This window comes from Pseudomonas sp. N-137, assembly GCF_034555295.1.
In the GTDB taxonomy this organism is placed as follows: domain Bacteria; phylum Pseudomonadota; class Gammaproteobacteria; order Pseudomonadales; family Pseudomonadaceae; genus Aquipseudomonas; species Aquipseudomonas rhizophila.
This window is the reverse complement of the sequence record NZ_JAXUDQ010000004.1, coordinates 369,528-427,198: the sequence shown is the minus strand read 5'-3', so window position 1 is coordinate 427,198 and position 57,671 is coordinate 369,528. Positions and strand designations below refer to the sequence as shown.

The 57,671-nt window shown below is 60.5% G+C and carries 41 protein-coding genes and 1 pseudogene (1 of these 42 only partly in view); 22 read left to right on the top strand and 20 right to left on the bottom strand.

The window, feature by feature from the left end; all coding sequences use genetic code 11:
* Nucleotides 1-2,416 carry the 3' portion of a hypothetical protein gene (locus T3A99_RS02360; RefSeq protein ID WP_322833893.1) on the top strand. The gene continues 767 nt to the left of window position 1, outside the view, so 2,416 of the gene's 3,183 nt are visible here — the last part of the coding sequence; the start codon falls outside the window, past its left edge; its stop codon occupies nt 2,414-2,416.
* Between the two features lie 52 nt (nt 2,417-2,468).
* Here T3A99_RS02360 and T3A99_RS02355 read toward each other — a convergent pair whose 3' ends face one another.
* Together T3A99_RS02355 and T3A99_RS02350 are read right to left on the bottom strand one after the other, a co-directional pair.
* On the bottom strand, nt 2,469-3,836 hold the full coding sequence (locus tag T3A99_RS02355; protein WP_231990620.1) for a Fic family protein: 1,368 nt from the start codon (nt 3,834-3,836) through the stop codon (nt 2,469-2,471).
* A 125-nt stretch (nt 3,837-3,961) separates the two neighbouring features.
* The gene (locus tag T3A99_RS02350; RefSeq protein WP_076383671.1) at nt 3,962-4,327 is read right to left on the bottom strand and encodes a DUF6124 family protein; all 366 of its coding nucleotides are present in this window, start codon (nt 4,325-4,327) and stop codon (nt 3,962-3,964) included.
* 981 nt (nt 4,328-5,308) lie between these two features.
* Between T3A99_RS02350 and T3A99_RS02345 the strand changes: the two genes are divergently transcribed.
* The 4 genes from T3A99_RS02345 (at nt 5,309) to T3A99_RS02330 (ending at nt 20,143) form a co-directional block, all read left to right on the top strand.
* Entirely contained in the window at nt 5,309-7,591 is a 2,283-nt protein-coding gene (locus tag T3A99_RS02345) for a hypothetical protein (RefSeq protein ID WP_322833892.1), read from the top strand.
* A gap of 132 nt (nt 7,592-7,723) precedes the next feature.
* A complete protein-coding gene (locus tag T3A99_RS02340; protein WP_322833891.1) occupies nt 7,724-11,362 on the top strand; it encodes a Tc toxin subunit A in 3,639 nt (1,212 codons plus the stop codon).
* A complete protein-coding gene (locus T3A99_RS02335) occupies nt 11,359-15,444 on the top strand; it encodes a neuraminidase-like domain-containing protein (RefSeq protein ID WP_322833890.1) in 4,086 nt (1,361 codons plus the stop codon). The genes T3A99_RS02340 and T3A99_RS02335 overlap by 4 nt, the downstream gene beginning before the upstream one ends.
* Entirely contained in the window at nt 15,437-20,143 is a 4,707-nt protein-coding gene (locus T3A99_RS02330) for a hypothetical protein (RefSeq protein ID WP_322833889.1), read from the top strand. Before T3A99_RS02335 ends, T3A99_RS02330 begins: the two co-directional genes overlap by 8 nt.
* A 16-nt stretch (nt 20,144-20,159) precedes the next feature.
* On the opposite strand, the gene T3A99_RS02325 is transcribed toward T3A99_RS02330, so the two are convergent.
* From T3A99_RS02325 to T3A99_RS02300, 6 genes are all read right to left on the bottom strand, one after another.
* Nucleotides 20,160-21,491 (bottom strand): DUF58 domain-containing protein, encoded by a 1,332-nt coding sequence (locus T3A99_RS02325; protein WP_139049269.1) that lies wholly within the window; start codon nt 21,489-21,491, stop codon nt 20,160-20,162.
* A gap of 217 nt (nt 21,492-21,708) precedes the next feature.
* Nucleotides 21,709-22,713, bottom strand: coding sequence for an AAA family ATPase (locus tag T3A99_RS02320; RefSeq protein WP_047227100.1), 1,005 nt, complete (start codon nt 22,711-22,713; stop codon nt 21,709-21,711).
* Nucleotides 22,710-23,873: a DUF4350 domain-containing protein gene (locus T3A99_RS02315; RefSeq protein WP_322833888.1), complete on the bottom strand. Its 1,164-nt coding sequence runs from the start codon at nt 23,871-23,873 to the stop codon at nt 22,710-22,712. Before T3A99_RS02315 ends, T3A99_RS02320 begins: the two co-directional genes overlap by 4 nt.
* Nucleotides 23,870-25,408 (bottom strand): DUF4129 domain-containing protein, encoded by a 1,539-nt coding sequence (locus tag T3A99_RS02310; protein WP_322833887.1) that lies wholly within the window; start codon nt 25,406-25,408, stop codon nt 23,870-23,872. The genes T3A99_RS02315 and T3A99_RS02310 overlap by 4 nt, the downstream gene beginning before the upstream one ends.
* Entirely contained in the window at nt 25,395-26,369 is a 975-nt protein-coding gene (locus T3A99_RS02305) for a stage II sporulation protein M (protein ID WP_076383679.1), read from the bottom strand. Before T3A99_RS02305 ends, T3A99_RS02310 begins: the two co-directional genes overlap by 14 nt.
* Nucleotides 26,366-27,091 carry an RDD family protein gene (locus T3A99_RS02300; RefSeq protein ID WP_322833886.1) on the bottom strand — a complete coding sequence of 242 codons (726 nt, stop codon included), beginning with the start codon at nt 27,089-27,091 and terminating at the stop codon, nt 26,366-26,368. Before T3A99_RS02300 ends, T3A99_RS02305 begins: the two co-directional genes overlap by 4 nt.
* A 363-nt stretch (nt 27,092-27,454) precedes the next feature.
* Here T3A99_RS02300 and sbcB point away from each other — a divergent pair, with 363 nt between their 5' ends.
* Nucleotides 27,455-28,882: an exodeoxyribonuclease I gene (gene sbcB / locus T3A99_RS02295; protein ID WP_322833885.1), complete on the top strand. Its 1,428-nt coding sequence runs from the start codon at nt 27,455-27,457 to the stop codon at nt 28,880-28,882.
* A 93-nt stretch (nt 28,883-28,975) separates the two neighbouring features.
* Here the strand turns inward: sbcB and mvaT are convergent, their stop codons facing one another.
* A complete protein-coding gene (gene mvaT, locus T3A99_RS02290; protein ID WP_047227094.1) occupies nt 28,976-29,353 on the bottom strand; it encodes a histone-like nucleoid-structuring protein MvaT in 378 nt (125 codons plus the stop codon).
* Between the two features lie 303 nt (nt 29,354-29,656).
* Here mvaT and purU point away from each other — a divergent pair, with 303 nt between their 5' ends.
* Entirely contained in the window at nt 29,657-30,505 is an 849-nt protein-coding gene (purU, locus tag T3A99_RS02285) for a formyltetrahydrofolate deformylase (RefSeq protein WP_047227093.1), read from the top strand.
* 58 nt (nt 30,506-30,563) lie between these two features.
* On the top strand, nt 30,564-30,755 hold the full coding sequence (locus T3A99_RS02280) for a hypothetical protein (RefSeq protein WP_047227092.1): 192 nt from the start codon (nt 30,564-30,566) through the stop codon (nt 30,753-30,755).
* A 7-nt stretch (nt 30,756-30,762) separates the two neighbouring features.
* On the opposite strand, the gene T3A99_RS02275 is transcribed toward T3A99_RS02280, so the two are convergent.
* The 5 genes and pseudogenes from T3A99_RS02275 to T3A99_RS27795 all read right to left on the bottom strand — a co-directional run.
* Entirely contained in the window at nt 30,763-31,758 is a 996-nt protein-coding gene (locus tag T3A99_RS02275; RefSeq protein ID WP_139049273.1) for a lysylphosphatidylglycerol synthase transmembrane domain-containing protein, read from the bottom strand.
* On the bottom strand, nt 31,755-32,522 hold the full coding sequence (locus T3A99_RS02270; protein ID WP_274090091.1) for a polysaccharide deacetylase family protein: 768 nt from the start codon (nt 32,520-32,522) through the stop codon (nt 31,755-31,757). Before T3A99_RS02270 ends, T3A99_RS02275 begins: the two co-directional genes overlap by 4 nt.
* A gap of 16 nt (nt 32,523-32,538) precedes the next feature.
* A complete protein-coding gene (locus T3A99_RS02265; RefSeq protein WP_047227089.1) occupies nt 32,539-33,660 on the bottom strand; it encodes a glycosyltransferase family 4 protein in 1,122 nt (373 codons plus the stop codon).
* Nucleotides 33,661-33,845: 185 nt separating this feature from the next.
* Nucleotides 33,846-34,610, bottom strand: coding sequence for a methyl-accepting chemotaxis protein (locus tag T3A99_RS27800; RefSeq protein ID WP_416221543.1), 765 nt, complete (start codon nt 34,608-34,610; stop codon nt 33,846-33,848).
* Nucleotides 34,611-34,703: 93 nt separating this feature from the next.
* Nucleotides 34,704-35,735, bottom strand: a pseudogene (locus tag T3A99_RS27795) (cache and HAMP domain-containing protein); the annotation flags it as partial.
* Nucleotides 35,736-35,923: 188 nt separating this feature from the next.
* Between T3A99_RS27795 and T3A99_RS02255 the strand changes: the two are divergent.
* Nucleotides 35,924-37,411: a helicase HerA-like domain-containing protein gene (locus T3A99_RS02255; RefSeq protein ID WP_274089942.1), complete on the top strand. Its 1,488-nt coding sequence runs from the start codon at nt 35,924-35,926 to the stop codon at nt 37,409-37,411.
* A 206-nt stretch (nt 37,412-37,617) separates the two neighbouring features.
* Here the strand turns inward: T3A99_RS02255 and T3A99_RS02250 are convergent, their stop codons facing one another.
* Nucleotides 37,618-38,073 (bottom strand): DUF721 domain-containing protein, encoded by a 456-nt coding sequence (locus T3A99_RS02250; RefSeq protein ID WP_047227086.1) that lies wholly within the window; start codon nt 38,071-38,073, stop codon nt 37,618-37,620.
* Nucleotides 38,074-38,380: 307 nt separating this feature from the next.
* Here T3A99_RS02250 and secA point away from each other — a divergent pair, with 307 nt between their 5' ends.
* From secA to T3A99_RS02230, 4 genes are all read left to right on the top strand, one after another.
* Nucleotides 38,381-41,116, top strand: a complete 2,736-nt coding sequence (secA, locus tag T3A99_RS02245) for a preprotein translocase subunit SecA (protein ID WP_047227085.1) — start codon at nt 38,381-38,383, stop codon at nt 41,114-41,116.
* Between the two features lie 122 nt (nt 41,117-41,238).
* Complete coding sequence (argJ, locus tag T3A99_RS02240; RefSeq protein WP_047227084.1) at nt 41,239-42,456, top strand: bifunctional glutamate N-acetyltransferase/amino-acid acetyltransferase ArgJ; 1,218 nt, start codon at nt 41,239-41,241, stop codon at nt 42,454-42,456.
* A gap of 160 nt (nt 42,457-42,616) precedes the next feature.
* Nucleotides 42,617-43,249 (top strand): glutathione S-transferase family protein, encoded by a 633-nt coding sequence (locus T3A99_RS02235; protein ID WP_322833883.1) that lies wholly within the window; start codon nt 42,617-42,619, stop codon nt 43,247-43,249.
* On the top strand, nt 43,246-44,190 hold the full coding sequence (locus T3A99_RS02230) for a Nudix family hydrolase (RefSeq protein ID WP_076383687.1): 945 nt from the start codon (nt 43,246-43,248) through the stop codon (nt 44,188-44,190). The genes T3A99_RS02235 and T3A99_RS02230 overlap by 4 nt, the downstream gene beginning before the upstream one ends.
* A 136-nt stretch (nt 44,191-44,326) precedes the next feature.
* Here T3A99_RS02230 and T3A99_RS02225 read toward each other — a convergent pair whose 3' ends face one another.
* Genes T3A99_RS02225 through T3A99_RS02215 form a run of 3 tightly spaced genes read right to left on the bottom strand, consistent with a single transcriptional unit; the run spans nt 44,327 to nt 47,911 of the window.
* A complete protein-coding gene (locus T3A99_RS02225; protein WP_047227081.1) occupies nt 44,327-44,908 on the bottom strand; it encodes a cob(I)yrinic acid a,c-diamide adenosyltransferase in 582 nt (193 codons plus the stop codon).
* A gap of 2 nt (nt 44,909-44,910) precedes the next feature.
* Entirely contained in the window at nt 44,911-46,947 is a 2,037-nt protein-coding gene (locus T3A99_RS02220) for an ATP-binding protein (protein WP_322833882.1), read from the bottom strand.
* Between the two features lie 46 nt (nt 46,948-46,993).
* The gene (locus tag T3A99_RS02215; RefSeq protein WP_188252015.1) at nt 46,994-47,911 is read right to left on the bottom strand and encodes a putative 2-dehydropantoate 2-reductase; all 918 of its coding nucleotides are present in this window, start codon (nt 47,909-47,911) and stop codon (nt 46,994-46,996) included.
* Between the two features lie 142 nt (nt 47,912-48,053).
* Between T3A99_RS02215 and T3A99_RS02210 the strand changes: the two genes are divergently transcribed.
* Both T3A99_RS02210 and T3A99_RS02205 read left to right on the top strand, forming a co-directional pair.
* Nucleotides 48,054-48,539 (top strand): YajQ family cyclic di-GMP-binding protein, encoded by a 486-nt coding sequence (locus tag T3A99_RS02210; RefSeq protein ID WP_003205057.1) that lies wholly within the window; start codon nt 48,054-48,056, stop codon nt 48,537-48,539.
* A gap of 97 nt (nt 48,540-48,636) precedes the next feature.
* The gene (locus T3A99_RS02205; protein WP_322833881.1) at nt 48,637-49,476 is read left to right on the top strand and encodes a mechanosensitive ion channel family protein; all 840 of its coding nucleotides are present in this window, start codon (nt 48,637-48,639) and stop codon (nt 49,474-49,476) included.
* A gap of 154 nt (nt 49,477-49,630) precedes the next feature.
* On the opposite strand, the gene T3A99_RS02200 is transcribed toward T3A99_RS02205, so the two are convergent.
* Entirely contained in the window at nt 49,631-50,899 is a 1,269-nt protein-coding gene (locus T3A99_RS02200) for an OprD family porin (RefSeq protein WP_322833880.1), read from the bottom strand.
* 855 nt (nt 50,900-51,754) lie between these two features.
* Between T3A99_RS02200 and T3A99_RS02195 the strand changes: the two genes are divergently transcribed.
* Nucleotides 51,755-52,180, top strand: coding sequence for an HIT family protein (locus T3A99_RS02195; RefSeq protein WP_076383691.1), 426 nt, complete (start codon nt 51,755-51,757; stop codon nt 52,178-52,180).
* 4 nt (nt 52,181-52,184) lie between these two features.
* The gene (locus T3A99_RS02190; protein ID WP_047227075.1) at nt 52,185-52,391 is read left to right on the top strand and encodes a SlyX family protein; all 207 of its coding nucleotides are present in this window, start codon (nt 52,185-52,187) and stop codon (nt 52,389-52,391) included.
* 70 nt (nt 52,392-52,461) lie between these two features.
* Here the strand turns inward: T3A99_RS02190 and T3A99_RS02185 are convergent, their stop codons facing one another.
* Nucleotides 52,462-53,067: a cold-shock protein gene (locus T3A99_RS02185; RefSeq protein ID WP_047227074.1), complete on the bottom strand. Its 606-nt coding sequence runs from the start codon at nt 53,065-53,067 to the stop codon at nt 52,462-52,464.
* A gap of 374 nt (nt 53,068-53,441) precedes the next feature.
* Between T3A99_RS02185 and T3A99_RS02180 the strand changes: the two genes are divergently transcribed.
* The 5 genes from T3A99_RS02180 to T3A99_RS02160 all read left to right on the top strand — a co-directional run bounded on the left by T3A99_RS02180 (nt 53,442) and on the right by T3A99_RS02160 (nt 57,556).
* On the top strand, nt 53,442-53,915 hold the full coding sequence (locus T3A99_RS02180; RefSeq protein ID WP_047227073.1) for a Dps family protein: 474 nt from the start codon (nt 53,442-53,444) through the stop codon (nt 53,913-53,915).
* A gap of 201 nt (nt 53,916-54,116) precedes the next feature.
* On the top strand, nt 54,117-54,494 hold the full coding sequence (locus tag T3A99_RS02175; protein ID WP_076383692.1) for a ribbon-helix-helix domain-containing protein: 378 nt from the start codon (nt 54,117-54,119) through the stop codon (nt 54,492-54,494).
* A 123-nt stretch (nt 54,495-54,617) separates the two neighbouring features.
* The gene (locus tag T3A99_RS02170) at nt 54,618-54,839 is read left to right on the top strand and encodes an FmdB family zinc ribbon protein (protein ID WP_003178589.1); all 222 of its coding nucleotides are present in this window, start codon (nt 54,618-54,620) and stop codon (nt 54,837-54,839) included.
* 75 nt (nt 54,840-54,914) lie between these two features.
* A complete protein-coding gene (gene aspS / locus T3A99_RS02165; protein WP_047227071.1) occupies nt 54,915-56,690 on the top strand; it encodes an aspartate--tRNA ligase in 1,776 nt (591 codons plus the stop codon).
* A 119-nt stretch (nt 56,691-56,809) separates the two neighbouring features.
* Nucleotides 56,810-57,556, top strand: coding sequence for a YebC/PmpR family DNA-binding transcriptional regulator (locus T3A99_RS02160; RefSeq protein WP_018614256.1), 747 nt, complete (start codon nt 56,810-56,812; stop codon nt 57,554-57,556).
* The last annotated feature ends 115 nt before the right edge of the window (nt 57,557-57,671 follow it).

Genomic DNA, 57,671 nt, shown 5'->3' with positions numbered 1-57,671 from the left:
GACAGAGCCCGCAGCGAACGCCATCGTGCGCGCCGACGAGCTTGTCTTCAAGGGGCGAGGAGCTCCAGGCAATCAAATTTGGGCGGTTTTCCCTAACGCCGGCACTGAGCTGTCTGAAAGAGTCTCCGTCAACACCGAGAAAACGTGGGAGGCCCGGGGCAAGCTCCTGGCCAATGGACCCTGGTTAGCACAGGCTGCCTATCAGTCGGGGAGCGGACCCATTAGATATACCGAGGAACACCGTTCCTTCACTGTTTTGGGTAAACCGAGCATCACCCGGTCCACAGCCAATAAGGAGATGAGTTTCACGGTATATGGAAGAGATGGAATAGAGGGCGCCAGCGTCGAAGTGAGGCTCGATGTTATCGGTAGACCGGTCGGCCAAGGCACAGTAGCGTCGAATGGCTCCTGGAATGCCAGGGTTGAAGTACCGCCAGGGACGATTTCGTTGGTGGCGGAGCAAACCTATCAAACCGTCCCGTCGGGACTGAGTACTGCCCAGGCGTTTAAAGTGCGCCCCCCCAAGTTGACCGACGTCACCGTCACCACGCCGACGGACACCTCGGTGAAGTTCGAAGGCAGCGGCTACACCGGTTCAACCGTCCAGATCACGGTCGTCAGCGGGCCCGATGCCCCTGCGCCAGGCCCTGTGCCGGTGAACGGAGGCAGCTGGAACACAACCGCAACAAATTGGCCATTTGGTTCTTACAGCGTGAAGGCTGTCCAGCGGTTTCCCGACGGTGACAATGGCTGGATTGACTCGCAGCCGTACACGTTCCCGGTCAACCTGAGACTTCCAGACCCGACCGATATCACCTACACACCGGTCTACCGGCCCGTGTTCTCGGGTAAAGGTTTCAACGGTGCGACGGTGAAGATTCTGAATCCCGACGACTCCCCAGCGGCCCCCGAAAGAACGGTGTCCGGCGGTGTGTGGTCGAGCCCCGCCTCAGCGGAGTGGGGGCCGACGTTCGAGCGCCAGGTTAAAATCAGACAATTCAAGGATGGTCAGGAATCGCCAACCTGGCAGGAAATCGAGGTCACCATCCCACCGCTGGCACCGGTCATGAACGTGCCGGTGGAAAATGGTCTCTCGCCCAACCTCAGTGGCACTTGCTGGCCGGAGGCGGTGCTGACACTCACATTCAGTGACAGCGCCACCGAACACCCCATCGAGAACAACAACGGCACCTGGAGTTTCCGGCGCACCGAGCCGTTTGCCCCCGAGGTCACCCACACCGCGACCCTGATCCAGACCGCCGCCCAGCAACCCTCACCGCCAGCGCAAAGGACCTTCTCGGTTGCCACACCCATGCGCAAACCGGTGATCACGTATCCCGCTCCCAGTGCCGAGGTCGGTCGCGTGCTGACCGTCCGTGGGCGTGATGGTATGGCCGAGGCGTCGATGCAAGTGCGTGACGCGCAATTTCAAACGGAGCTGGGCGATCCCAAAGTGCTGACCGCCGACGGCGAATGGTCCGTCGAGTTGCCCGTGCTGGAGTTTCGTCCCTACACCATCGACGCGCAACAGACCCTGCGTGGGGAGCCGTCCGAGCGCAGTGAAACCCTGAGGTTCGAGGTGGTGGTGTTGCCACCGGAGTTTGACGTGCCGCAGCCGGGCGGCAACCTGCCGCGCAGCATGACGTTGTCTGGCACAGGCATGCAGGGCGGGTGGGTTGATATCTGGCTCCAGGGTGCAAGCGAGCCGTTGATCGAAGATGTTTTTGTGGGCGCCGATGGCTGGAGTGCTGACGTGACCCTACCGGTAGGCGAAACCACGATTGTGGCCCGGCAACGCTTCGAAGGTCGGCCCTCCAAGGACACTGCGCCGCTGACCTTCAACGTCGTGCCTGCTGCCCCGTTCATTGAAACCCCGGCCACCGACGAGCCCATCGGCCGGCGTGTGGTGGTGTCGGGTTTCGGTGTGCCGGGCGATACCGTGACGGTAAAACTGGGAGATGCCACGCATGCGGTGCTGGGCAGTAGCCCGGTGCTGGAGGATCGCACCTGGTCGGTGACGGTGGAGTTCGATCAACCCGGCGGCCTCTACGGCCTGATGGCCGTGGCGTCGAGCGAGGGTTTTGATTCCGCCGATTCGCCGGCGCGGTCGGTGGTGCTGGGCACCTATCAACCTTCCATCGACGTGCCCGTGGCCGGAGGTTGGGTCGATAACCCGGTTCGCTTCGAAGGCGAGGGAAGACCGGGTGTTGGGCAAGTGGTGAGCTGGTTCAATCCGGATCAAGTCTGGGCTTCGGATCTCAACGTCGAAGCGGGTGGTTGGCAGGGCGGGGCGTCGCAATCGCTGTCCGCTGGCGGCAACTGGTGCCGGTTCAGGCAGACCATCACCGACACGGCGGACGGCGCGACGGCCTCCGATTGGGTTGAGAGCGGGCGCTTTGAGGTTCGGCCTCATTAGTTGCCAGGCGGTCTCGTTATCCAGCAGCAACACATTGAGTCACCGCCACAACTCAACCCATTTGGAAATGCAGGTTCGCAAAGATCAATCCGGCGAAGCGTGCAGGCAGACCCACTTCTACCGTGCGGGATTTGGGGGTACTGCTGACCACTATCCCCGCTTCGATCAAGCGGCCCAGTTCTTCCGTTGCAAGCCGATCCTTCAAACCCGTGAACACCTTGAACTCTGCACGCGGCATCGCACCTTGGGTGAGAAGAGCCAACACCGCAGCTGCACTGGTGGGTCTGATACCGGCACGGCGAAGGTCGGGATCGGTTGAAAACACATGAACAACCTGCTCGCGCAGCCTGGCTGGGTTTAGCGACGTCGTCATGTATTCAATCTGGTCGTGGCAGACATCGAGCATGAACTCGATGAAGTTGAAGTAGTGACGCTGTGAGAGTTGTCCGCGCCCGTCATAGTCACCCTCGCGAGGGCGATCAGCCAAGGCCAGGAAGCGATAGTACTCATCTTGCCGGCGAGCCAGGCCACGAGACAGTGACCAGAGGAAAGGTTTTAGCCCAAGGTGAACAAGTTGCAGATGGGTGAGCATCCGAATCACTCGACCATTACCATCAAGGAAGGGGTGGACAAGCGCCACTCGGTGATGGGCTGCCAGGGCTGCGATCAATTGGCGCCGCGGATCCTTTATTCGTCCGTAATGCTGTTGCAGATGCTCAAGCATGGGCAATACAGCTGCGGCAGCTGGAGCGACATGTGCGCCAACCTGGACTTGCTCATTCTCTTCTGCCCGCAATCTGCCTGCTTCCATCATACGACCATCGCCTAAGGTCAGTTCCTCGATTGAAGCGTCCTTGAACAGCCGACGATGGATGGTCGCGATCAACTTGGGATCGAACATAGCGCAGAAGCTATCTGTTGGGCGCATTCGAAGCACCCGCTCCATCACCTCCTGCTGCGTCATGTGTTGCACGGCAAGCTCTTTGAGCTCCTTTCTTTCTCGTTTCGGTATTGTGCGCGCAGCCTGCAGGTCAGCGATCTCAGTTCGATGCCCTTCGATCAGATTCGAGTAGTAGGTATTGGTGATGCGCAACAGGCCCGCCAATTGCTTCGATGTCTCATCGGCGAGCCGTCCGGCAAGAAATTCTGCCTTACGCGGCAACTGATCGGCGGCCTGAATGATCGAGTCGGGCAGGTTTTCTGGCAGTACTGGGTCAAGGTACGTTTTCGAGATAATCATTTTTTTTGCTTCCAGAGAACACAAACGGCTATTTGTTTGGTGATTTCTGCGGAAATTTCTGCGGAAAATAAAACGGCTGATAGCGCCCGTATTTGCTTGGTTTAGTGATGTCGTACGATAGATGATTTCCGGTGCTTTTGCGGATTTTTGTGCGGAAACCCAAGATTGTTTAATCAGCACGTTCCCCAATTGGGACACTTGGAGCTGCCGAGTGCAACGAGGCTGCGATCTTTTTCCAGACGATTGAGTCCTGAACGAAAGATCGTCCGAACGCGGCCCGAGCCTTCGGCAGCTTCAGAGCTGCCTTAGCGCTGAACCTTCGTCTCGTTATCCAGCAACTTCTCCAGCAACAACACGCCCATCTCGCCCATCTGGTGAATCGCCAGGGCCAGGTTGCGTGGGGCGCCTTCCAGATCTTCCGATAAATCCAGAATCAGCGTGCTTACCGAGCAGAAGGTTTCGTAGGTGTGGGCGAGCATGCCTTCGGGGTCGGCGTCGGGGGCGACGATGAAGTAGTCGAGTTGTCGTTCGGGTTTGTCCGGTTTGTCCGCGTTGGGCTTGAGGTAGTGGTCCAGGGCTTTTTGCGCGGCTTTGTCGAGCTTTTTGGTGTCGAGGGTTTTGTGAGCGGGTTGTGAATCGGTTTTCGGGGGATTGGGTGTTGGCTTGATCATGATCGGTCTCCGTAGTGGGGCCGCCACCCGGCTCGCGACTAAACGAATGAAGGGAGGCGGCTGGACGCAGGTTAGTCGACCGGCGGAGACACGAAATCCGGCGCGCCCGAGGGCGCCCTGCGTACAGCCACCATCAAGTATGGGATAGGGAAAACCCCTCGAGATGACGCTTGTGCACATCGTGTCGAACCGCCGGGCGACTAAACCCGATCGCTGGTTGTCAGCGACACGAATCAAATTACGGGGCAAGGCCAAGGCGCACAAGCCGGCGGATTCTGGCGGATCTGTAGTCCGTTGCGCAAGGCGCTGTAGTCACCCGAATTTTCCTGCACCGGGGCCCCCGCCACTCGTCGGTACTGTCAGAACTAACAGGTGTTTAGATTCGCGAGATGGATATTCAATGAGCCCATGACCGAACTAGTCATATCGCCAGCCTGTTAACCAGAAACTACGGAGTGCGTCATGGACACTGACGACGATACTGAAAACGACGAGTCTGGCGAAAACACACAGGACATGGAGACTCATGATCCTGCGTTTCAAATCTTGTCTCCGTCGGGTTATATCCCAGAATCAACATTTCTTGTTTCAGGTGTCGGCGCCAGACCCGGCATTGGCGTAATGATTCTGGATGCCAGCACGGCCGAGAGCCTGGGCGCGGGTTACGATGTCAATAGTGACGGTAGCTGGACGGTGCACGCCGCCATGCGAAACGAGTCGGACTTAAGGTACGTCGCCGCCCAAACTGCACATGGAATAACGCGGCCAAAGACCGTTGTCAGGCGTCCAACCACCCTCACCAAGCCCCAATCGGCCGGTTTTTTGAATCCCGCTCAGGTTGTTTTCGGAGGGGTTTGCTTTCCGGGTGAAACTCCGATTGATCCCGGCATGGGCATCAGAGTACTCGACGGCACAACTGAATTGGCTTCGATGACTGCCGTAGGGCCAGAGACAACATGGGAAGTCAGGCCATCGGTGCCATTGTCCAGTAAAACTTATACTGTGCGGGCCGAATACAAAGTGCAGAGCAGCCCGGTTCTCAGTTACACCAATTACTTATCTTTCGAAGTGATGGGGCCACCGGTCATCACCGCGTCCACCGCCATTCAAGAGATGGGTTTCACTGTATACGGAACACACGGGAGGCCGGGCGCCAGCGTCGAAGTACGGCTCGATGTCATCGGTGATCCGGTCGGTCCTCCAGGCAGGGTAGAGGCGAACGGTTCCTGGAATGTCGACGTGCAAGTGCGGCCAGGGACGATTTCGTTGGTGGCGGAACAAACCTATCAAACCGTCCCGTCGGGACTGAGCACTGCCCAGGCGTTTAAAGTGCGCCCCCCCAAGTTGACCGACGTCACCGTCACCACGCCGACAGACACCTCGGTGAAGTTCGAAGGCAGCGGCTACACCGGTTCAACCGTCCAGATCACGGTCGTCAGTGGGCCTGATGCCCCAGCGCCGGGCCCTGTGCCGGTGAACGGAGGCAGCTGGAACACAACCGCAACAAATTGGCCATTTGGTTCTTACAGCGTGAAGGCTGTCCAGCGGTTTCCCGACGGTGACAATGGCTGGATTGACTCGCAGCCGTACACGTTCCCGGTCAACCTGAGACTTCCAGACCCGACCGATATCACCTACACACCGGTCTACCGGCCCGTGTTCTCGGGTAAAGGTTTCAACGGTGCGACGGTGAAGATTCTGAATCCCGACGACTCACCAGCGGCCCCCGAAAGAACGGTGTCCGGCGGTGTGTGGTCGAGCCCCGCCTCAGCGGAGTGGGGGCCGACGTTCGAGCGCCAGGTTAAAATCAGACAATTCAAGGATGGTCAGGAATCGCCAACCTGGCAGGAAATCGAGGTCACCATCCCACCGCTGGCACCGGTCATGAACGTGCCCGTGGAAAATGGTCTCTCGCCCAACCTCAGTGGCACTTGCTGGCCGGAGGCGGTGCTGACACTCACATTCAGTGACAGCGCCACCGAACACCCCGTCGAGAACAACAACGGCACTTGGAGTTTCCGGCGCACCGAGCCGTTTGCACCTGGGGTCACCCACACCGCGACCCTGATCCAGACCGCTGCCCAGCAAACCTCACCTGAAGCATCCAGAACTTTCACGGTCGCTTTGCCCGTGCGCAAGCCAGTGATCACGTACCCCACCCCCAGCGCCGAGGTCGGTCGCGTGCTGACCGTTCGTGGGCGTGATGGTATGGCCGAGGCGTCGATGCAAGTGCGTGACGCGCAATTTCAAACGGAGCTGGGCGAACCCAAAGTGCTGACCGCCGACGGCGAATGGTCCGTCGAGCTGCCCGTGCTGGAGTTTCGTCCCTACACCATCGACGCGCAACAGACCCTGCGTGGGGAGCCGTCCGAGCGCAGCGAAACCCTGAGGTTCGAGGTGGTGGTGTTACCACCGGAGTTTGACGTGCCGCAGCCGGGCGGCAACCTGCCGCGCAGCATGACGTTGTCTGGCACAGGCATGCAGGGCGGGCGGGTTGATATCTGGCTCCAGGGCGCAAGTGAGCCGTTGATCGAAGATGTTTTTGTGGGCGCCGATGGCTGGAGCGCTGACGTGACCCTGCCGGTAGGCGAAACCACGATTGTGGCCCGGCAACGCTTCGAAGGTCGGCCCTCCAGGGACACTGCGCCGCTGACCTTTAACGTCGTCCCTGCTGCCCCGTTCATTGAAACCCCGGCCACCGACGAGCCCATCGGCCGGCGCGTGGTGGTGTCGGGTTTCGGTGTGCCGGGCGATACCGTGACGGTAAAACTGGGAGACGCCACGCATGCGGTGCTGGGCAGTAGCCCGGTGCTGGAGGATCGCACCTGGTCGGTGACGGTGGAGCTCGATCAACCCGGCGGCCTCTACGGCCTGATGGCCGTGGCGTCGAGCGAGGGTTTTGATTCCGCCGATTCGCCGGCGCGGTCGGTGGTACTGGGCACCTATCAGCCTTCCATCGACGTGCCCGTGGCCGGAGGTTGGGTCGACAACCCGGTTCGCTTCGAAGGCGAGGGAAGACCGGGTGTTGGGCAAGTGGTGAGCTGGTTCAATCCGGATCAAGTCTGGGCTTCGGATCTCAACGTCGAAGCGGGTGGTTGGCAGGGCGGGGCGTCGCAATCGCTGGCCGCTGGCGGCAACTGGTGCCGGTTCAGGCAGACCATCACCGACACGGCAGACGGCGCGACGGCCTCCGATTGGGTCGAGAGCGGGCGCTTTGAGGTTCGGCCGCCCAGCAGCCCTAACCAGGCGCCCAACTCCCGATAGACGGTCATGAAACCTGTCGGTTCTGACAGTAGACGGCTTGGGCTCGCAAGCGCCAAATCACGTTAAGCAAACGCTCGGCCTGACGGCTTCGTCGGGCCGCTTCGGGCCGTTATCGAATTCGAGGACTCGTCCATGGCTGACTCCCGCCCCGCTTTACAGCTGCTGAATCAGGTGTTCAGTGACCAACAACTCACCCACTACGCAACGCTGCACACGTACCTCGAAGAGGGCGGTTCGATCTTTACGCTGGTGGAAAAGGGCGTGCAGGGATTGGTGAGGGACTTTGGCGTGAGCGCCGATGACGCTCGTCAGCTGTTACGGCGCCTCAACAGCATGGCCATTTACCTGCGGCGTCAGTTCATCGAGCACACCCTGTACGGTTCGGCAAAAGAGCAGCGGCGGGCAAGCAGTGGTTTACTGTCGATGGTTCAAGGCCCCAGTTTCGAGCTCTTGTTCAATCCTCAGTTCGACAGCTTGTGCCCACCCCAGGCCCTGGAGTCTTTCGCATCACCCGTGGCGTATTTGATTGAGTTGATGCGGTGGATCGAGCAACGCATCGAAGCGGTTTCGGTTTCAAGCGACGCAAGCAAGTTGCCCTTGCATGACCGGCGCAAAGACCTGAAGCCGCTGAGCATCGATTTCAACGCAGTGCATCAATCGGTGTCGTCGGTGGACATCATCGTCCCGGTGCTGGAAAAGTTTATCGGTCTGCTTCCGGAGGAACTGGAACAGGCCATGATCGAGGCGCGTTATCCCAACGGGCTGCCGTACTTCCAACATTGGGTCACGGTGGACACCGTTGCCCGCCACCATGGCCTGTCGGTGGGCAGTTTTGCCCAAAGCGTGAGCCCGTCCTTTCCGTATTTTTTCCAGACCCAGGCCTGGTACAGCGATGTGGGCCCGGCCCTGGCCCATGCGTCGCGGCTGGGGCCTTATCAGCGGCGGTTGCTGACGGAGCCGCCCGTAGAGTTTGAGGGAGAAGGGGAGGGAGGCGAATACGAACACATGATTTTTTATATGCAGAACTTCGGCGCCGACGCGCTGAATTGGCAGGACCTCAACGAGGTGCCGTTCTTCGGCGAACGGACCAAGCTCGACACCCAGGGGCTCGAGGCTTTGCTGTCGGTACGGGGCTTTGCGCCAGTGCGTTCGGCCAATGTGACGTACTCGTCGCAGGTGCCTGAAGAACCGGAAAGCGGGCGCTCCGGTTCGGTTTACCTCAACGCCAATGCCCACCCCGCTCTCCATATTACCGGTCGCGGAGAGGGCAATTTGTTTCTTCATAAACTCTCCGTGAGCCCAGGCAACGCGGCGGGACTTGCGCATTACGACCGAATGAATCGCAAGTTGCGCCTGGATCAATGGTTGGCACTGCCCAGCGAACAGGTGGATGCGCTGCTGGTGGCGGCCATCAAGGCTGAAGTGCGCGGTGGTGCGCCGGCAGATAACTGGTGGATCACCGAACAGGTCGTGCATGCCCTCGGGCTGTTTCAGTCGTTGCGCGAGCGCTGTGAATGCCCGGTGAACGACTTTGCCGTGTTTATCGACGAGTTGTCGATTTACGGTCGCGGTGAAGCACTGTCCCAATTCGATCAGCTCTTCAATGGCCAGGGCGATTACCGTGACCCCTTGAAGCTCGACGGCGGAACGTTTCCGATCGTGCCGGCACCTGAGGTGCCCGACCTGACCGTCAGCCAATTGTGCAGCGCGTTGGGCATCGACCTGCAGACCTACAACTACCTGGCCCTGGCGATTGCCAATGCCCATGGCATCGACGGCGACAGTCTGCCGCGTAACCTGGCGATCGTGTCCAGTTTCTACCGCATGGTGAAGCTGCCCCGGCTGTTGGGCATTACCCCGGTCGAAGGCGTGTTGTTGCTGACGGTGTTGGGTGGGGAGCTTTGGCTCAACGGTTTGGCGGGTGTGCCCCGGATCAACTCCACCACAAGCGATAGCCCGGATGTGCTGAACCTCATCCATGCCATGCAATTGTGTGTGGACTGGTGTGCCGATCACGACCTGCCGGTGCTTTGGATGGTGCAGCAGGTCTCGCCGCCTTCTGCGCTGGACGCTTCCCGGGACGCTGAGGGTCGGCTTTTTGAGCAGTTGCTCAATCTGTTGCCCGGCGCACTGCTCACCCACTCGGCGATCCTGATGGGCGGTGTGCCGGCGATGGCGGGCGCCAGTTGGCTGGAGCTGCTGGGGATGCAAACGACATTGGTCGAGTCCGATGGGCTGGTGATGTCGCGCACGGGAACCGAGGCTCAATACCTGGACTTTGCGCGAAGAGAGCTTGATTACGCCGTGACCATCGGCCTCGGTGAACAATATGAACTGGAGCGCCCCGCCATCGTCGAGAGGCTCCTCGCCGTGGTGTTGGAGGCCAGGGACGCCCAGGTCTCGGTGGTCAAGGAATGCCTGGCGGTTTACACGGGTATCGGTTCCGAGCAAGCGCTCGAGGTGCTGGCGTGGGCCAATTCAACGGTGAGCCGGTTGCTGCGTCTGGTGCTCGAACGTGACCTTTCGCATCTTGAAGGCTCGGTGAAGCGACGCAACGCCTTGGCTGACCCATTGCTTGCGCTGCTGGCCGATGTGCGCCGTCGCAGTGCGGTGGTGGCGAAACTTGAGCTGAGCGCAGAGGTGTTGCGCGACTATCTGGATTACGGCCATAAAGCCTGGCTGGACCAGGACGACAAGCACGCGTTCACGGTGCGCACGCTTTATTACCTGACCACCCTCAACCGTGCGTTCGAGCTGAGCGACCAGCCGGCGCAGACGCTGCTCGACTACCTGCGCGAGGTCAATGCGCTGCCTTCTCCGATAGGGGGGCATGCACTGCGTCTGGCCGAACAAGCGGCGTCCATCCGGCTGGCCGGGTTTTTTGACTGGAGCGTGCAGGAGGTGCGCGAGTGCGTCAGCCGCTTCCAATCTGCGCAAAAAATCCTGAAAAACCTGCCCCAGCTCGATCTGTTGATGCGGGTCCGGGTGCTGGCGGCGCGCACCGGCATGGATGCCTTGACGATTTTCCTGATGGGCGGGCTGCCAGAAGAGATCAACAAACCCGCCTACAAGGCCGCCGCCGAACATGCCTTGCTGAGCCTGTCCGAATCCGATAGGCCGTTGGTGACCTTTACCGGGGATCTGAAGCAGCTCGTTACTGTGACGTGCAATCCGGACAAGTCCACGGTGGTGGCTGGGACTGATGAAACAATCACCTTCACCGTCACCCTTATGGACAGCGACGGGAACCCGTTGAGCGGCGTCAACGTTTACTGGAGCGCTGAACTGGGGACCGTTGAAACCAAGGCTACGGAACCCGACGGCGTGGTTGAGGCCGTGTACAAACCGGGCAAGGTGACGGGGTGGGACACGCCGCAATTCTGGCTCGATCTGTTTGAGCGTGAGTATGCCCCGACCGTCGAGGTCACTATCGATGCTGAACACATAGCCATCCCACTACGGTCCATGTCACCGGTACCTCTGGAAGCGGTACCTGCCGGTCAGGAAGTCGAACTCTACGCCACCATCAAGGACGTCCATGGAAACATTGCGAAAAACCATCTGACGCGCTGGTTAAGCAGTGACTTGGACGACGGGGGAGGCACGGTGGTTTATCGACCGGATCAGAGCTACACCAACCAGGAGGGCGTGGCCCGAACATTTGTTTCCAGCCCTACTGGCGGAAAGTTCCAGATCAGCGTTGCCCCTGAAGGTAACGTGTTAGCTAATTTCCCGCCCATCATCTTTGAAAGCGAGGAGCAAGTACCATGACTCTGAACACGTTGAGTGACTTGCTCGAAAAACGCCGGACCGCCCTGATCGAATACAGCCTCGGGCACGTTGAAAAAAGTGGTCAGAATCCTCCGTACAACTTCCTGCGGACCCCGGCGGACCTGTTCGAACTGCTGCGCCTGGATCCCCTGGACAGTTACCCGGTGCAAAGCTCCTGGGTCGCCGAAGCGACCAGTTGCGCCCAGCAGTTCATCCACGCCGCCTACCGCAAACTGGAACCCGGCTATGCCGACACCGAGTTCGACAAGCGGGACCTGGCCACCTGGGAGCTCTACAACAACTACCCGGATTGGTCGGCGCTGCAAATGATCGCGCTGTACCCGGAAAACTTCATCAACCCCTTCGTGCGGCAGCGCAAGACCAGCCTGTTCAAGACCCTTGAAAACAACCTCAACCAGGCACACTTGAACAGCGATTCGGTGCAGGTTGCCTTGCAGGAGTACCTGCAAACCTTCGAGCAAACCTGCAACCTGGACGTGCTCAGCAGCTACATGGACAGCGCCTCGCCGGCCCGGGCCGACTACTACTTTGTCGGTCGCCAGCGGGTGCCGCCTTACCAATACTTCTGGCGCAAGGCCGAGGTCGAGCTCTCTCCCACTTGCCCGGCCATCAACCCGGCGGCCTGGAGTGAATGGTTGCCGGTGGACACGCCCACGGGCGTGACGATACTGGATATCCGCCCGGTGTTCTGGAGCGGAAGGCTCTGCCTGGTGTGGGCCGAATGGCAGTACAAGGTCGAAAGCGTGGACGAGGACGACGTAAGCCTGCCGCACCGGCTGGACATCAAAGTGGCGTTCATGGCCCAGAATGGCCGATGGTCGGCACCGCTGAGCCTGCACAGCAGCGTGCATGACGACGACCTTTCCCAAGGCGCCCGGTTGATTGCGACGGTGTGGGCCGACCCCTACAACCCCAAGGGCAAGCTGGGCGTTTTTTTGACCAACGCTGAGGACTCCCTCAAGGTGTTTGCGGTGCGTGACGTGTTGTTCCGCCCCGTGGCCTGGGACGATGGCGGCTGGCTGGAACACTCGGCGCTCAAGCGATTTGTCACGGCTGAGACGGTGCAACATCCGCTGATGAATCAGCCGACCATGGTCACCTCCGTGGAGAGGACGGGCAGTTTGACACCGTACCTGAGCCTGCAGGCGGTGGTGTTTCGCGACGCCAGCACCGACATGGACAAGCTGTTTGTGCAGGGCTATTGCAGGCCAACGGGTTTGACCGGAGAGGCCACCTTTGACCTGACGTTGCAAAATTCGGCCGACGACCCTCCACCCATTTCGGGAAGTTTTCCCTTGGCCGGTGGCTGGAGTACCGAATGGCAGGAGTTTCAGCGTGAGAGTGGCTCATGGCCGGAGCCAACAACGTTTTCGTTCGGGCATACCGCAACCACGGGTGGATATGGCCGAAATAAATTCGAACTGACCATCATCAACGTCACGAAGTTTGCCCCTGTCTCACTGCTCAAGAACAGCCTCGATGCAGCGCAGTTTCTCTCCCTCAACCAACCCGAGCTGACCCTTAAGTACGCCCGCCTGAATTCGCTGTTCGGCCCCGAGCTGGTGCAGCGCTCGAATATCTCCGTCGAGGCGGTGCTGGATTGGGACACGCAGTTTCTGCCGGAGCCGCCCCCGGAAAGCCAAACGATCAGCGAGCCGAACGGAGCCTTCGACGGCGCTAACGGTCTGTTTTTCTGGGAGCTGTTTTTCCACCTGCCGCATCTGGTGGCCACACGTTTGCGCACCGAGGACCGCTTCCTGGAAGCGCAGAAATGGTTGCATTATCTGTTCGACCCGCAAGCGCCGGCCGACCCGGCCAACGACCCTCAGTACCCGAATCCAAAACCGAAGTATTGGCGCTGCCGCCCTTTGAATAGCAACGGCAACCTGGGCTGTGAAACCCAGGCGCCCACCGACCCTGACGCCATCGGCTATTCGGCGCCCCGGCACTTTCAGATTCTGGTGTTCTCGGAGTACGTCAAGAACTTGCTGGCCTGGGGCGACTGGTATTACCGCCAGCTCACCCGTGACAGCCTGGTGGCGGCCAAGCTGTGTTACGTGCAGGCCGAATTTCTGATGGGCAAGGCACCGGCGGTGCGCACGGTCAACCGCTGGGAAACCGACACGGTAGACAGCTTGATGAACAAAAGCAGGTCGCGACCGGCACTTGAGCAGTTCGAGCAAAGCCTGGCGTTCAGCCTCGCGGATTTCCCCGCGGCCGCCGAAGCGCCGCCGCTGCTGGGGCTGTTGGCCAACGAGCCTTTCAAGGCTCCGATCAATGAGCAGTTGCTCGCGCTGTACGACTTGCCCGGCCAGCGCCTGCATAACCTGCGCAACAACCTCACCCTGGACGGCAAGCCACTGGACACACCGCTATTCAGCCCACCCACCGATCCCAACGCGTTGTTGCGCGACCTGGCGGCCGGTGGTGTCGGTGCGCCAAGGCCCATGGGCGGTCGGTTGGTGGTGGGGGCTTTCCGCTGGCGCACGACGTTCGAGGTGGCATTGCGCGCCGTGCAGGCGCTCCAGGATCACGGCGCCCAAGTGCTGCGTCTGCTTGAACAACGGGACCAGGCCGAGCAGCAGGAACTGCAACAAAACCATCTGGTGGAACTGGGCAGCTACGCCCAGACGGTGCAGGAACAGAACATCACTCAGCTCCAGGCGAGCAGGACTGCGCTGCAGCAAAGCCGGGCGGTGGCAGAGGAGCGGGCAACCGCTTATGAGCGTCTCTATAACGAAAACGTGTCGAAGGTTGAATACGAGGTCATGGAGAGCTTGCAGCTTTCCAAAATCCTGGCATTGACCTCGGCAAGCATCAAACCCGCGGGCGCCGTGATTGCCTCGATGCCCAATATTTTTGGTTTGGCCGCCGGTGGGCATCGTCTCGAGAAAATAGCCGACGCGGTTTGTTTCGGTCTGGATGTTGCTTCGTCGGTGTTGCAAATGGACGCGGACAAACAGGCCACCACCGAAAGTTACCGGCGTCGCCGTGAAGAATGGCTACTGCAACGTAATCAGGCGCAGGCGGAGGTGCGTGCGCTCGATGCGCAAATCACCGCTCAGACCCACGCGGTGAGCGCCGCTCAAACCACGCTGGATCAAACCCTGCTGGCCAACAACCAGGCCTTGACGGTGTACAACTTCATCAAAAAGCGCGCGTCCAATGCCGAGCTGTATGGCTGGCTGCTGGGTCAGTTCAAGGCGTTGCATTACCAGGCCTACGATGCCGTCGTCAGTCTGTGCCTCAGCGCCCAGGCCTCGCTGAGTGCCGAAACCGGTGACTATGATTCGCAGATCCCCTTGCCCCAGGTCTGGCTGGACAACCGTCACGGTCTGACGGCAGGCGAACACCTGCGCGGGCATTTGATGCGCATGGAGCGCGAGTACCTGCAACGCTTTGAACGGCGGTTGGAGCTGGTCAAGACCATTTCCTTGCGCCAGTTGTTCGATGATGCGAGCGACCCGCAGGCCCCCAACAGCAGTTGGGCGAGCGCCCTGGATCAGTTGCGCACCAAGGGAACGCTGGAGTTCAAACTCTCTCAATTGCTGTTCGACCGCGACCACCCGGGGCATTACTGCCGGCAAATCAGCTCGGTCGAGGTCGACCTGCCTGTGCTGATCGGGCCCTATGAACATGTACGTGCCACCTTGCTGCAGATCAGCAGCATGACGGCTACCAAGGCATCCCTTCCAGCGGTGAAGTACTTGCATGATCCCGTGGGTAACGTGGCGCCTTCCGATGTGCAGATCAACCTGCGCAGCGGTCAGCAGATCGCCTTGTCGATGGGGCTTGGCGACCACGGCATGGTGGCGATGAAACCCGATGACAGCATGCTCAACCCCTTCGAAAACACCGGGGTGGTTTCACGCTGGCTGTTGAGTTTTCCAAGGGCGGTCCAGGAGCCGCAGAAGAGCACGCTGCTGTCGTTGACGGACATCATCGTGCGCATCCGTTACATGGCCAGGGCCGGCGAGCCACCGTTCGTGCGAGCCGTCGAAGATCAGATCAGCCTGACTCCCCCCTACTCAACCGCCGAAGGAGCAGCTCGCCATGAATAAGCCGATTGTCCTGGCCAATGAAAATCTGGTGCTCAATGGCGACTTTGAAAACTGGATCGAGCATTGGACACGGGGACCGATTCCGGGCGACCTGGGCACTGGGAAGGAATGGTATGAGGGGGAGGAGGAGTTCGTTAGTTTTCTGATCATCGGCGATGAGGCTTCGGTCAGTCAGGCGCTGACGGCGCCCAAGGATCCAGGCGCTCCAGCGCGCTACGTCCTCACCTTCCTGTGCGAGACGAGGCATACCGAACCGGGCAGGCTGGTCATTAGCAGCGATAAACATCCGCAGGAGCAGGAAATCCTGTTGCCGCGAGGAGCAGCCCGGGATGTGGAGGAGGATCAGGCACGGCTGAGGGACGGTCAGCCGCTGGATTACAGACCTATTGCCTACAACGTACCCTTGGACCTGCCGTTCAACGCTCAAGACACCCTCACGCTGAATATTCAAAGCCCGCGAAACGCCCCCGAAGACGACATCGGGGCCATCCGCATTACGCGCATCAACCTCCAGGTGTACCTTGAGCCAGTGCTGATGCAAGCGTTCAAGCTTGACGAGCAGACACTGCCGGCAACCGGGCCTTTGTACGTGTGCCTGGGGGCCTCGGGTGACTTGGCTCATCAGCTTGAATTCAGGCCCGATCCGGACAATGCATGGGCCGGCACCCAAGCCGCGTTGACCAGCGATGACAACCCCCAGGGCGCGGTGCTCGCGACCCCGGCCTGGGGTGTGGATCACCCGTTGGATTCGGCCTGGGCCCTGGACTGTCCGGCGATCGGTGAAGACGGTCCCTATCTGTTTTCGATGGACCTGGTTAACCAGTACGCCGCCGATGCTTATCCGGTGCAGGTGTCCCTGGGGCATCATCGGCTGGCCTTTCGTGGCGTGCTCGAGGCGGCGTATTACCCGGTGCTTGAATACGACCAAAGTGTGCGTTTGGGGGTGCAGGTCACTTCCTATTACACCGGGCAACCCTTGAGCGACCGCACCGTGAACTGGACCTCCACGACCGGGCAGGTCACCGGCGTTGCCGTCAGCCGAACTGACGGCTGGGCCTACTTCGATTTTCAACCGACGCAGGCCGGTGATGTCGAGATCCAGGCGTCGGTCGAGAGCCTCTACTACGCCTCTGGCACGCTGACTCAAACCCTGACAGTGCGGGTGCTGGCCACGGATCCGTGGAAGGATGTGCTGACGGTGGTCGAGGGGGTTGAGTCGCGTTGGGAGGAAAAAACCGGTTACCCCAACCGCGGCTCGGAGTATCCCCTCGACGTGAAACTGCCCGCCGCCAGCCCCTTGCAGGGGACGCAGTTGTCGTTGCATTGGAGTGGTGATTCCCACGAGCAACTGGGGGTGGCCGTCAGCCCGGCCCTTGAAGCTCCGGTGCCGGTCACCGGCGCCGAACTGGCCTGGACCCTGACCAGCGAAGATCGGTCTGACGGTCGGTTCGACCTGCAACTGAGCTGCTCGAAACTGTTGCTGCCTTCACCGAAAAAAAACATGTCGCTGGCGCGCAATCTGGTTCGGGTGGGTGAAGTCCGAGAGGCCAACAAGTTTCCCGTGGTGGACGAAAACGAAAGCGTGCTGTTGCGGGTGCAGGTGGTGCACTTCGTGGCCAGCGGCGACGGCGATCCGGTCATCAATGCCCAGGTCGAATGGAAAACCGGGGGCGAGACGCTATCCACCGTTACCACCGGCATCGGCGGTTGGGCCAGTGTGTTGTACACGCCGCAGAGTGCGGGGGACAAAGTGGTCATCGCCAGCATCAAGGCCCATGGCGAGGCCGTGGCGGTGGAGCGCCCGTTTGAGGTGAAGGCGATTGCCACCAGCCCCTGGAAAAACGAGGTCAGTATTCTGCTCGATGGCGAGGTGGTTGAGCGCAATGCGCTCGGTGTGCTCTGCCGGCGCGGGCAGACGCACACACTCAAAGTGCTGCCCAATTCCGGCAGCTCGTGGATCGGTAAGAACATCAGTCTGCATTGGCGCGGGACGGCGCCGGATATCGGGCTGGTGCCCAGTGACCTTGGAACGCCCAAAGCGCTGGTGGCAGCCGGTACGGAGTGGAATCTCGCCTCACAAGCGAATACGAGCACCAGCAGCCTGTTTGAGCTGGAGTTGCGCCTGGAGAGCGTTTCAATCGTTCGCGAGCTGACGGGGCGATTGGTGTCTGAGAATCTGACGGAAGAAGTCAGCCTTAGACTCGACCAGATAGCCGCCGCACTGGACGCCCAGGCGCTTTATCCGTGTCTGGGCGCGCTTCATCGTTTTAGCGTTTTACCCAATGCGCTGAGCCCGCTGGTGGGGTTGGAATCAACGTTGGCGTGGTCGGGGACACCCGCCGAGGAACTGGGGGCAACGGTGCGCCCTGCGTTGAATCTTGCGCAACCGATCAACGACGGCGGCGCGATCTGGACGCTGGACTTTTCCGCCAGTGAACAACCGGGCGAGTTTGCCCTGGCGTGGGCAGTGCCTGCGCTGGACTTCGTCGCCACGGCCAAGCCGATGACGCTGGCGCATAACAAAGTCAGGATCCAGGGCTGGCGCGAATCGCCGGTCGACCCAGTGGTCGGGCAGGATCCTGCGTGGCTGTGGGTCCAGGTGGTTTCCCACTTCACCGGGCGTGCCGTGGAGCAGGTGCCGGTGACCTGGACAGCGGGCAGTTCAAGCGCGCAACCCACCGACGCCGATGGCTGGTCGGGTTTTGCCGTGGCGCCGGCCGCCGCCGGCACCCAGACAGTGAAGGCCTCGGTGAGCAGTCGTTACGACGGCTACGAAGAGGAACGGCCCTTTGAAGTCACGGCGCTGGCAAGTGATCCGTGGGCGGGGCTGACGGTCCGGTTTGATGGCGCGCCCGCGCGACCCTGGGGTGAAAAAACCTACTTTCCGCGCCGCAAGGGCGAACATGTTTTTGAGCTGATGGCCTCCGAGAACAGCCCTTTGTTCGAGCGTGAGCTGACGCTTGGCATGACCGGAACCGGGCCCACCGAACTGGGCATCAGCTTTTTACCTGACCCCTTGGGAATGCCTCGCGAGTTTCCCAGCGAGGGCTTGCGTTTCACGCTCAAGGCCGGCGATCTGAAGGACGGCAGCTTTGCCTTGCGCCTGGCGTCCCAGCGTCTGGCCAGCCTATCCCCGGCGAATGCGATGTCGTTGGGCGAGGGCGAGCAAGTGCTGGAGATCCGCTGGGACAGCGGGGTTCAGCAAATACTGGAGTGGGAGCAGGAACTGGTCGAACAGGTCACCGTGATCTCCTCCATCAGTGGCAGGCCGATTGCCGGGGTGATCGTGACCTGGCGCGGTGATGACCTGGGGGAAGTGACCACCGTGACCGATTATTACGGGGTGGCGCGCGTGCGTTATGTGCCCACCACGCCCGGCGCGGCACAGTTGACTGCGACGGTGGGGGAAGGGCCGTACGCGGCATCGGTGGCGCTGTCGTACTTCTTGCACCAGCCCCGGGAAATCCAGTCGCTCACCAGCGACCAAGCCAATGGTCATATCGGCGAGCTGGTTTCAGCGCTCGTGACCGTGGTGTCGGCCATGACCGGCGAGCCCTTGGAAGACGTCGAGGTGCGGTGGGAGTACCCCCACATCACGATTGCGCCGACCCGGACAAATGCCGACGGGCAAGCCCCGGTGCAGTTCAGGTTGCCTGGCGTGCGGAAGGGGGTGCTATACGCCATTGTCACGGGGGGCTATGCGGGATGGGAGGTGGCAGGTCTGACCTTTGAGCTGCTGCCCAATGACATGACCTGGCTTCAGGAATTCAACCCCTACATCAATGGCCAACCCGTAAGGTGGCCTGACGTGGAACTGAATCTGGTCCCCGGAGAGGTTTGCACGCTGACGCTGGATTATGAGTACAGCTGGTTGATCGGCGATCCTGATGCGCAAGTCCTTCTGGAATATAAGCCGGGCGAACAAGCACAGGGTTTGATATTCGATCCGCCGTTGGGGCAGTTGGTGGCGATGGAGGCGGGGAGTACTGCGTTGAGCTGGTCTATCTCCACCCAGGAGACCCAGATTGACCCGTTTGTACTGCAATTCGATATGCCGCTGATGAGCGGGATGCCGAAGTCTCCGCCATTGCCGGGGCAAATAAGTCAGCCGGAGTTTGAGAACACATTTGACGAAATTCCAGTGAGTTTCGGAGGCCGTGCCTATCCCTGCCATGGCGCAAGGCACACTTTTACCGTGCGACCGCACTCCTCCAGCCAGTTTCTGAATAAAAATGTAAAACTGGTATGGAGTGGGGAGCCCGCCGCAGATCTCGGTGTGGTGATCACCCCCCCATTGCACACTCCCCAGTTGCTGGGCCCGGAGGGCGTGACGTGGCAGTTGAATTTCTTGAATACGACCCAGGATGCGGACTTTTCCTTGCACATGGAAGCCGTGGAGTCGGGGGAGACGACTGAGGTATTGGCCATGTCATTGGGCAATAACCTGGTAAAGGTTGAACGTTGGACGACGAGACTGAATATGGACAGCTCAACGACGAGTCCGCCACCTGATCGTATAAAGAGCATTCGTGCCCGTTCTCGGTATTCGAATAAAGTCGCCGCCGGGCTTGAGGTACTCGTCAACGGCGGGCCTTCCGGCATTCGCACCGATGAACGCGGTGAGGCTTCAATAGACGAGTTTGGAGACGATAATTTTCATTTGTCGATCCGTAACCGTTACGACGGAAGTACGGTCTGACAACGCTTCTGAGGGTCTACAAATTCCCCGCCTTCTTCCACCCCAGATACAACGTCACCAGCTCGGCCCCCAACTCCCCGGGCCGGGCTTGCAGCACCGCCACCCCATGGGCACTCAAGCGCTCATGCAGTTCGGCCCGGGCGTTCAAATAATCCACTGTCCCGCAATAGGTCAGGGCTTCGGGCAGGGTTTGCACCGGTGCCTGGCGTAAGCGGTCGAGTGCCTCTTCCCGCAGGCTCGCCACCAGAACCCGATGCTGTTGGCCCAGGCGTTTGACGGCGGCCAGCAGCTCCTCATCGTCTTCATCGCGAAGGTTGGTCACCAGCACCACCAGGGCTCGGCGCTTTTGCCGGGTCAGCAGTTGGGTGACGGCGGCCTGGTAGTCGGCCGGGCGTTGGCTGCTGTCCAGGTCGTACACGGTGTTGAGCAACACGTTGAGTTGACCGGTGCCTTTGACCGGTGCGAGGTAGCGTGGCTGTTCGCTGGCGAAGGTGCTCAGGCCCACGGCGTCACCCTGGCGCAGCGCGGTGTAGCTGAGCAGCAGGCAGGCGTTGAGAGCGTGGTCGAAGTGCGCCAGCTCGCCGTCCTGGCTGCGCATGCGCCGGCCACAATCGAGCATGAAGATGATCTGCTGGTCGCGCTCGTCTTCGTACTCCCGGGCAATCGGTGTGCGATGGCGGGCAGTGGCCTTCCAGTCGATCTGGCGCAGGCTGTCGCCTTCGCGAAATTCGCGCAGTTGATGAAACTCCTGCCCCTGGCCGCGCCGTTGGCGCTGGCGGATACCCAATTGGCTGAGCCAGTTGTCCACCGCCAGCAGTTGACCGTCGTAGAGCCTGGCGAAATCCGGGTAGACGCGGGTGTGGTCGAGGGCGTCCAGCAGACGTTTGCCGGCCCACAGGCCCAATGGGCTGGGCAGGCTGATTTCGCAGTGTTCAAAGCTGAAGTGACCGCGCTTGAGCGGGCGCAGGCGGTAGCCAACCTGGCTGTGTTGACCGGGTTGCAGCTCGACCGACAAGGGGAGGCTTTCGAAGTCCAGGCCGTCGGGGACGTGATCGAAGACCTGAACATTCAGCGGCTGCGCAAAGTCATGGCTGATCTGTAGTCGCACTTCGCTCCAGCGACCCAGTGCCAGGCTGCCGGGCATCTGCCGTTGCACCCGGGGCGAGGGCAAGCGCTTGAGGCGTACGGCATCAAGTATTGCCAGGGCCAAAAGGGCCAGCAGCAACCCCCAGTGGATCGACAGCAACATCGATGGAACCGCAACGCCCAGCGCCCGCAACGCGCCCAGCACGATGCCGAGGGCCAGCAGAATGGCGAGCCAGGTCAGCAGTAGGCGCGCGGGTTTCATGGGGGCGTTCCCTTGGAGAAGGTATTTGCTTTGGTAAAAGAGTTTGCCGCCAAGAGGTTTCCTGTGGCGAGGGAGCTTGCTCCCGCTGGACGCGTAGCGTCCCCTTGCGGTGTGCCAGGCAAAACCAGGGGGCTGCTTCGCAGCCCAGCGGGAGCAAGCTCCCTCGCCACAGAAAGCAGTCTTGCCTCAAGAAGTGCTCTTGGCACAGGCCGCCTCCTCACAACCGCGGCGCCGGCACTTGATCGAGCAGTTGCCCCAGCACCTGATCCACCGAAAGCCCTTCGATGTCCAGCTCCGGTGCCAGCCGCACCCGGTGGCGCAGCACGGCCAGGGCGCAGCCCTTGATGTCATCCGGCACCACGAACTCGCCGCCGCGCAACAATGCCCGGGCCCGGGCGCAGCGCACCAGGGCAATCGAGGCACGCGGCCCGGCGCCTAGGGTCAGGCCCGGCCAGCTGCGGGTGGTGCGGGCCAGGCGCACGGCGTAGTCGAGCACCTGATCGTCCATCGGCAGGTCACTGGCGATGCGTTGCAGCGCTTGCACGTCCTTGGCCTGCAACACCGTGCGCAACGGCTGTACATCGAGCATGTCGGCCCGGGTCGAACGGCTGACCTGACGGACCATGTTCAATTCCTGGTCGGCGTCGGGATAGTCCATGCGCACTTTGAGCATGAAACGGTCGAGCTCGGCTTCCGGCAGCGGGTAGGTGCCTTCCTGTTCGATCGGGTTCTGGGTGGCGAGCACCATGAACGGTTGGGCGATGGGCAAGGCGCGACCTTCGAGGGTGACCTGGCGTTCCTGCATGGCTTCGAGCAGCGCCGCCTGGGTCTTGGCCGGGGCGCGGTTGATTTCGTCGGCCAGCAGCAGGTTGGTAAACACCGGCCCCTTGCGCAGCTTGAACTGCTCGGTCTGCAAGTCGTACACCGCGTGCCCGGTGACGTCGCTGGGCATCAGGTCGGGGGTGAACTGGATGCGCGCGAATTCGCCGCCGAAACAGCGGGCCAGGGCGCGCACCAGCAGCGTCTTGCCCAATCCTGGAACCCCTTCGAGCAAGACGTGTCCGCCGGCGATCAGGGCCGTGAGCACATCGTCGATCACCGCGGCCTGGCCGACCACCGCCTTGTGCAGCTCGGTGCGAATAGCCTGGGCCAGTTGACTGGCGCGCTGGCGCTGTTGGGCGGCGTGGGTCTGGCCGCCGGCAGGTTCGTTTTCTTCAGTCATAAGGCATTCCTGAGGGTTTGCAGATGGGCGACCTGACGGCAGAACTCAGCGCTGGACATGCGCTGTTGCGGTCGGGGGCTTAAGGCCTGGCTGATGGTCCGCGTGGGTTGGCGGGTCAGACGGGCGAGCACTTGCCACTGTTCGGCCACGGCCAGTTGTTCGAAACCGGGATGCAGATGGCGTGCCCGGCGCAGCACGTCCTGTTGCAAGCTGTGCAGCAGATGCTGGCGGCCATTGTGTCGTAGATGAAAACCGGCGCTGGCCTGCACGTGTTCCTCCAACTGGCGCCGCGCCTTGGGAGCCGGTTGTTGCAGCGGGCCCTGACGCACCGCCGAACGCCAGAGCCAGAGGGCGATCAAGGCCAGCAGCGCCACCAAGGCCTGGGGGAAATAACGCAGCAACAGGGCCAGCAAGTTGTCGTGGTCGATGTCATACAGCAGCGTCACATGGGTGTCGGCGCTCAAATACCAGAGCAGCCAGGCGTTGTCGTATTGGTCGATGTGGTCGTTCTTCCACAGCTCGGCGTCGGTGAGCACGGTGATCGAGCCCAGGCCGTGGTTGAGCTGCATCATGTGGGTCGCCAACGCGCTGTTGGCCCAGGCCTGGGCGAGGTTTTGCGGGTCTTCGAGGTGGAAATCGGTGTCGAAGCCGACGTACGCGGGCGCTTCTTCGTCCTCCAGGTACAGCTTGGTCAGCTTGGGGTAGCGATCCTTGATGAGTTCGGGCTCCGGCGCCTTGAGGTCCTTGCTCAGGAATTGACGCAGGCGCACACGGTCCAGCAATAAGTCGCCGCTGCTGGCGGTACTGTTATCCCACAAGGCTTCGGCGACAAACAGCAATCGTCCACCGGCCTGGGCCCAGTTCATCAACTGGTCGACTTCCCGTGGGGTCATGTGGGTGCGTTCACCCAGCAACAGCAGGCTGCGCTGATCAGGCTCAAGGTTGGGCAGGATGTCCAGATTATTGGCGTGCTCGACGTTTATGCCCTGCCGGCGCAGGAAATGTTCGGCGGCCAGGTAGGGATTGGCCTGGGCCTCGGGGGAGGGGCCGTGATCGATGGTTTCCTGATAGGGCACTGCCTTCAGGAACAGGTAAATGCCCAACACGCACAACAGCGCTGCCACCCCGGCGCCGACCAACAACCCTGCGCGGCGATTCATCGAGACGCCTCCGGCCCGAACAACCCGCGCCAGTCATCGCACAGTTGCTGTTGCAGATGGGGTGGCGGCGGGCGATGGCCGTATGCAATGTTTTGCCAGTGCTGAGTCAGGTGTTGGCTGAACGTCAGCAGGCGTTCATGCTCAAGCTGTTCGATGCGTTGCAGCACCTGGCCTTCGGTGTCGGCCGGCTTCAAGGGAAGCGCAAAGTCATGATGCAACCGGCTGAGCAAGGCCCGATACAGCAGCCCCAGGGCCTGGCGAGGGTCAGCGGCCCATAGTTGTTCCACGCTGGTGGCCACGTCGTCCGGCAGGCTTTCTTCGCGAATATCCAGACCGAACATCTGCGCCGGCATCGGTCGTGCCACGGGTGGGCGTTTTGTCGGTCGCAGATTCACCAAGGCCCTGAGCCTTTCCCGGTAGCGCCAGGCCAGCCAGGCAATCGCCGCCACCAGGCAGGCCCACAGTACGATCTGGATCAGCGCGGCGGCGATGTCGAAGCGTTGGCCGCTGATCCATTTGAACCATGCCTTGAGCCAGCCCGGCGCTTCGTCGGTCTCGGCCGATTCGGCGGTTTCTTCACCCAGACGATAGCGGGTGAGCGTTTCCGGGTTCTTGAACGGCGGAGCCTGGAGGATCGCCTTGATGCTGTCCCTGGAGGCTTCGCTGGTAAGAGGTTGGTTGAGCAGTCGCGGGCTGTCGGGGCCGGTGTTGTCTTCGGCGGCCCAGGCCGGCGGTGCCAGCGGCAACAACAGCAGTGCCAGCAGCATCAGCGCGGGGGCAGTGCTGCTCAGGCGTTGGCGCAGGCGTCGGAACACCAGTTCAATGTCCCAGGCTTCGAGTATCGTGCGCCGGTTCAGGTAGAGGCTGAAACCGCAGGCGACATACACCGGCTCCCAGACGATCAGCAGCAGGGGATACAGCAGGTTGATCAGATGTTCGAGCCACAACCAGTCGTGCTCGGCGACGGCGATCAGCGTCTGCCAGTTCCATTGCAGTTCGACCTGCTGCGGCACGAGCAGGTAGAACAGGGCCATGAGGCCGAACCACAAGGCGATCTCCAGGTGGACGCCGATCACGGTCAGCCATTGCGCTGCGCCACGGTTGCGTTGCAGCAGCACCCGCAAGCGCTGTTCACGCGCCTCGCCGTCGAGTCCTTCGAGTTGCACCACGGGCATCAGGAAGCTGCGACTCAGGCTCAGCCGTCGCCAGGTCAGGCTTGCCAGCAACTGGGGCTTGAGCAGCGCGGGCCACTGACGCAAGGCCTGTTTCAGCGTCGGTGTTTCGCCGAACAGCGCCTTGGACAAAATGTACAGGGGCAAACGGTCAAAGGCCGGTTTCAACCACCAGAACAGGAACATCGCCAGAGAGGGCGAATCCCACAGCAGCAGGGACAACAGCGCAAACACCGGCAGCGTGATAACGGCCCAGCTGGTCATCAGCAAACGTCGATGCTGCTGGCTCATCAACACGCCCAGGTCCATGGCTTCCCAGGTGGTGCGCGGGCGGATGACCACGGTGGCATCACTCAGACGCATGGCGGGCCCGTCCGGCAAACACCAGATAACTGATCACCAGAAGCCACAACAAGGCGCCGACCGTGTATTTGGTCGCGGCTGTCACGGCGCTGGAGGACCAGTACGCTTCGATGAACGCGGCAATCAGCAGCAACAGCATCACGCCGCCGACCATCAGCACACTTTTGCCGGCGGCGATCCGCAAGGCCTCGCCTCGGGTGAGGCGCCCCGGTGCGATCAACGCCCAGCCCAGTTGCAGGCCGGCGGCGCCGGCCAACGTGATGGCAGTGAGTTCGAAGGCGCCGTGGCCGATGACGAACGACCAGAACGTCCCACCCGAGCCGATCTGGGTCAGGTGCCCGGCCACCGCACCAATGGTCAGGCCGTTGAAAAACAGGAAGAACGCGCTACCCAGGCCAAACATCAAGCCACTGGCGAATGTCTGAAAGGCGATGCCGATGTTGTGCATGATGTAGTAGCCGAACATGACCCAGTCCTGGCTGGCGGCCCGCTCGATCGAACGCCCCAGGTGCCCGCTGGCCGGGTCGTACATGCCACGTATCTGGCTGACTTCCTCGACGCTCAACAGGCTGTAGACCAGCTCGGGAAACAGATAGACCAGCAGCCCGATGCCGATCAGGCTACCCATGAACATCGCTCCGGCGGCCAGTACGAAACGCCATTGTTCCCGCACGAGTCGGGGGAAACCGGCCAGGATGAAAGTCGAAAGGCCGGTCGATGGCCGGCTGCGATCCCGATAGAGTTGCTGGTGACCGCGCAGCGCCAACTGCTGCAGCGTGTCGACCAGCAGGCTGCTGTAACCTCGTGCCTGGGCCAGCGCCAGATGCTGACAAAGCCTGCGGTAGGCAGGAGGAAAGTCACTGCTTTGGGGCACGTTACGACTGCGCTCCAGTTGATCGAGTTGTCGGGACAGTCGGTCCCATTCGCCTTGGTGGCGGCTTTCGAACAGGCTTTGTTTCATGTCGGCCCCAGCAGGCCACGGGCGATGCCATTGAGTTCGGCCACGGCTCTGGGGGCCTGGACGTTCAGTGGCGCGGCCAGGATGCTCGCCAGTTCGTTGACCCGCGCTTCGGACAGTTCAGCCTGGCGTTCAGCGAAACCCAGCACGGCGCGTTGCTCGTTCAGGCTCAGGGTAAAGGGCGGTCGTATCGACTGCGCCAGGGGCAGCGCGGGACGTTTGACCGGTTGCTCGCGATACACCACCAGGGTGCCGGCGGCCAGGTCTCCCAGGCGTTTGAAGGCAGGATGTTGCAGGCAACTGATTGCCCCGAAGGTGTAGCCGAAGGGCAGCATGTCGACAAAACGCAGCAGGTTGCGGATCAGTGAAGCGGACCAGCCGATAGGCCTGCCGTCGTCCTGCACCACTCGCAACCCCATGATCTGCTTGCCGGGGGAGCGCCCCTGGTTCAGCACCTCGAACAGCACCATGTACCACCAACTGACAACGAACAGCAGGATGGAGCCCAGGCCAATGCCCAGCTCACCAAAAAACGCCAGGATGATGAACACCAGCCCCAGGACCAGCCCGCGTATGCCCAGGTCGATGGCAAAGGCCAGCGCACGAGGCATCAACCCCGCCGGGCGCAGCGGCAGGTCGATGCCTTCGGGCGTTTCAACCTGATACCGCGTATCGAGTGGCGGGGGCAGCGTCGCGTTCCTTTGCAGTGCTGGTCTCTCGAGCATGGGCAACCTGAGTGATGGGCCGGTTCGAACGTTCAGTCTCGGTCCCGATGCTAGCAGTCTTCGTGCGGGCAAACGACATAACTATGTATGTCATTTCATGGCTTGCCACAGGATTCAGGGCCCGAACACAAAAGCAGAACCCCTGTGGGAGCGAGCCTGCTCGCGATGACCGCGGCACATTCAGCATTGCCGTTTCAGGCAGACCGCTATCGCGAGCAGGCTCGCTCCCACAGTTTTGATCGGGGTGTTCACTGATCCGGTGTCCGCCTCAGATCCCCCTTTGGATTTCAAAACTCAGGCAGCGCTGGCCGCAGGTGGGCTCGAAGGCCTAGACTTCGCCAGTCTTCAACCCAGGAACGCCCCGTGACTTCTATCTTCTGGTACGACTACGAAACCACCGGCATCAACCCGCGTTGTGACCGGCCCTTGCAAGTGGCGGGGATCCGTACCGATTTCGAACTCAATGAAATCGACGAGCCGGTGAACCTGTATTGCCAGCCCAGCGAGGACATCCTGCCGCATCCGGCGGCTTGTGCGATCACCGGCATTACCCCGCAATGCCTGGCCGACAAAGGCTTGACTGAAGCCGACTTCATGACCCGTATCCACGGGCAACTGGCCGCGCCCGGCACCTGTGGCGCCGGTTACAACACCCTGCGCTTCGACGACGAAATGACCCGCTATAGCCTCTATCGGAATTTTTTCGACCCGTACGCGCGGGAGTGGCAGGGCGGCAATAGCCGCTGGGACCTGATCGACCTGGTGCGCGCCACCTATGCGCTGCGCCCCGAAGGCATTGTCTGGCCACAAGAGGAGGGCCGCGTGACCCTCAAGCTGGAGCGCCTGACCGCCGCCAATGGTATTGACCACGGCCAGGCTCACGATGCGTTGTCGGACGTGCGCGCGACGATCGCCCTGGCCCGTCTGATCCGCCAGAAACAACCCAGGCTTTACGAGTGGCTGTTCCAGTTGCGCAGCAAACAGAAAGTCATGGATCAGGTCCGCCTGTTGCAGCCTATGGTGCATGTTTCCGGGCGCTTCTCGGCTGCGCGCAACTACATCGGGGTAGTTTTGCCATTGGCCTGGCACCCGAAAAATCGCAATGCCCTGATTGTCTGTGACTTGCACCTAGACCCGCTGGGTTTGCTGGACCACGATGCTGAAACCCTGAGGCAACGTTTGTATACCCGCCGTGAAGAACTGCTCGAAGGCGAGTTGCCGGTGCCTCTCAAACTCATTCATATCAACAAGTGCCCGGTGGTCGCGCCGCTCTCGGTGCTGCGTGCCGAGGACCAGCAGCGGCTGCAACTGGACATGGACGTTTATCAGGAGCGTGCGCTGCGGCTAACTGACGCACAGCAAGTTTGGCAGGACAAACTTCAGGCTATTTATGGTCGCGAGGATTTCACGGCCAGTGAGGATCCCGAGCAGCAGTTATACGCAGGCTTCATCGGCGACCGCGATCGTCGATTGTGCGAGCAAGTCCGCATGGCTGACCCGGCTCAATTGGCTTCAGAGCACTGGCCTTTTGATGATGAGCGTTTACCGGAGTTATTGTTCAGATATCGCGCGCGCAACTTCCCTGAGACCTTGACCGGCGAAGAGCAGGAGCGTTGGAGACTTTTCTGTCAGCAGCGTTTGTCCTCCCCTGAATGGGGGGCGCCTAATACCTTGCAAAGTTTTGATGAGGCGATGGAGGAATGGATGGCCGTTTCCACGCCATTGCAGCGCGAGGTACTCATAGAGTGGCAGGGCTACAGCCAGCAATTGCGTAAACGTTTAAGCCTTTGAGTGGCGATGAAGTGGGTAAATCGCAGGCATAAAAAAACGCCAGCAATCGCTGGCGTTATTCTGTTCGCATAAAGCGGCGCGAACCGGTGAGGCTTAGCCCAACAGGGTTGCCCAACCTTCAACCACGTCACCGCCCCACTTGGCTTTCCACTCTTTCAGAGTCTTGTGGTTGCCACCTTTGGTTTCGATGACTTCGCCGTTGTGCGGGTTTTTGTATTGCTTAACTTTGCGAGCGCGTTTGGTGCCGGTAGTTTTTACGGCGCCACGGGTTGCCTTGCTCGATTTGGCTTCTGGATCCAGCATAGCAATGATGTCACGCAGCGATTTCTGGTATTCGCCCATCAGCGTGCGCAGTTTGCCTTCGAATTCCAGTTCTTTCTGCAGCTTGTCGTCTTTGGACAGAGCTTTCAGGCGTTCTTGCAGTTCTTTGATTGCTTCTTCGGTGCTGCGGTATTCATTGATCAAGGACATGAGGACTACCTTATGTAGGACGCGGGTGACAAGGAGACAGTGAGGCAATAGTAATCAGACAGTTTCATCAAGTAAACATTTAACCGATGTTTTATTTAATTAATTAGTGCAGCCTCGCAAAAACGGCGTTGCAGTTAAATACTGAAACACAGTCTTCACATCTGCTCACAAATATAGCGTGTTGCCAAAGGTCCGGCCCATTGCTGCCCGGGCAGACAAATGTGCGCGGCGTGTCATCGATACTGCAGTTTTGCCGCGCAATGGCTAGAATGGCCGCCTTTGTGAAGTTCTGGAGTTCCCCTAATGCGCACTTTTCGGCTGGTGATCGCTTGCCCGGACCGCGTCGGCATCGTTGCTAAGGTCAGTAATTTTCTGGCGTCCCATAATGGTTGGATCACTGAAGCGAGCCATCACTCGGACACTCACAGTGGCTGGTTTTTCATGCGTCACGAAATTCGTGCCGACTCGCTTCCCTTCGGCATCGAAGCCTTTCGTGAGGCGTTCGCACCGATTGCCGAAGAGTTTTCGATGGACTGGCGAATCACCGATACCGAGCAGAAAAAACGCGTGGTGCTGATGGCCAGTAAAGAATCTCACTGCCTGGCTGATTTGCTGCACCGCTGGCACAGCGATGAGCTCGATTGCGACATCGCCTGTGTCATTTCCAACCACGACGCCTTGCGCAGCATGGTGGAGTGGCACGGAATCCCTTATTACCACGTTCCGGTCGACCCACAGGACAAGCAGCCGGCGTTTGCCGAAGTTTCGCGGCTGGTCAAACAGCACGACGCCGAGGTGGTGGTGCTGGCCCGCTACATGCAAATCCTGCCGCCTTCCTTGTGCAGCGAATACGCGCACAAGGTCATCAATATCCACCACAGCTTCCTGCCGTCGTTTGTCGGTGCCAAGCCGTATCACCAGGCCTCGATGCGGGGTGTGAAGCTGATTGGCGCCACCTGCCACTACGTGACCGAAGAGCTGGACGCAGGGCCGATCATCGAGCAGGACGTTGTGCGCGTCAGCCACAGCGACAGCATCGAAGACATGGTGCGTTTCGGCCGTGACGTGGAAAAAATGGTACTGGCGCGCGGCTTGCGTTATCACCTGGAAGACCGAGTGCTGGTGCACGGCAACAAGACCGTGGTGTTCTGACTACACTGCAAAGGGCCTGGGCGAGTGATCACCAGGCCCTTTTTTCATGAGGTTCGCCATGACCGATCCATTGGACAAAGCCACCTCCCGAGCCCCGGCGACCCTGGGTGAGGGGTGCCTGAGCCGTTACGATCCTGAAGCGTTGAGCCCGGAGGATGGCACGGAGTTTCCCGACGCTGCGCAACTGTGGAAACAAATGCACCCCGAGGACGAACCAGCGCCTGCAAAGCCTGAAAGCGGTGAAGTCTAAATAGGAGTCACGCCTGTCGCAGCTTGATCAGTTTCTTGATCAATGGTCGCCCGACCATCAAAAAGAACACGGGGCCACCGGCGACCAGATAAAAGTAATAGGTCACGGCCCGCCAGATCAGAATCGCCGCTGCCGCCGTGGATTTGCCCACCATGGGCGCCAGCAGCGCCGCCGAGGTCAACTCTGCCGCCCCGGCGCCACCGGGCAGGAGGCTGAACTGCCCTGCGCTCAAGGAGAGCATCTGGATCAGAAAGCTCCAGGCCCACTGCAAATCCGCCCCCAGTCCTCTCAACGCCAGATACAACACGCTGTAGCGCAGGGCCCAGTGAAGGCAGGTCAGGCCGAAGACCTGGAACAGGGTCTGACGGGGCAATTTCAGGGTGTCGGTAAATGCCGCCAGAAAGTGCAGGATCTTGCGTCCCCAGCGTTGGCGAGTGGCGGTCTTTACCCGCAGATGTCGCAATAACCGAGCGCCCAGCAGAATCAGTTTGCGGTGGTAGCGGGCCACCAGCACGCAGCCGAACAGTCCGCCAAACAACGAGAAGGCACTCAATGCCAGCATCCATTCGATGCTCTGGCTCAGGTTCTGGAACAAGGCATAAAACAGGATGCCGACCAAGGCGCAGAGGAAAAACAGCAGATCGCTCAACTGATCCATGGCAAACACCGCGCTGCCATGGGCCGGACGCACGCCGTTGCGCGCCAGCAACGCCATCAGCGTCAGCGGCCCGCCACTGCCGCCGGGCGTGGCACACATGGCGAACTCGGTAGACATGACGACGCCAATGCTTTTCAGCCGGCCGACGCGCCCGCGGTGTTCACCCAGCAGCAAACGCAGGCGCACGGAATTCAGGCCCCAGCACAGGACAATCATGCCAAGCATGGTCAACAGCAGTGACAAGGGAAAGCGCTGCACCCGCGACCACATCTCCCCGCCACCCATCAACCACGGCACCAGTAGCGCCAAGAGCAAGGCGGCGCCCAGCCATATCAGCCGTTTCATGCCGCGTCGCTGACCCGCAGGCCCTGGGTCGCCAGCCATTGGACCTTGGTCATCGGCACGCGGCCGTCGTTGAGCAGACGTTCGAGGGTGCGCAACCAATAATCCCGGGAGAACCCATGGCGCATGTCGACGGGATGCAGGCCAAGGCGAATGACTGGCGCCTGACGCCAGCGCTGTTCACGTTGATCATTGATGACTTTGGAAAGGCCACGGCGCCAGGCGCTGCGGGCGCTCCATACCAGTCCCGGAGCGTCGATCGGGGTGAAGTCCGGCAAGCGATAGAGATGCTGGGGATCGCTGGTGTAACTCAGTGGCAACTGGCGCAGTGCCTGGCGCGTGCCTTCGCTCATGAGCCAGGCCGGAGCGACGAAACCCTCCAGTGGCCACTGGTAGCGCTGGAAGGTTTCGACACCCGCACGCAGGCGGGCGAGGGCCGCCTCCTCGGACAGGCTGTAAAACTCGCCTTCGTGGGTATACACCCGGCGCATGAACCAGTCCTTGGGATGAGTCGCCGGCGGACCGTCGTCGCAATGGTAGTAGCCGTGCAGCACCAATTCGTCGCCGCGCTCGACCCGGTTGTCGAGCAGGCGCCGAAAACCTGGGTGATCCTCCAGCGCATTGGCGTGGTGAAAGTCCGGCACCACCAGCCAGGTCGTTGGCACCTGGCCGAGGGTGTCGACAGCTTCGACGAAGGGCTGGTAGTCGGGCCAGGTTTGCGGCGCCACGTCATGCAGCACCAACAGCAGGCTGGGCGATTGATTCATCGACACGGACTTCACCTCAACCATTGGCCAACAGGGGCAGTTGTTCACCCAGGACGCTGTGGTAGTGGCCCAACAGGCTGTTGACCACCGAGTCCCAGGCGTAGTGACGCTCAACGTGCTGGCGCGCCAGCACACCGCGTCGCTGACAGCCTTCGGCAAACAGCTGCCGCACGGCGTTGGCCATGGCCTGTGGATTGTCGGGCGTGCATAGCAGGCCGCAGTCTTCGTGGACGATTTCGGTGAAGGCCCCGGCCGCCACCGCCACCACGGGGATACCGCTGGCCATGGCTTCGAGGATCACCAGGCCGAAGGTTTCCTGGTCACCGGCATGCACCAGGGCATCGGCGCTGGCCATGAGTCGGGCAACTTGCGGCGCCGGACAGAACTCATCGACCACCGTAACGTTGTCCGGGACCACGGCGGGCATGGACGAACCCACCAGCAGCAGGTGGTAACGTTCGCCCAGGCGTTTCATGCACTTGAGCAGCACCGGCAGGTTTTTTTCCCTGGAGCCGCGACCGGCGAAAATCAGCAGGCGCGTGTCTTCGGCAATTCCCAGTTCGGCACGCAGTTCCGGGTCGCGGGCGGCGGGGTTGAAGGTTTGCAGATCCACGCCCAAAGGCTGCACGTAGACGTTCTTGACCCCCAGCCCGATCAACTTGTCGGCCATGACCTGGCTCGGCGCCAGGACCCGGTCGAAATTGCCGTACAACTTGCTGACATAGGCTTCGATGTTGGGCGTGAACCAGTTGCCCATGCGGTTGCTGACCAGCAGCGGCAGGTCGGAGTGATAGAAACCGATCACCGGCACATCGAGCTGGCGCCGGGCATCCAGGGCAGCCCATGCGGTGAGGTAGGGATCGCCGACTTCAATCAGGTCCGGTTGTAAATCACGCAGGACATTGCGCCAGGGCGCCAGGCGAAGCGGGAAGCGGTAGCCCTTGCCGAAAGGCAGGGCGGGGGCCGGAACCTTATAGATCCCGTCGTGCTCGCTCAGATGCGCGCCAGGGATCAACAGACTGTGACGAATTCCGGGCCGATCACTCAGGCGCCGGTGCTTGGCATCCAGATAAGTGCGCACGCCGCCGCTGGCGGGGGCGTAGAACATGGTTATGTCCGCTATGTGCACGATGAACATCCCTCCGGTCTGTATTCTCCTTTGTTGACCTTTAGTAAGAATAGATGTTCGGTTGGGGTTGTGGGCGGTGGAATGTCTGTCAGCAGTGTGTCGTTTGAGAGGGGCCTATCGCTAGCAGGCTCGCTCCCACCATGGATCTGTGTTTTGCACAAAACCCCGTGGAAGCGAGCCTGCTGGCGATGACGTCAGATGCGGAAACTGCCCACCAGTTGCTTCAACCGCGCCGCTTGCTGCTCAAGGTCTGAGCAGGCGCGCAATGTCGATTGCAGGTTCTCCACGCCTTCCTGGTTCAGCGTGTTGATCTCGGTGATGTCCACGTTGATGGATTCCACCACGGCCGTCTGCTCCTCGGTGGCGGTGGCCACTGACTGGTTCATGCCATCGATTTCACCGATGCGCTGGGTCACGCTGTTCAGGCGCTCGCCGGCCAGGTTGGCGATTTCCACGCTTTCCTGGCTGTGGCGCTGGCTGTCGTTCATGGTCGTGACCGAATCCCGGGCGCCGACCTGCAACTCCTCGATCATGGTCTGCACCTGTTGCGCCGATTCCTGGGTGCGGTGGGCCAGGTTGCGCACTTCATCGGCCACCACGGCAAACCCGCGCCCGGCCTCACCGGCCCGGGCTGCCTCAATTGCAGCATTGAGGGCCAGCAGGTTGGTTTGCTGGGAAATGCTGGTGATCACCTCCAGGATCTGGCCAATGTTCACGGTTTTGCTGTTCAGCGATTCAACGTTGCTGCTTGAGGCACTCAGCAAGTCGGACAAGCGATTCATCGCGGCAATGCTGCGATCCACCACTTGTTGACCATCCTCGGCCAGGCCACGGGCGTCGCTGGCCTGATGGGAAGCTTGCGCTGCATTGCGGGCGATTTCCTGAGCAGCGGCGCCTAATTGATTGATGGCCGCGGCCACGCTGTTGGTGCGGTTGGCCTGCTCGTCGGAATTGACCATCGAGGAGTTCGACGCGCTCACCACCCGCAAGGCGACTTCGTTGACGTGTTCGGTGGCGGAGGACACTTCGCGGATCGAATTATGGATACGCTCCACGAAACGGTTGAACGCCGTGCCCAGAATGCCGAATTCGTCCTGATTCTGGATCGTCAGGCGTTTGGTCAGGTCGCCGTCGCCATCGGCAATGTCTTCCATCGCCCGGGTCATCACATGCAGCGGTTGGATCAGCAAGCGGATCAACATGCTCAGCAGCGCAATGATGAACGCCACGGCAATGACCGTCGCCACGACGGCCGAGGTGCGGAAATCGCTGAGCATCGAGTAGGCCTTGTCTTTATCCACCGACACGCCGACGTACCAGTTCACCGAGGGCAGGCCTTTGATCGGCGTGAAGGTCACGATGCGCGTTTGGCCATCGACCTCGACTTCGCTGATCTGGTCGCTGATCTTCGGGGTGTTCGTCGGGTAGGCTTCGGCCAGGGTTTTCATGACCAGGGCTTTATCCGGGTGTACCAGGATCTTGCCGTCGGCGCTGATCAGGTAGGCATACCCCATGCCGTCGAAATTCACGGTCTTGAGGTTGTCCACAATGGTCTGCAGGCTCAGGTCGCCGCCCACGACACCGACATTTTGCGTGGCGTTTTTCGAGGCGCTGGCGATGGAAATGATCAGCCCGCCGCTGGCAGCATCGATGTAGGGTTCGGTCAGGGTCGAGGTGCTGCTGCTTTGTGCGCCTTTGTACCAAGGACGTACGCGCGGATCGAAACCGTCAGGCATCTTCGCATCGGGGCGAATGATGAAACTGCCCTGGGCATCGCCAAGGTAGGACGCCATGAAGGTCGAGGTCAGCGCTTTCTGTTCCAGCAGGTGGGTGACGCTGCTCGGGTCGGGGGTGACGGCGATGTTCTGGGCCAGGTTCTCGATAAGCAGGATGCGGCCGGTCAGCCAGGTCTGAATGTTATTTGCCGTGACAGCACCCATTTCATGCAGGTAGCTGTCCAGGTCGTCACGGATGGCATTGCGTTGCAGGTAATCGTTGTAGGTCGTGAAGGAAGCGAAGGCTGCAATCACGATGAGCGCGGCGGCTATTAGAATTTTATGGCTAAAGCGCAGGTTTTTATTCATGGCACGGGGGTCCGCTAAGGTCTTGATACGCTAAGCGTGCTTATATATAAGCGCGCAAAAATGGCTTCATAGTGAAAAAAAGCTGATATTTCCTCCTCTCCTTAGGGAATTATCCGACCTTGTTTCAGTAGGGTCTGTCGCTTTAGATATCGGCCATGCAAGGCCATAGATTAACCACAGGTGACGAAATGCCTGACTCATCGCAACTTGTTATTGGCGCCGACCCTGCCGGCCAACCCATCGCCCAGGCCATGCGCCTGGCCAACCGTCATGGTCTGGTGGCAGGTGCCACCGGCACCGGCAAGACCGTCACCTTGCAACGCCTGGCCGAGACGTTCAGCGATGCCGGCGTTGCGGTATTCGCCGCAGACATCAAGGGCGACCTGTGCGGCCTCGGCGCCGCCGGCAACCCCCAAGGCAAAGTCGCCGAGCGTATCGCCGGCATGTCCTGGCTCGGCCACAAACCCCAGGCTTATCCGGTGACGTTGTGGGACATTCATGGCAAGTCCGGTCATCCGCTGCGCACCACCCTGAGTGAAATGGGCCCGCTGTTGCTCGGCAGCCTGTTGGAACTCACCGACAGTCAGCAATCGGCGCTGTACGCGGCCTTCAAGGTTGCCGACCGCGAAGGCCTGTTGCTGCTGGATCTCAAGGACTTGAAGGCACTGCTCAATCATCTCAGGGACAACCCTGAGCTGCTGGGGGACGACGCCGCTTTGATGACCACCGGTTCCAGCCAGGCATTGCTGCGGCGCTTGGCCACATTGGAGCAACAAGGCGCGGATGCGCTGTTCGGCGAGCCGGCCTTGCAGCTTGAGGACATCCTGCAACCGGCCAGCGACGGCCGCGGCCCTATCCATTTGCTGGACGCCAGCCGTCTGGTGCATGAAGCACCAAAAGTCTACGCAACGTTCCTGCTCTGGCTGCTGGCCGAGTTGTTCGAGCAATTGCCCGAGCGCGGCGACGCGGACAAACCGCTGCTGGCGCTGTTCTTCGATGAGGCCCATCTGCTCTTTGCCGATACCCCCAAGGCGTTGCAAGAGCGGTTGGAGCAAGTGGTGCGGCTGATTCGCTCCAAGGGCGTGGGGGTGTACTTCGTGACCCAGTCGCCAGGAGACTTGCCGGACGACGTGCTGGCGCAGTTGGGCCTGCGCATCCAGCACGGCTTGCGGGCCTTCACCACCAAGGAGCAGAAATCCCTGCGGGCGGTGGCGGACGGTTTCCGGCCCAACCCGCAATTCGATGCGCTGACGGTGCTGACCGAGCTGGGTATTGGCGAAGCCTTGGTGGGCACTTTGCAGGAAAAGGGCACGCCGCAAATGGTCCAGCGTGTGCTCGTGGCGCCGCCACAGTCGCGGATCGGGCCGTTGACCGAAGTTGAACGCGCCGGGCTGATCGCCCGTTCCCCTTTGCAAGGGCGTTATGACAAACCCATTGATCGCGAGTCGGCCTATGAAGTGCTGATGGGGCGCAAGGGCTTGGAGCCTCAGACCGAAGAGGCACAGGGCAAGGCGAGCGCTGAAGAACCGAGTTTCACCGACAAGGCCGGGGAATTTCTCGGTACGGCGGCCGGCCAGGCATTGAAATCGGCAATGCGCCAGGCCGCCAATCAGTTGGGACGGCAACTGGTACGTGGGTTGATGGGGTCGTTGCTGGGGAGCAAAAAGCGCCGATAACCGGCTCGGCACAGTTCAACATTGTGGGAGCGAGCCTGCTCGCGATGGCGATTCAACAGGCGCCAAATGTACCGACTGATCTGCCGCTATCGCGAGCAGGCTCGCTCCCACAATTGACCTGTGTCGTACACAAAATCTGTGTTCACTGAAGATCTCCTGTGGGAGCGAGCTTGCTCGCGATAGCGATTCAACTGGCGACCTGGAAGTCAATCCTTGGGCCGCGCATGCGCCGCCAACCGCTCCAGCGCCGCCCGCAGGTTGGGGTCGGTGATGCCATCGGCGGTGGCCTGGATGGTGGCGGCTGCGTCGGTGGACAAGTCCAGCGTGTGCCCCTTGACGGCGACTTGCACCGTGGGCGGTTGTACCTTGAACAGAATCCGCGTCAGGCCGGCAAATTCCTCGAACGCCTGCAATTGCCTCAGCAGGCGCTTTTGCTGATAGCGCAAGCGCGTGGCCCAGTGACCGTCCGTGACGATCAGCAGCAGGCTGCCTTCGCGCCAGGAGGCCACGTGGCAGTGCTCGCGAGCGGCGGGCTGTAATTGGCTATCCAGCAGGCGCTGCAAGTGACCCAGTCGTTTGGCGTGGCCGAAGATGGCTTTCAGCGGTTTGGCTTCGCGCAGCAGAACGGCGGGAACCTTGGCTGGAAGAGGGCGAAAGGCCATGAACGAATACCGCAAGTGACAGAGGCGCCATGGTAGCAGAAAGCGCCGAGTGCGCCGCGACCGCTCGCCGCGGGCGCCCTTGTCCGCGCAATCAATGAATAACTTCTCTCGTTTGTGGGTTGAAGTTCCCGCAAAAGCCCTTATTTTAGGGAGGCCCCGTCACAGCGCTGTGCCAGCATCGTGGAATAACGCCACTTTCCTCACCATCGTTTCCGGGTAGAATGCTCGTTCGCATGCGGCCATGAGGGCTGCACGGGCGACTCACGGGGCCGCCCTCCATCCCTTTAGTGTGGAAGATCCTGCCGATATGTTTGCGCCTTTGTTAAAGAAACTTTTTGGAAGCAAGAACGAGCGTGAAGTCAAACGCATGCTCAAGACGGTACAGATCGTCAATGCCTTCGAAGAGCAAATGGTGGCCCTTTCGGACGATCAGTTACGCGCCAAGACTGCCGAATTCAAGGACCGCATCGCCAAGGGGGAAACCCTTGACCAGCTCCTGCCCGAAGCCTTCGCGGTTGCCCGTGAAGCCGGCAAGCGGGTGATGGGCATGCGTCACTTCGACGTTCAGTTGATCGGCGGCATGACCTTGCACGAAGGCAAGATCGCTGAAATGCGTACCGGTGAGGGCAAGACCCTGGTGGCGACACTGGCGGTATACCTCAATGCACTGTCCGGCAAGGGCGTGCACGTGGTGACGGTCAACGACTACCTGGCCCGCCGTGATGCCAACTGGATGCGTCCGCTGTATGAATTCCTCGGCCTGACGGTCGGCGTGGTCACGCCGTTCCAGCCGCCGGAAGAAAAACGCACCGCCTACGCTTGCGATATCACCTACGGCACCAACAACGAATTCGGTTTCGATTACCTGCGCGACAACATGGCGTTCAGCATGGATGAAAAATTCCAGCGTGAACTCAACTTTGCCGTGATCGACGAAGTCGACTCCATTCTCATCGACGAAGCCCGTACCCCGCTGATCATTTCCGGTCAGGCCGAGGACAGCTCCAAGCTGTACATCGAGATCAACAAGCTGATCCCGCAGTTGGAACTTCACGTCGAAGAAGTCGAGGGTGAAGTGACCAAGGCCGGCCATTACACGGTCGACGAGAAGACCCGTCAGGTCGAACTCAATGAAGCCGGTCACCAGTTCATCGAGGAAATGCTCACCCGCGTCGGCCTGCTGGCCGAGGGCGAGAGCCTGTACTCGGCCCATAACCTGGGCCTGCTGACCCACGTCTATGCCGGTCTGCGTGCGCACAAGCTGTTCCATCGCAACGTCGAGTACATCGTCCAGGACGGCCAGGTCGTGCTGGTGGATGAGCATACCGGCCGGACCATGCCGGGCCGTCGTCTGTCCGAAGGCCTGCACCAGGCCATCGAAGCCAAGGAAGGTCTGAACATCCAGGCCGAAAGCCAGACCCTGGCCTCGACCACTTTCCAGAACTACTTCCGCCTGTACAACAAGCTGTCCGGCATGACCGGTACCGCCGACACCGAAGCGTTCGAATTCCATCAGATCTACGGCCTGCAAGTGATGGTGATCCCGCCTAACAAGCCGCTGGCCCGTAAAGACTACAACGACCTGGTGTTCCTCACCGCCGATGAGAAATACGCGGCGATCATCGCCGACATCAAGGAATGCATGGCCCAGGGCCGTCCTATCCTGGTGGGTACCGCCACGATCGAAACCTCCGAGCACATGTCCGCATTGCTCACCAAGGAAGGTATCGAGCACAAGGTCCTCAACGCCAAGTTCCACGAAAAAGAAGCCGAGATCATCGCCCAGGCCGGTCGCCCGGGTGCCCTGACCATTGCCACCAACATGGCCGGCCGTGGTACCGACATCCTGTTGGGCGGCAACTGGGAAGTGGAAGTGGCCTCCCTGGAAAACCCGACGCCCGAGCAGATTGCGCAGATCAAGGCCGACTGGCAGAAGCGTCATCAACAGGTGCTCGAGTCCGGCGGTTTGCAGGTGATCGCTTCCGAGCGTCACGAATCGCGTCGTATCGACAACCAGCTGCGTGGCCGTGCCGGTCGTCAGGGCGATGCCGGTTCCAGCCGCTTCTATCTGTCGTTGGAAGACAGTCTGATGCGTATCTTCGCCTCTGATCGGGTGAAGAACTTCATGAAGGCCCTGGGCATGCAGCCGGGCGAAGCGATCGAACACCGGATGGTCACCAACGCCATCGAGAAAGCCCAGCGCAAGGTCGAGGGCCGCAACTTCGATATCCGTAAGCAATTGCTGGAGTTCGACGACGTTAACAACGAACAGCGTAAAGTGATTTATCACATGCGTAACAGTTTGTTGGCCGCCGACAACATTGGCGAAACCATCGCAGATTTCCGCCAGGACGTGCTCAACGCAACCGTCAGCGCCCACATTCCGCCGCAGTCGCTGCCTGAGCAGTGGGATGTCGCCGGTCTGGAAGCTGCCTTGCAGAGCGACTTCGGCGTGGCGTTGCCGATCCAGCAATGGCTGGACGAAGACGATCACCTGTACGAAGAAACCCTGCGCGAGAAGCTGCTGGCCGAACTGATCGCCGCGTACAACGAGAAAGAAGACCAGGCCGGCGAAGAAGCGCTGCGCTCCTTCGAGAAGCAGATCGTACTGCGGGTGCTGGACGACTTGTGGAAAGACCACCTGTCGACCATGGATCACTTGCGCCATGGTATCCACCTGCGTGGTTATGCCCAGAAGAACCCCAAGCAGGAGTACAAGCGCGAGTCGTTCACGCTGTTCTCCGAGTTGCTGGATTCGATCAAGCGCGACTCGATCCGCGTGTTGTCCCACGTTCAGGTTCGCCGCGAAGACCCGGCCGAAGAAGAAGCCCGTTTGCGTCAGGAAGCCGAAGCCTTGGCCGCGCGCATGCAGTTCGAGCACGCCCCGGCCCCAGGCCTGGAAGTTGCCCAGGAGGAGGGCGCCGAGGTGGATGTTGCCTTGGCGACCGCGCCGGTACGTAACGAGCAGAAGCTGGGCCGCAACGAGCTGTGCTATTGCGGTTCGGGCAAGAAATACAAGCATTGTCACGGGCAGATTCAGTAACACCCGTTTCAAGCGCTGAACGACCCGCGCCGCGACCGGCTTTCAGCCGTCGCGGCGTTTTGCCATTTTGATTCGCCGTCTCGATTAAGGCGGTGTCGATTTATCTATTTAGGAGCGCATTCATGGCTGTTGGTCTTGGTCCGTTGCCAACGTTGCACCCGGTTGCCGGTTTTGAACTCGGTATCGCCTCGGCGGGCATCAAGCGCCCAGGGCGCAAGGATGTCGTGGTCATGCGTTGCGCCGAAGGCTCGACGGTTGCCGGCGTGTTCACCCTCAACGCCTTTTGCGCCGCGCCGGTCATCCTGGCCAAGCAACGCGTGCAGGGGCCGGTGCGTTACCTGCTGACCAACACCGGTAACGCCAACGCCGGCACCGGCGCGCCAGGCCTGGCCGCCGCCGAACGCACCTGCGCCAAGCTGGCCGAACTGACCGGCGTCGACGCCAGCCAGGTGCTGCCGTACTCCACCGGGGTGATCGGCGAACCGCTGCCGGTCGAGAAGATCGAAGGCGCGTTGCAGGCCGCTCTGGATGACCTGTCGGAAAACAACTGGGCCGCTGCCGCCACCGGCATCATGACCACCGACACACTGCCCAAAGGCGCCAGTCGTCAATTCCAGCACGATGGCGTGACTGTCACCGTCACCGGCATCAGCAAAGGCGCCGGCATGATCCGCCCGAACATGGCGACCATGCTTGGCTACATCGCCACTGACGCCAAAGTCTCCCGGCAGGTGCTGCAAGACCTGATGCTCGACGGCGCCAACAAGTCGTTCAACCGCATCACCATCGACGGCGACACCTCCACCAACGACTGCTGCATGCTGATCGCCACCGGCAAGGCTGATCTGCCGGAAATTACCGAAGCCAGCGGTGCGCTGTTTGCCGCCCTGAAGCAGGCGGTATTCGAAGTCTGCATGGAAGTGGCCCAGGCCATCGTCCGTGACGGCGAAGGCGCGACCAAGTTCGTGACCGTGCAAGTCAACGGTGGCGGCAACCATCAGGAATGCCTGGATGTTGGCTACACCGTGGCGCACTCGCCGCTGATCAAGACCGCGCTGTTCGCCTCCGACCCGAACTGGGGCCGGATCCTCGCCGCCGTCGGCCGTGCCGGTGTGCCGGACCTGGACGTGAGCAAGATCGACGTGTTCCTCGGTGAAGTCTGCATCGCCAGCCAGGGCGCACGCGCCGCCACCTACACCGAAGCCCAGGGCGCGGCGGTGATGCAGCAGGAAGAAATCACCATTCGTATCGAGCTGGGACGTGGTGATTGCAGCGAAACGATCTGGACGACTGACCTGTCCCACGAGTATGTGAAGATTAACGCGGAATATCGGACTTAACAGTTCGGGACCGAGTTGCTGCCATCGCGAGCAGGCTCGCTCCCACAGGGATTGGTTGGGTGACCTGGACGTGTTCACACCACCGATCCATTGTGGGAGCGAGCTTGCTCGCGATGGCGCCAGTACAGCCTCCACAACACCCCAAGAAAGGATTCCAGACTTGAGCCTGCACCTGATCATCGGCGACAAACACCTTTCCTCCTGGTCCTTGCGCGGTGCGCTGGCCCTGGCGTTGACCGGCGCAAAGTACACCGAAGAGCTGGTCAGGCTCGACCAACCGGACACCCGTGAGAAACTGCTCAAGTATTCAGCCACCGCCAAAGTCCCGTTGCTCAAGACCGAATTCGGTGTGATCGCCGACTCCCTGGCGATTGCCGAATACCTGGCTGAACAGTTTCCCGATGCGGGCCTCTGGCCCAGGGACGTCGCGGCCCGGGCTCAGGCACGTTCGGCCTGTGCACAAATGCACAGCGGTTTTTTTGCTATCCGCAGCCACATGCCGTTTGACCTGCTGCGCGATGCGCCGCTAGTGCCCATGCCGGCGGAAGTTCAAGCGGAAATCCAGCGGATGCTGGCACTGTGGGCCGAATGCCGTGCGGCGGCTACTGAAGCCGGGCCCTACCTGTTTGGCCGCTTGAGCCTGGCCGATGTGTTCTTCGCGCCGGTGGCCGTGCGCTTGCGCACCTATCAGGTGGCGTTGCCCGAGGTCGATGCGGCCTATGTCGAAACTATCTATCAATGGCCGGCGTTCAAGGCGTGGCAACAGGCCGGCCTGGAGGGAACAGCGCGGTGAAACGAGTCCATGTAGCGGCGGCGGTCATTCGTGACGCTGCCGGCAAAATCCTGATCGCCCGACGGGCCGACACCCAGCACCAGGGTGGCCTTTGGGAGTTTCCCGGTGGCAAGGTCGAGGCGGATGAGTCCGTCGAAACCGCCCTGGCCCGCGAACTTCATGAGGAGCTGGGCATTGTCGTCGTCGCCGCCCGGCCGTTGATCAAGGTGCGTCACGATTACCCGGATAAACAGGTGTTGCTGGATGTCTGGGAAGTCTCGGCGTTCACCGGCGAGCCCCACGGTGCCGAAGGGCAGCCGTTGGCCTGGGTCACGGCCCGGGAGCTTTTGAACCATGAGTTCCCGGCGGCCAACCAGCCGATCATCGCGGCGGCTCGTTTGCCCGGCGAATATTTGATCACCCCTGAAGGCCTCGAAACGCCGCAGTTGCTGCGCGGCATGCAAAAGGCTATCGCCGGCGGGATCAAACTGGTCCAGCTGCGCGCGCCCAACGGCTACGACCCGAAGTACCGCGATCTGGCGGTGGATGCGGCAGGTTTGTGCGCCGGCAAGGCCCAGTTGATGCTCAAGGGGCCTTTCGAATGGCTGGGGGATTTCCCGTCCGCCGGCTGGCACATTACCGCCGCGCAATTGCGCAAGCATGCTGCGGCCGGTCGTCCTTTCGGCAAAGACCGTTGGCTGGCGGCGTCCTGCCACAACGCCGAGGAGCTGTCCCTGGCGCAGCAGATGGACGTGGACTTCGTGACGCTCTCGCCGGTGCAACCGACCCAGACCCATCCCGAGGCCCAACCGCTGGGGTGGGAAGAGGCTTCGCGGTTGATTGAGGGCTTCAACAGGCCGGTGTATCTGTTGGGCGGGGTGGGGCCTGACGAACGGCAGCAAGCCTGGGCAGCTGGGGCGCAGGGTGTGGCGGGGATTCGGGCGTTTTGGCCTGGGCCTTGATTGGTTGGGATGACTGATCGTTCCCACGCTCTGCGTGGGAACGCCTCAACGGACGCTCCGCGTTCGGCTCTGGAGGGACGCGGAGCGTCCCGGGCTGCGTTCCCACGCAGAGCGTGGGGAACGATCATGCAGGTCATCAACTCTCGGGCTTGGCAGCCGCCACCCACAGCACCTCAGCCACCCCTTGCCGCCGGGCAATGACCCGCGCCGCGACGAATAACAGATCCGACAACCGATTGATATACGCCAGCCCCGGCCCGGCCAGTGGCTCCACGGCGTTCAACTGCTGACAACGGCGTTCGGCGCTACGGGCCAGGCTGCGGCAGACGTGGGCCTGGGCGATCAGTGTCGAGCCACCGGGCAGGATGAAATTCTCCAGCGGCCCGACTTCTTCGTTCCATGCATCGATGGCTGCTTCCAGGCGCTCGACTTCCAGCATGTTCAAGGCCTGATAAGCCGGCATCGCCAGTTCACCGCCCAGGTCGAACAGCCGATGCTGACAAGGCGCCAAGACCTCGATCAGCTCCTGTAGCGCCGGATATTCAGCAGCCTCTACCGCGAGGCTGGCGAGCAACAATCCCAACTGACTGTTAAGCGTGTCCACCTCGCCAATGGCCTCGACCCGTGGATGGTCCTTGGCTACACGGCGACCATCCCCCAACCCGGTCTCACCTTTGTCGCCGGTGCGGGTGTAAATCTTCGACAGGCGAAAACCCATGTTCAGCGCTCCAGTTGTTTGTGTTCCTGCGGCACCATTGAGGTGCCGGTCAATGGCAGGCGCAAGGTGAAGCAGGTGCCCTGGCCCGGCGCCGACTGCACTTCCATCTGGCCCTTGTGATTATTGGTGATGATGAAATACGACACCGACAGCCCCAGCCCGGTCCCTTGGCCGATTTCCTTGGTGGTGAAGAACGGCTCGAAGGTGCGTTTGCGTACGTTCTCGCTCATGCCGATGCCGTTGTCCTCCACCTGGATCTCTGCCCACGGTGGGTTCAGCCGCGTGCGCAGGATAATGCGCCCGGGTTCGCTGTCGTCCTCGCGTTGATGGATCGCCTGGGCGGCGTTTTTCAGCAGGTTGAGCAGCACCTGCTCCAGCTCGTTGGCGGTGCCGGGCACCGGGCCCAGGTTGGGGTCGAACTGCCGGATGATCGCCTGGCCCTTGAAATCGAAACCGATTGCCAGGTCGAAGTCGTTGCCGGCGATCTCCACCGCCTGGTCGATCAGTGCCGGCAGGTCGCAGGGGGCCATCTGCCGGGTGCTGCGCCGGCTGAAGCTGAGCATGTGGGTGACGATTTTCGCCGCCCGGGCGCCGGCCTGCTGGATGCCGTCGAGCAACTGCGGGATTTCCCGGCTTTGCAGGTAAAGGTTCACCCTTTGCAGTTCAATATTCAGTTGTTCGGCCTGTTCGATGTTCTTCGGCAGTTCCGGCGACAGACGTCGGCGGATGTTTTGCACGTTGTGCAGGATGGCTCCCAGCGGGTTGTTGATTTCATGGGCCATGCCCGCCGCGAGGCCGCCGACCGAGAGCATCTTCTCCGATTGCACCATCATTTCTTCCAGCGACAGGCGCTGGGTGATGTCATCGATGCGGATCACCACGCCGCGCCCGGCGCCGCCCATCAGTGGATAGAAAGTGAGGGCGTAGTGCCGGGCCTCGTCGTCCTTGGTCCAGGTGACGCGTTCGATCTTCGCTACCGTGTGCTGTTCGACCGTTTGCTTGAGCTGCGGCAGGTAAGGCTTCAGCGGTTCGAAGGCGAGGAAGATCGGCTGGTTCAGCGCCTCGTCCAGGCGTGTGCCGGAGAGGGCGCTGGCTTCCTGGTTCCATTGGGTGACGTAGAGCTGTTCGTCGAGGGCGATCAGGGCCGAGGGCATGGAGTCGATAATGCTGTTGAGGTAGTTCTGGAAACCGGTGAGCTTTTTCTCGATCTTGCTGCGCACCTGGACTTCCAGCTCCAGTTTGCGATTGGTGTGACGGGTTTCTTCCGCCAGGCCCTGGGCCTGGTCGTAGGCGGCCTGGGAGTCGTCACGCGCGCGCTTGAGTTGCTGCTCCCGGGCTTCGATCCGCGAGAGCATGGTGTTGAACGCCTCGGCCAGGCTGCCGATTTCGTCGTGGTTGCCGCGGGCGGCGCGCAGGGAATAGTTCTCCTCGCGGGTGACCTGGCGCGACAGTTCCTCGAGCTGATGAATCGGCTGGGTGATCAGGCGTTTGATCTGCTGGGCAATGACCAGCCAGAGCAACACGCTGAAAATCAGGATGCCGAGGCTGGCGGTCAGGGTGCCGGTGTAGAACGCCGTCGGCAGTTCGCTGCTGGCCACCAGCAACAGATGACCCGGCGCCGTCCCCGGGCGGGGCAGGGTGATGACCTGATTGCTGCGAAACTCACTGGCTTGCCACGCCTGCATGTGGCGGTAATGGTCCGGCAGCTTGAGCTTTTCGCCCTGTTGCAGTTGCGCCAGGCGTGCGCCCTCGCCGTCATACAACGCAGCGGCCCGCAACGGCGCGTAGCTGTTGAGTTCATCCAGCAGGCGCTGGGCGGTCTGAGGCGACTGCAGGGCATCGGCGATCAGGCTCGGGTTGGCCACCAGCCGACCGATGGTCTGCAGGGCCTGGGGCGCCATGCTTTCCTGGGAAATGTAATAGGCGGCGCTGATAAAGGTCAGGTTGGCCACCAGCAGGACGGTGGTCAACAACACCAGCAGGGCGGCCAGCAGTTTCTGGCCGACCGGGAGGTTTTCAAGGCGCTGGCGCAATGGCATTGGACTCTTCGTTTAAAAGGAACACGAGGGCCAGCGTAGCCGCTGCTCAGTCGCCGGGCAATCCGAGGTTGTTCAAGTGGGCAATCAGTCGCTGCCGCAATTGTTCCAGGTGTGGCACCGGTAACCGGTGGCGCTCGGCAACCTTGCAAGCGTGGCCGAGCAGGTAGCTGATTTCGGTGCGGCGGCCATGGGCGACGTCCTGGTACATCGAGGAGTAGTTGGCGGCGGTGGCCTGGATGACCCGTTCGACTTCCGGCTGCAAGTCTTCGGCCGCCATGGGCTGGCCGCAGCGTTCCAGCAGATCCGTGAGTTCCGCGCAGAGGGTCGCCACTTCGCAGTGATGCGCCTGCAGGCCGCCGTTCTTGCAGTGGTGCAGGACGGTCAGAGGGTTGATGGCACAGTTGAGCGCCAGTTTGCGCCAGAGCCGGGTGAGGATGTCAGCCGTCCATTCGTGGGGGATGGCGGCGGCGGTGAGGTCGTCCAGCCAGATCGGTGCCACCGGGTGTGCGGGGTCACCCAGCCAGGTGTAGCCGTGGCCGGCAAACACCACGCGCCAGTCACCGTCGCGGAATGCCCCTTCGGTACTGGAGGCACTGATGCAACGGGCCTGGGGAACACGATTGGCGACTGCGTCCTGACTGCCGAGGCCGTTCTGTAGCAGGATCAGTTCCGCGTCGGCGCTCAGGCGATGAGCCACAGAAGCCACGGCCGCTTCGGCGTCATAGGCTTTGCAGGCCAGGAGCAGGCGTTTGATCGGCTCGGGGGCGTCGGCTGTTTGCCCGGGTACCGGGTATTGCCGGGCCTGACCCTGTTCCACCAGCGTCAGACCACCGGCGGCCCGATAGGCCTGCAAGCGTTGTTCATTGCGCAGTACCAGCCGCACCGGCAAACCGGCACGGGCCAGGCGCGTCGCCCACAACGTACCGAGGCTGCCGGCCCCCAGGACATGCCAGGTAGTAGGCATCAGTTTTTTACTCGGTTTGGCGCAGGCATCTGGGGGCTCGCAGTGTCGACAGGAAAAGACCCGTTATAATGAGCCCGATTTTAACCACAAGCCAAGCACGCGCCTTTGTCACGGGCGCGTCTTTTTTATTGGAGAACACTACATGCCGTCATTCGACGTGGTATCCGAACTGGACAAACACGAAGTCACCAACGCCGTTGAAAACGCCGTCAAGGAACTCGACCGTCGTTATGACCTCAAGGGCAAGGGCAGTTTCGAGTTCAAGGAGAAGGACCTGACCGTCAACCTGACCGCCGAGGCCGACTTCCAGCTTGAGGCAATGATCGAGATCCTCAAGCTGGCCCTGGTCAAGCGCAAGATCGACGTTCAGTGCCTTGAGGTCAAGGACGCCTATGCCTCGGGCAAGCTGATGAAGCAGGAAGCCGTGCTCAAGGAAGGCATCGACAAGGAACTGGCGAAGAAAATCGTTGCTCATATCAAGGACGCCAAGCTCAAGGTGCAAGCCGCCATCCAGGGCGAGCAAGTGCGCGTCACCGGCAAAAAGCGTGATGACTTGCAGGAAGCCATCGCGGCGCTGCGGGGCAAGGAATTCGGCATGCCTTTGCAGTTCAATAACTTCCGCGACTGACACCCGGTGCACAGAGGCATTGTGGGGAGCGGGCAAACGCTCTTTTCACAATGCTTCGCCCGGTCTTTCGTGGTTACGGCAATAGAAGGAGAGGTAGATGGACTTGAACGCTGAAGTGGACAACTTGATCAAGGCGTCCGAGGCCTGGATCCCCATGATCATGGAGTATGGCAGCCGGGTGCTGCTGGCGGTGGTTACGCTGGCCATTGGCTGGTGGCTGATCAACAAGGTAACCCGCAAACTCGGCGGGCTGTTGGCACTGCGCAATGCCGACCTGGCGCTGCAAGGGTTCATCAGCAACCTGGCGAACATCATCCTCAAGATCCTGCTGATCGTCAGCGTGGCGTCGATGATCGGCATTGAAACCACCTCGTTCATCGCGGCTATCGGTGCGGCAGGCCTGGCGATCGGCCTGGCATTGCAGGGCAGTCTGGCGAACTTCGCCGGTGGTGTGTTGATTCTGTTGTTCCGCCCGTTCCGCATCGGTGACTGGATCGAAGCTCAAGGCGTGGCCGGTACGGTCGACAGCATCCAGATCTTCCACACCGTGATTCGCACCGGTGACAACAAAACCGTCATCGTGCCCAACGGCAACCTGTCGAATGGCATCATCACCAACACCAATCGCCAGCCGACCCGCAAAGTCGTGTTCGATGTCGGCGTGGATTACCAGGCCGACCTGCAAAAGGCTCGCGAAGTGTTGTTGGAGCTGGCCAAGGACGAGCGTGTACTGGCCGATCCAGCGCCTGAGGCGGTGATTTCCACCCTGGGCGACAGTTCGATCACGGTGTCGTTGCGGGTATGGGTCAAAACGGCCGATTACTGGAGCGTGATGTTCATGTTCAATGAACAGGCCCGGGATCGTTTGAAGGACGCGGGAATTGATATTCCGTTTCCGCAGCGGGTTATTCGGGTGGTCCAGGAAGGGGCAGCGTAATAACGCTTTGAATGCATGAGATGATTGTTAGTTAGCTTGCTAATTACGAAGTTGCTTTCAAGTTGACTTGTAATGGGCACAAAAAAACCGCTCACCTGGATCAGGTGAGCGGTTTTTTATTTGTTGCCGGTGTAACTATCGAATGACCGCTGAATTACAAGATGCTCAGAGGGTATTCGACGATGAAGCGGAAGTCGTTGTTGTCACGGCCAACACCGGTGCTTCCACGATAGAACGCGCTACGAACGCGGAAAGACAGGTCTTTGGCTGGACCGCTTTGCATAACGTACTTGGTTTCGAAGTCAAGTTCGTGTTCTTTGTTGTCATCATCGTCGCCAACAGTAATGTTGTCACCTTTGATGTAGCGAGTCATGAAGCTCAGACCAGGAACGCCGTAAGTCTTCATGTTCAAGTCGTAGCGAGCCTGCCAGGAGCGCTCGTCTTGATTGTTGAAGTCGGAGTATTGGACGGAGTTGGAGAGGAAGATAGTACCGCCGCCGTCAACGCCGTAAACGTAGCCAGTGTCACCGGTGGAGCGCTGGTGAGCCAGGGTGAATTTATGGGCGCCGATGCTATAGGCTGCTGCGAGGGACCAGATGCGGTTGTCGATGTCACCGCTGAGGTCTTGACCCTGGCTCTTGCTGTCGTAGCCGTTGAAGTCGAAGTTCAGGGACTGATCTTCGTTAATCGGCAGGGTGTAGTTCAGGTTGAGGTATTTCTTCTTGAAGTGGTCATCCACATCAGAAGCAGCCACGCCAGCTACGAAGTTGTCAGTGAACTGGTAGGTTGCGCCAGCAATGTTAGCGGAGGTCAGGCCAGGGTGTACACCGTCGGTAACGTCAATGCTATCGCGACCCATGCCAACCTGATCGCTCAAGGAAGTGAAGCGACCTGCGCTCAGTTCCAGGCCCTTGATTTCGTTGCTGGTGATCAGGGTACCGGTGGCAACTTCAGGCAGCAGACGACTGTCGTCGGTGGAGAACACTGGGCTGCTGGTGAACTGGTTACCGTATTTCAGAACGGTGTCGGACAGGCGGAATTTAACTGCGCCGCCAGCCTTCGATTGAGTTTCTTCCAGATTGCCATCGCTGTCCGCGGCGAACAAACCGTTACCGCGACGACCGCTGCCGCCGTCGAAGCGGACGGAGCCCAAAGCGAAAGCGTCAACGCCTACGCCTACGGTACCTTGGGTAAAGCCCGACTCGTAGATAGCGCGTACGCCAAGGCCGGCTTCTTCGCGATAACTTTGTTCGTCGCTGGCGTTGTTCTTCCAATCACGATTCATGTACAGCATACGGCTCAGAACGTTCAGGCTCTGATCTTCGAAAAAGCCCTTGGATTCTTCCTGGGAAGAGGCCATTGCGAACTGCGAGGTACTGGCCGAAACAGCCAGTGCGATCATGCTCCACTTCATCACGCGCATCGTGATTTGCTCCTTTGGTTTTTAGAAGAGTCTTGCCGTCCCACCTGTTTTTTTATCTGGGCGGCTCTTTCTTTTTGTGTCGGCGCGAACTTATATCACGACGACATTCATTGGCGATACTTGCCCATCCAATCTTTCAGCTTCTTTACGACCCTGTCGCCAATGGCTCGATCCATGTCGTATTTGGGCTGTTCCGGCGCAATCGGACTCACAACTCGAAGTTGCTTCTTTTTTTCCGGCGTCGGTGTAAAGAGTCCTTTGTTACTGCGCTTGAAGCTCCCTGTGGGCAACCTTGCCACTTTATTTATAGGCCAGCAGGTTTTCGCTTCCGGCGATGCCTTGCAGGCGATATGGGGATGAATGCAACAAGCATGCTCAAACCCGGATTTTGTTCACGTTTTTTTCACATTCTCCATTTTTGCATGGTGAAACCTCATGAAACCGGGCTCCAAAGGCCTTGTTTTAAATGAGGTTGACTGCTGTGGCGCTCTCGTGTTTAGAACCGCTAAACGCTGCGAGACAACCAAAAACGTTACCGGTTCACCCTCTCAGTGAGTAGATCACGGATGCTTCGTGCACTGAGCGTAGACGCGTTGTGCTGTTTTGGTGCAAAAAATCTCTACCTTGTACGAAAATTTTACAGGCTCAGTGCAAGAGGCAGTGCTCGCAGCGCCCGTCTCAGGCCTATGTGTTACCGGCCGCGCTGAGTTGGTGCGCGTACTGGAAAAAAAGCCTCGGACAGGGTCATGACAGTACGCAGTGAACCCTTCGACGTTCAAGGGTATGCTGCGGCTCTATGTCCCCCTCAGGCCCGCTGAGTCGGGCAAAATCGATAACCAGCGAGGAGTGCGCGCGGTGTTTGCTTTAGATCCACAACTGCAACAAGACACGTTAGTCATGGGTGACTTCCCGCTGTGCCGGTTGCTCTTGTCCAACGATTCCAATTACCCGTGGTTCATCCTCGTGCCGCGACGGGAAAATATCAGCGAATTGTTTCAATTGGATGACGCCGACCAGCGGCAGCTGTGGAAGGAAACCACGGCCCTGGCCGAAACCCTCAAGGACTCCTTCAATGCTGACAAGCTGAACGTTGCAACCTTGGGTAACGTCGTCAGTCAGTTGCACATGCACGTCATCGTGCGCAAGCGTGATGACGCGGCCTGGCCAGCGCCGGTCTGGGGCAAACACCCGGCCAGGTCGTATACTGCTGAACAGGTGAAGGTCATTCGCGACCGATTGCGAGCGGCCCTGACCGATGATTTCAAGTTTCTGGAGGGCTGAAACCATGAACCTTGAAGAGCGTGTAACGGATCTGGAAAGCCGCCTGGCGTTTCAGGATGACACCATCCAGGCATTAAATGACGTGCTGGTGGAGCAGCAACGAGTGGTCGAGCGTCTGCAGCTGCAAATGGCCGCGTTGCTCAAGCGCCAGGAAGAGATGGCCGGGCAATTCGAAACCTTCGAAGAAGAAGCGCCTCCGCCTCACTACTGACCGACCGGAACGACAGGCAATAAAAAACCGCGAGCAGCCAGGCTGCATCGCGGTTTTTTTACGCTTGGGATCAGCGGCGCGGTAGCGCGGCGATCACATCTTCGGCCTGCAGGCCCTTGTCGCGGTTCATCACGGAGAACTCCACGCGCTGGCCTTCGACCAGAACGCGGTGGCCTTCACCACGAATGGCTCGGAAATGCACAAAGATGTCATCGCCGGAGTCGCGGGAGATGAAACCGAACCCCTTGGAAGTGTTGAACCACTTCACGGTGCCGGTATCGCGGTTGGACATGTCGTAGTTTTGCGGTGCGGCGGCCGGTGACGACTTCTTGTAGAAGCTGACAGCCAGGTGCAATGCCACGGCGAGCAGTGATGCGGCCAGGCTGAACAGCACGGCCGGTTGACCGGCGATTTGCGGCATGGGTGCCAGCAGGGTCAGGGTTTGCAGGGCAACGGCCAACACCAGCAAGGCGCTGACCAGGTTTTGCAGTTGATGACGTGGGCCTTTGTTCCAGTAGGGGATAACAGGTGCAAGGGTCAGGTTGAGCAGGCCGAAAAAGGCCAGGTAAAGCGCATCGGGATGTTGCAGGTAAGGCGTGGCTTCGGAACCCAGGCTAGGGATGAAGGACAGCAGCAGGGCAGCTGCGCCCATTAGCAAGTGGACGATTTTCAACATTTTGATTGACTCACGGTTAAGACGGATCACAAGGAAGAGCTGATCGGGGCGGTTCGCTTCGGAACAATAGAGAGGCGTTGGACACATTCCCGAATCAGCCTATGCGCCATGCCCGGAAAAATAGGCGTAGCGACACACTGCCTATTTAACAGCAAAGCCCCGACCTTCTCAAACCCGTTACGGGGGGCGGACCGCGCTGTTCGTCGGCGCAAGGTATCAGGCAAGGGCGTGAAATCTCCCGCCTCGTCGGAACCGTCCGGTGTTGCGGCTTGTCGGTTCAGGAGGGCTGGCGATTTGTCGCAGGCTGGCGGCGGTAACACCGGCTAGAGTGCAAGAGCCGCTGTCGAATTCATCACCGCAGGAGATCAACCAACATGGCAATTGATATCGGGATCAGTGAAGAAGATCGCAAATCCATCGTCGAGGGGCTTTCACGGCTGCTGTCGGACACTTACGTTCTGTACCTCAAGACCCATAATTTTCACTGGAACGTCACGGGGCCGATGTTTCGCACCCTGCACCTGATGTTCGAGGAGCAATACAACGAGCTGGCGCTGGCGGTGGACCTGATTGCCGAACGCATTCGTGCCCTCGGCTTTCCTGCGCCGGGCGCTTACGCCGTGTATGCACGCTTGTCTTCTATCAAGGAAGAAGAAGGCGTGCCTGGCGCCGAAGACATGATCCGCCAGTTGGTCGAGGGTCAGGAAGCCGTGACGCGTACGGCCCGCAGCATCCTTCCTTTATCGGACAAGGTCAGTGACGAACCGACCACCGATCTGCTGACCCAGCGCATGCAGGTCCATGAAAAAACCGCATGGATGCTGCGCTCGCTGCTGGAAGACCGGTAAGCGCTGGGCCCGGCGATGACGGGGGGCATTATCGCCCGCACTTTGTGTAGGACGTCGTAATTCGTCGCCTGCCTGCTGCTGGCTTGTCCTACGCCGATGGTCATAAAGTCATCTGGATCTGGCGATGCCGTTGAGCTTCCATAGAGCCACAGATTGGTTGTTCCAATTGAGAGGTTCGTATGGCAAAGGAGTGTCAACGGTATGATTCAAGGAAAGGAACCTGGGGAGGGTGTGCATGGGCGCTTTCAGCCCATTACCATCGACCCGTTCGTCCGGGGGTTCGACATGCAGCTGGCCCGGCCCCTGTCCCGATCGATCCGCCTGAACGGGTTCGCCACCTGTCTTCGGCTCGAGCAGGTCTATTGGGATATTCTCGGTGACATGGCCCAGCTCAACAGCTGTTCCATCAGTACTCTGCTGTCCCATGTGGACCGGGAAGTGCACCTGCGCCATGGCGGGGTACGCAACTTCAGCGGTTTAGTGCGCGTGGTTTGCGTGGTGCACAGTTTGAAGGAGGCAGGGACGGAGGTCGTGGGGCGTCATTGGCGTGATGAATGCGTGGCGCCTGTCAGTGGCTGAGACCGACCGGTAACGGCCTGTGCCGTCTTACGGCTGCACAGGCCGCATTTAATGGATATAATCCCGCTCTTTGCCGCAAAGCCCAGCCTTTGCGCGAGTAACCTGATCGCCGAGACAACCCCCATGCCGATGTACGACTATCAATGTGCTTCCTGTGGTCATCAGATGGAAGCCATTCAAAAGATCAGCGCGGCACCGCTGGTCGACTGCCCTGCCTGTCAGGCGCCGGAACTGAAAAAGATGCTGTCCATGCCAGGTTTCCGCCTCGGTGGCACCGGCTGGTATGAAACCGACTTCAAGACCGGCGCCAAGAAGAACCTGGCCGGTGGCGACAAAGCTGACTGAGTTGAACACGCGCGAGCTCTTGCACGGGCAGGGCCTCCAACCGAATTTCGAATTACGAGAAGTGAAACCACTACCATGATGCGCAGCCATTATTGCGGCCAACTGAACGAAAGCCTGGAAGGTCAGGAAGTTACTCTTTGCGGATGGGTCCATCGTCGCCGTGACCATGGCGGGGTGATTTTCCTCGATATCCGTGATCGTGAAGGCCTGGCTCAGGTAGTGTTCGATCCGGACCGCGCTGAAACCTTCGCCACCGCCGACCGCGTGCGCAGCGAATACGTGGTCAAGATCACCGGCAAGGTACGCCTGCGTCCGGCCGGTGCCGGCAACGCCAACATGGCCTCGGGCATGATCGAAGTGTTGGGCTACGAGCTGGAAGTGCTCAACGAAGCGGAAACCCCGCCGTTCCCGCTCAACGAATACTCCGACGTGGGTGAAGAAACCCGCCTGCGCTATCGCTTCATTGACCTGCGTCGCCCGGAAATGGCCGAGAAGCTGCGTCTGCGTTCGCGCATGACCACCAGCATCCGTCGTTACCTGGACGAGAACGGCTTCCTCGACGTCGAGACGCCGATCCTGACCCGCGCCACGCCGGAAGGTGCTCGCGACTACCTGGTGCCGAGCCGCACCCACCCCGGTAGCTTCTTTGCCTTGCCGCAATCGCCGCAGCTGTTCAAGCAACTGCTGATGGTGGCCGGCTTCGACCGCTACTACCAGATCGCCAAGTGCTTCCGCGACGAAGACCTGCGTGCCGACCGTCAGCCTGAGTTCACTCAGATCGACATCGAGACCAGCTTCCTCGACGAAAAAGACATCATGGGCCTGACCGAAGGCATGATCCGCAACCTGTTCAAGGAAGTGCTGGGTCTGGAATTCGGCGAGTTCCCGCACATGACCTTCGAAGAGGCCATGCGCCGCTACGGTTCCGACAAGCCGGACCTGCGCAACCCGCTGGAACTGGTGGACGTGGCCGATCAGCTCAAGGAAGTCGATTTCAAGGTGTTCAGCGGCCCGGCCAACGACCCGAAATGCCGGATCGCGGCCCTGCGTGTGCCAGGCGGGGCAAGCATGCCGCGCAAGCAGATCGACGACTACACCAAGTTCGTCGGCATCTACGGTGCCAAGGGGTTGGCGTACATCAAGGTCAACGAGCGCGCGGCGGGTGTTGACGGCCTGCAATCGCCGATCGTGAAAAACATCCCTGAAGCCAACCTGAACGTGATCCTCGATCGCGTGGGCGCGGTTGATGGCGACATCGTGTTCTTCGGCGCTGACAAGGCCAAGATCGTCAGCGAAGCCTTGGGCGCGCTGCGCATCAAGCTGGGTCACGATCTCAAGCTGCTGACCTGCGAATGGGCGCCGATGTGGGTCGTCGACTTCCCGATGTTCGAAGAGAACGACGACGGCAGTTTCTCCGCGCTGCACCACCCGTTCACCGCGCCGAAGTGCTCGCCTGAGGAGTTGGAGGCCAACCCGGCCACCGCTCTGTCACGTGCTTACGACATGGTTTTGAACGGCACCGAGCTGGGTGGCGGTTCGATCCGTATCCATCGCAAGGAAATGCAACAGGCAGTCTTCCGTCTGCTGGGCATCAGTGAAGCGGAACAGGAAGAGAAATTCGGCTTCCTGCTCGATGCTCTGAAGTACGGTGCACCGCCTCACGGTGGCCTGGCCTTTGGCCTGGACCGCCTGGTGATGCTGATGACCGGCGCCCAGTCGATTCGTGAAGTGATCGCGTTCCCGAAAACCCAGAGCGCGGCCGATGTCATGACCCAGGCTCCGGGTGTAGTGGATGCCAAGGCACTGCGCGAGTTGCACATCCGTCTGCGTGAACAGCCAAAGGCTGAGTAAGGCCGACACCTGAAGGCGCATCTTCGGATGCGCCTTTTCATTGGGGTCGATATTTCTGGTTGCCGGCTACTGTGCGAGCGCAGGGCGGGCAATGTTGCAAAGAGAAACCGGAGCGAGTTATGGCAGGTCATTCCAAGTGGGCGAACATCAAGCACCGCAAAGAACGTCAGGATGCCAAGAGGGGCAAGATATTCACCAAGTGGATCCGTGAGCTGACGGTCGCTGCCCGCCAGGGTGGCGGTGATCCGGGTTCCAACCCGCGCTTGCGCCTGGCCCTGGACAAGGCGCTGGGGGCGAACATGAGTCGCGACATCATCGACCGCGCTATCGCCCGCGGCGCGGGTGCGACCGAAGCCGATAATGTGGAAGAGCTGACCTACGAGGGTTACGGCCCCGGTGGCGTAGCGGTGATGGTCGAGTGCATGACCGACAACCGCAACCGCACCGCCGCCGCCGTGCGTCACGCCTTCAGCAAATGCGGGGGTAACCTGGGCACCGACGGTTCGGTGGCGTACCTGTTCGAGCGCAAGGGGCAGATCAGTTTCGCGCCGGGCCTCGATGAAGATGCCCTGACGGAGGCGGCCCTGGAAGCCGACGCCGATGACGTGGTCAGTCATGAGGATGGTTCGTTCGACGTGTTCACCTCGTTCGCCAGCTTTTACGCCGTGCGCAATGCCCTGGAGGCTGCCGGTTTCAAGCCGGCCGACGCGGAAATCGTCATGCAGCCGACCACCAGCGCCGAACTGGACCTGGAGGGTGCCGAGAAGGTGCTCAAGCTGATCGACATGCTCGAAGACCTGGACGATGTGCAGAATGTCTACTCTAACGCGGACATTCCGGAGTCGGTGGCTGAACAGCTTGGCTGATAGCGTTGTTGGTACAGCAATCTTGTTCAGCTATGCGTAGGTGCTTTATGTGGGAGCGAGCCTGCTCGCGATAGCGAGGGTCCAGCTTGCAAAGATGTTGCAGTGATACCCCTAT

What these genes read in the sequence shown, in the direction of transcription:
- T3A99_RS02350 (WP_076383671.1), bottom strand. Translation starts at nt 4,327, where the DNA reads ATGATCAAGCCAACACCCAATCCCCCGAAAACCGATTCACAACCCGCT.
- T3A99_RS02340 (WP_322833891.1), top strand. Translation starts at nt 7,724, where the DNA reads ATGGCTGACTCCCGCCCCGCTTTACAGCTGCTGAATCAGGTGTTCAGT.
- T3A99_RS02335 (WP_322833890.1), top strand. Translation starts at nt 11,359, where the DNA reads ATGACTCTGAACACGTTGAGTGACTTGCTCGAAAAACGCCGGACCGCC.
- T3A99_RS02330 (WP_322833889.1), top strand. Translation starts at nt 15,437, where the DNA reads ATGAATAAGCCGATTGTCCTGGCCAATGAAAATCTGGTGCTCAATGGC.
- T3A99_RS02325 (WP_139049269.1), bottom strand. Translation starts at nt 21,491, where the DNA reads ATGAAACCCGCGCGCCTACTGCTGACCTGGCTCGCCATTCTGCTGGCC.
- T3A99_RS02320 (WP_047227100.1), bottom strand. Translation starts at nt 22,713, where the DNA reads ATGACTGAAGAAAACGAACCTGCCGGCGGCCAGACCCACGCCGCCCAA.
- T3A99_RS02315 (WP_322833888.1), bottom strand. Translation starts at nt 23,873, where the DNA reads ATGAATCGCCGCGCAGGGTTGTTGGTCGGCGCCGGGGTGGCAGCGCTG.
- T3A99_RS02310 (WP_322833887.1), bottom strand. Translation starts at nt 25,408, where the DNA reads ATGCGTCTGAGTGATGCCACCGTGGTCATCCGCCCGCGCACCACCTGG.
- T3A99_RS02305 (WP_076383679.1), bottom strand. Translation starts at nt 26,369, where the DNA reads ATGAAACAAAGCCTGTTCGAAAGCCGCCACCAAGGCGAATGGGACCGA.
- T3A99_RS02300 (WP_322833886.1), bottom strand. Translation starts at nt 27,091, where the DNA reads ATGCTCGAGAGACCAGCACTGCAAAGGAACGCGACGCTGCCCCCGCCA.
- mvaT (WP_047227094.1), bottom strand. Translation starts at nt 29,353, where the DNA reads ATGTCCTTGATCAATGAATACCGCAGCACCGAAGAAGCAATCAAAGAA.
- purU (WP_047227093.1), top strand. Translation starts at nt 29,657, where the DNA reads ATGCGCACTTTTCGGCTGGTGATCGCTTGCCCGGACCGCGTCGGCATC.
- T3A99_RS02280 (WP_047227092.1), top strand. Translation starts at nt 30,564, where the DNA reads ATGACCGATCCATTGGACAAAGCCACCTCCCGAGCCCCGGCGACCCTG.
- T3A99_RS02275 (WP_139049273.1), bottom strand. Translation starts at nt 31,758, where the DNA reads ATGAAACGGCTGATATGGCTGGGCGCCGCCTTGCTCTTGGCGCTACTG.
- T3A99_RS02270 (WP_274090091.1), bottom strand. Translation starts at nt 32,522, where the DNA reads ATGAATCAATCGCCCAGCCTGCTGTTGGTGCTGCATGACGTGGCGCCG.
- T3A99_RS02265 (WP_047227089.1), bottom strand. Translation starts at nt 33,660, where the DNA reads ATGTTCATCGTGCACATAGCGGACATAACCATGTTCTACGCCCCCGCC.
- T3A99_RS27800 (WP_416221543.1), bottom strand. Translation starts at nt 34,610, where the DNA reads ATGGTCAATTCCGACGAGCAGGCCAACCGCACCAACAGCGTGGCCGCG.
- T3A99_RS02255 (WP_274089942.1), top strand. Translation starts at nt 35,924, where the DNA reads ATGCCTGACTCATCGCAACTTGTTATTGGCGCCGACCCTGCCGGCCAA.
- T3A99_RS02250 (WP_047227086.1), bottom strand. Translation starts at nt 38,073, where the DNA reads ATGGCCTTTCGCCCTCTTCCAGCCAAGGTTCCCGCCGTTCTGCTGCGC.
- secA (WP_047227085.1), top strand. Translation starts at nt 38,381, where the DNA reads ATGTTTGCGCCTTTGTTAAAGAAACTTTTTGGAAGCAAGAACGAGCGT.
- argJ (WP_047227084.1), top strand. Translation starts at nt 41,239, where the DNA reads ATGGCTGTTGGTCTTGGTCCGTTGCCAACGTTGCACCCGGTTGCCGGT.
- T3A99_RS02225 (WP_047227081.1), bottom strand. Translation starts at nt 44,908, where the DNA reads ATGGGTTTTCGCCTGTCGAAGATTTACACCCGCACCGGCGACAAAGGT.
- T3A99_RS02220 (WP_322833882.1), bottom strand. Translation starts at nt 46,947, where the DNA reads ATGCCATTGCGCCAGCGCCTTGAAAACCTCCCGGTCGGCCAGAAACTG.
- T3A99_RS02215 (WP_188252015.1), bottom strand. Translation starts at nt 47,911, where the DNA reads ATGCCTACTACCTGGCATGTCCTGGGGGCCGGCAGCCTCGGTACGTTG.
- T3A99_RS02210 (WP_003205057.1), top strand. Translation starts at nt 48,054, where the DNA reads ATGCCGTCATTCGACGTGGTATCCGAACTGGACAAACACGAAGTCACC.
- T3A99_RS02205 (WP_322833881.1), top strand. Translation starts at nt 48,637, where the DNA reads ATGGACTTGAACGCTGAAGTGGACAACTTGATCAAGGCGTCCGAGGCC.
- T3A99_RS02200 (WP_322833880.1), bottom strand. Translation starts at nt 50,899, where the DNA reads ATGCGCGTGATGAAGTGGAGCATGATCGCACTGGCTGTTTCGGCCAGT.
- T3A99_RS02190 (WP_047227075.1), top strand. Translation starts at nt 52,185, where the DNA reads ATGAACCTTGAAGAGCGTGTAACGGATCTGGAAAGCCGCCTGGCGTTT.
- T3A99_RS02185 (WP_047227074.1), bottom strand. Translation starts at nt 53,067, where the DNA reads ATGTTGAAAATCGTCCACTTGCTAATGGGCGCAGCTGCCCTGCTGCTG.
- T3A99_RS02180 (WP_047227073.1), top strand. Translation starts at nt 53,442, where the DNA reads ATGGCAATTGATATCGGGATCAGTGAAGAAGATCGCAAATCCATCGTC.
- T3A99_RS02175 (WP_076383692.1), top strand. Translation starts at nt 54,117, where the DNA reads ATGATTCAAGGAAAGGAACCTGGGGAGGGTGTGCATGGGCGCTTTCAG.
- T3A99_RS02170 (WP_003178589.1), top strand. Translation starts at nt 54,618, where the DNA reads ATGCCGATGTACGACTATCAATGTGCTTCCTGTGGTCATCAGATGGAA.
- aspS (WP_047227071.1), top strand. Translation starts at nt 54,915, where the DNA reads ATGATGCGCAGCCATTATTGCGGCCAACTGAACGAAAGCCTGGAAGGT.
- T3A99_RS02160 (WP_018614256.1), top strand. Translation starts at nt 56,810, where the DNA reads ATGGCAGGTCATTCCAAGTGGGCGAACATCAAGCACCGCAAAGAACGT.